Genomic DNA, 56850 nt, shown 5'->3' on the forward strand with positions numbered 1-56850 from the left:
CGCCGCGACCAGCGTACCATCAGCGGCGGCGCCGAGCCGCACGTCGATCACTGCGCCCGGCGCCGGGCCGGTCGCGCGGAACACTTCCTCGCGCGTCATGGCCAGACGCACAGGGCGCCCGGATTTCTTCGAGAGCACCATGGCAACCGGTTCGAGGTAGACCGTGGTCTTGCCGCCGAACCCGCCGCCGATTTCCAGCGGCGTCACGCGAATGTCCGCCTGCGGGATCGCCAGCACCGACGCCGTGAGCGCACGCACCGCGAAGTGGCCCTGGCTCGATGTCCAGATCTGCGCCTGTCCGTCCCCGTTCCACGAGGCAACGCAGGCGTGCGGCTCGATATAGCCCTGATGCACTGGCTCCAGCGTGTAACGCCCGGTGACCGTGGCTGCCGCAGAAGCCAGCGCGCCTTCCACATCGCCGCCGCCCATTTCGACGCGCATCGCGGCATTGGAAGGTCTGTCCGGCTTCGGGTCCACACCCTTTGTGAAGACGGTGTCGTGCAGGACCGGCGCGCCTTCGGCCAGCGCCTCCTCCAGCCCGAGCACGAACGCCAGTTCCTCGTATTCGACCGTGATCAGGCCCAGCGCCTCGCGGGCGATCTCGGGGCTGGCCGCGGCGACAGCGGCGACGGCGTGGCCTTCGTAGAGCACTTTGTCGAGTGCAAGGCAGTTGTGCGAGACATCGACGATGTCCGACGCGCCCTCGCCCACGTGCATGACCAGCGATTCCAGCGTCGGCAGGTCCCGGCCCGTCGCCACAGCTTTCACGCCGGCCAGCGCTTCGGCCTTTTTCGTGTCGATCGACAGGATGCGCGCGTGCGGATGCGGGCTGCGCAGAATCGCGCCCCAGAGCATCCCAGGTGCCTTGAAATCCGTGCTGTAGAGCGCCTTGCCGGTAACTTTATCGACACCGTCCGGACGGACCGGGCGGGTGCCGACGTGACGGAACGGCTTCATGGTGCTGGGCGCGTTCATGCCGGCGTCCTTTCCTGCCTGAGTTCAGCGGCGGCGGCCATCACCGCGCGCACGATCTTGTCGTAGCCGGTGCAGCGGCACAGGTTGCCCGCCAGCCAGTAGCGGACCTCGCTCTCGGTCGGGTCCGGATTGCGGTCGAGCAGCGCCTTGGCCGCGACGATGAAGCCCGGCGTGCAGAACCCGCACTGCAGGGCGGCATGTTCGAGGAACTTCTGCTGCACCGGATGGAGCACCGAGCCTTCGGCCACGCCCTCGATGGTGGCGATGGTGCGCCCCTCGGCCTCGGGCGCGAGCACGAGGCAGGAACAGACCATTTCGCCATCGAGCACGACGGTGCAGGCGCCGCAGTCACCCGAGCCGCAGCCTTCCTTGGAGCCGGTCAGCCCCATGGTGTCACGCAGCACATCGAGCAGCGAACTGGTAGGTTCGCACAGGAATTCGGCGGCATCGCCGTTGACGGTGGTGGAAACGCGAATCTTGCTCATGCCTTTGCTCCGGCGCGGCTGGCGGCAATCAGGACGGCACGGCGGGCAAGCACGCCCGCCATCGCCTTGCGGTAGGACACCGTCCCGCGCTTGTCGTCGATGGGATTGCTGGCGGCCTGCACGGCCTGCGACATGGCGGCGAGCGCATCGTCGTCGAGCTTGCTGCCGACGAGCGCAGCAGCAGCGTCCTCGACCAACACGACCGTTGGCCCCACAGCGCCCAGCGCAATACGCGCGGCAGTGCAGATCCCTTCGCCATCCAGAACGATGCTCACGCCCGCGCCAACGACGGCGATGTCCATTTCGGTTCGCGGTGTGGAGCGCAGGTAGGCGTCACCCCCGCCCGCAGGCTTTGGCGGAAAGCGGATTTCGACCACGAATTCGCCGGGTGCGAGCGAGGTCTTGCCCGGGCTGACCGGGATTGCCTCGACCGGTACCTCGCGCTGCCCCGAAGGCCCTGCAATTACGCAAACGGCACCTGCCGCGACCAGCGCGGGCACGCTGTCCGCCGCGGGCGAGGCATTGCACAGGTTGCCCGCCATCGTCGCACGGTTGCGGACCTGCACCGAACCGATGAGGTTCGCGGCCTCGACCACGCCCGGCCAGGCGGCAGAGAGGGCAGCGTCGGCCTTGAGTGCCGTGCACGGCGTCGCCGCGCCGATGGCAAACGCATCACCGGCACGGTGAACGCCGCTCATCCCGCCGATGCGCTTGAGATCGATCACCGCGCCCGGGCTGAGCCGCCCCGCGCGCATCTGCACGATCAGGTCCGTGCCGCCTCCCAGCGGCCGCGCCGTGGGATCGGCGGCAAGCAGGGCGACTGCATCCTCGACTGTGCCGGGTGCATGGTAAGCTGTTGATGGCATGATTTCTCCCCGGGACCGACCGGTCCCTGCAGGAGCAGAATCGTAGCTGTGATGCGTTTCGTCAACCGTCCCGTCCGGATTTTTCTACCGGACGGTCCAGATTGTCGGCTACCGGCGTCCCGGCCGCCGCATTCGCGCGCTTACATCCACAATTTACATCGAGGGTGCGTAGCCGCCGTTCAGCGGATAGGTCTGGCCCGTAATCCATTCTGAAGCGCCCGAGCACAGGAACGTCACCAGCGCGGCAACGTCGGCCGACTTGCCGTAGCGGCGTATGGTATAGCGAGAAAGCTGGGCCTTGGCGTGATCGCTCGCCATGACCTCGGCCAGCTTTTCCTCCGGCATGTCAGGCATCAGCGAGGACAGCGAGACGCAGTTCGCGGTCACGTTGTAACGGCCCAGTTCCTTGGCGATCGAGCGCACGAAGCCCTGCGCACCGGCCTTGGCCGACGCATAAACCGCAAGCTTCGGCTCACCGATGCGGCCTGAATCCGAAACGATGGTGACGATGCGACCTTTCTTCGCCTCGACCATGTTCGGGATGAAGGCATAGCTGCAGTTGTAGACGCCATAGAGATTGGTACCGAGGTAGCGCTGCCAGGCGGAGGGATCTTCCTCCCAGAAGTTCTGCATCGGCCGGAGCGATCCGCCCGGGCCCGCCATGCCGGCATTGTTCACGAGGATCGTAGCAGCGCCGAGCTTGTCCTTGATCGCTGCGTCGGCAGCCCTGGCCGCGTCCAGATCGCACACGTCGAACGGCACCGCGAGCGCGGGCACGCCCATTGCACGCACTTCCTCCGCCACGGCTTCGGCACGTTCGGCCACGAAATCGTTCACGGCGATGCCGCCCGCGTTATGGCGCGCGAGTTCCAGCGCGATCGCGCGGCCCGCGTTCTGGCCGCCGCCGGTAACAACGGCGACCTGGCCGCCAAGATCGAGAAGGTCGGTATCGCTCATGCGTGTTCCACTCCACTTTGCATGCCCGTTAGATAGTATATACCATCTAACAAAGGCGAGTCCCGGACAGGGGCCACAAGGAGAGGATCACCCGGACGATGAGCACTCAGCCCCCCCCCATACCCGGACCACTGTTCGATTATCTGGCTGACCTTGAAACGGCCGTTGCCGGCATTGGCAACACCTGGCGACCGGACGACCCGGAATATCGTGCGGACGTCTACCGCCAGATCGTGATGCAGTTCTCTTACGGCTACTTCGCGTTCTTCCACGCCAGCGCAGAGCATCCCGACTGGGCACCGTTGTGGAACCCTGTCTACACGCTACAGCCCAATCCGGACGACATCTACCTGCAGTCGCCCGTCAGCCCACAGTACCGCTACCGCGTCTCCGGAACGCGCGGCACGGTCAAGATGATCATGTTCAACACGCAAAAGAACAACGCGGGCTATCCCGGCGATGTCGACATGACCGGGGAACACTATTCGGACCTCGACGACCGGCATCTGCAGATCGAACCGGACGGCACATTCGAAATCCTGCTCAGTGGAGAACGGCCCGAAGACCACACCGGCAACTGGCTGCAGATCAAACCCGGCGCCACCATGCTGATGGTCCGCAAACGCTCCTACGACTGGGCCGGTGAAATCGATCCCGTACTGTCGATCGAGAACCTCGATCCCGCACCGCTCAAACCGCGCCTTTCAGTCGATGAAATTCTACAGCGTATCAAACATATGGCAGCGATGCCTGCGAAAGCGACTGAGCTATTCTACTGGATGCAGAATCAGGTTCGCGACGAAGCCGGGGTCAATGTTTTCAAGCCCGCGCCCATCGGCGGCGCCCTTTCCCGCCAGATCTATATCCCGGCCGTCTTCGAGTTCGAGCCGGACGAGGCGCTGATCATCGAGACCGAGCTGCCGGAGGTGCGGCCCTACTGGAACTTCCAGCTCAACGACCCCTACTACAACGCAATCGAATACGTGTACCGGATGAGCAGCACCAACGGACACTTCGCGAAGATTTCCAGCGATGGAAAATTCCGCGCGGTGATCTCTTTGGAAGACCCGGGCGTGCCCAACTGGCTCGATCCCGCCGGGTTCCTGCAGGGCACGGTCTACGGGCGCTGGTACGACTGCGACTCCTGCCCGACCCCGACGCTGAAACGCGTCAAATTCGCTGAGCTGCGCGATCACCTTCCTGCCGACACCCCGTATGTGTCGCCAGAGGAACGCGCGGCCGAACTTCAGGAGAGAGTCCGGGGCTGCCAGCGCCGGCGGAGATGGTGAGCACAATGTTGGAAGGTTTTGATCTCAGCGGCCGCGTGGCCATCGTCACCGGCGGCGGCACCGGCATCGGCAAGGAAATCGCCCGTCTTCTGGCCCGGCGCGGCGCCGATCTGGTGCTGGCCGCCCGCAAGGCCGAGGCGCTGGAGAAGACGGCGGACGAACTGCGCGCCGAAACCGGACGGCAGGTGCTCTGCCTCCCCACCGACGCCACCGACCCGGAGCAGGTGCAGGCACTGGTCGACGAGACCGTCGCGCACTTCGGGCACCTCGACATCCTGATCAACAATGCGGGCAAATCCAGCTTCGCGGGATTCTCGAAGATGCCGCCCGCCTTGTGGGACAAGGACATCGCCCTGAACCTCAACGCCGCCTTCTATTGCTCGCACGCGGCGATCCCGCACCTCAAGGCGAGCGGGCACGGCGCCATCGTCAACATATCCTCGCAGGCTGGCATCACCGGCACCCCCGGCTGCGGCGCCTATTCGGCGGCCAAGGCAGGCCTGCAGATGTTCACCAAAGTAGCCGCGAGCGAATGGGGCGGATCGAACGTGCGCGTCAACGCCGTGGCTCCCGGCATGACCGCTACCGATCTTGCACAGAAAGGCTGGGCGAAGACCGGCTTCGATGCGCTGTGTGCGGCAAAGACCGCCTTTGCCCTCGGACGTCCCGGCAAACCGGAGGAAGTGGCGCAGGCTGTGGTATTCCTCGCCAGCGACGCCGCGAGCTACATTACCGGCGAGACGCTGGCGGTGAGTGGCGGGACGGGTGCCAAGGGCATGATTGACGTGGATTGAGACCCGCAAACACTACCCTCGCTCGCACTGACGAAGAAGGATTGGGCCTGACGTCAGCTCCAAAGCGCTTCCGCTGCCGCCAGCCCCTGTGCACCGCGTCCGCCCAGTTCAGCGGTGAGCAGCTTGAGCCGATAGGTCCACAGGTGCAGCGGATGCTCCAGAGTCATGCCCATACCTCCGAGGAACTGGTGGTAGTCGTAGCAGACCCGCTTGGCCGCTTCCTGCGCATGCTGGAGCGCCATGGCCGCATCGGCCTGTGAGCCCGTGCCCGCCGCGCGCATGGCCATCCAGTAGACGGTGTTGGTCATGACCTGATCCTCGGCCAGACGGTGGCGCATCCCCTGGAAGGTCGCGAGCGGGCGGCCGAACTGCTTGCGCTCGGAGACATAAGTCACCGTGCTCGCCAACGCCGCGCCGAGCAGGCCTGCAGCTTCCGCCGCGATCGCAACGCGCCACGCACGGGTGATCTCAGCGGCGTCCACATCATGTGACGTCATGGCATCGGGCAGCGAAGTCAGGAACGCCACGGGATAGCCGTAGAGCGTGTCTTCCTGCGCAGGCGCGATCATCTCTTCGGTCGCGGTGAAGCTCTTCACGCCCGAGGGGCCGGCCACGACCACCGTCGCGCCGGGGCGCAGGAAGCGCAGCGGCTTGCGGGTCTTGCCCTCTTCCATCAGGCACAGCGGGCGCGGCAGTTCGGGATCGATCAGCGGGCGCACCATGGCCGAGGCCGCCGCTTCGACGGCAAACGGCAGGCGCGCGAGCCTTTCGACCACGAGCGCCGCAGTGACAGGCCCGAGTTCCTCGACCGCCATGACGTCAAGGAAGCCGTTCTCGACCAGCGCCTCGTCCAGTTCCGCCGATTCCAGCGCCAGCGACACGTCGTGCATCGGCAGGGTGCTGAAAGGCTTGGCGAGGCTGTCGATGAAATCGAGGATCTGCGTCTGGTCCTCGTTGAGCGAAAGCTGCATCAGCGGGGCTCCCTCGGCAGTTCCAGCACTTCGCTGGCGATGATGTTAAGCTGAATCTCGGCCGAACCAGCCGCCACACCGGCGACGATGCCGCGCTGGTGGTGCATCTTGAGATAGGGCGATGCCCCGGCGAGCGCTTCGGGCAGGAACTCGATCACGAATTCGCAAACCGCGCGCTCGGCCATGACCGTGGCGTAGCGGGCCGAGCTGGACTCAGCGCCGATCGCAAAGCCGTCGACACGGCGCTGGACGACGGCATAGTTAGCCGTTCCGGCCGCCTCGCACAGCGCCGCACAGCGCGCAGCCTCGATGCGCACGTATTCGCCGTCGAAATCGCCCGCGTCCTTGAGCATCGAAACCGCCCGGTCGAGCGCCGCGCGGGCCAGCGTGAAGCGGGGGATGCCAAGGCGCTCATTGCGCAGCGAATAGGCGACGATCTCCCACGCCTGCCCTTCTTCGCCGAAGCGGGCGCTTTCCGGCACCGTGACGTCATCGAAGAAGACCTCGTGAATGTCGCCCTCGCCAATCAGCGAGGGGATCTGGCGCACGGTGATGCCCGGCGTGTCCATCGGCACGAGGATGATGGTGATGCCGCGCTTCTTGTCTTCGCTGGTGCGCGTGAGCAGGAAGCAGGTATCGGCGAGACCGGCATAGCTGGTCCAGATCTTCTGGCCATTGATGACGTAGTTGCCGTCCTTCAGCTCGGCACGGGTGCGCAAGCTCGCGAGGTCGGAACCCGCATCAGGTTCGGAAAAGCCCTGGCACCAAAGCGACTGCCCCTTGGTGATCGGCTCGAGATAGCGCGTCTTCTGTTCGGCCGTGCCGTACTTGTCGAGCGTCGGGCCGATCCAGTTGACGTTCATGTACTGGCCGCCGCGCGGCTCGCCCGCGATCCACATTTCCTCGGCGAGGATCTGCTGTTCCCACGGGCCCAGCCCATCCCCGCCCATATCCCTGGGCCAGTGCGGGAAGAGGATGCCTGCATCGGCCAGCTTCACGCAGAACTCTCGCGCGAACGCCGTCAGCGCCGGGGATGCGGGGCCGTGTTCCGAGAATTTCTCCCAGCCGTCCGGAAGATTGGCATGCAGGAAGTCCCGGATCTTGTGCCGGAAGGCATCCTGTTCCTCAGTCCATTCGAATTGCATCAGCGCAGCGCCTCCCCACGTCCTCTGACAGGACCGTTAGGCGCAACCACGCATTTGCGACAACACCATGCCGCAGCGCAATCGCCTCAGCGATCCAGAGGTCTGTCCTATTGCCGTACCGCGCCGAGCGCCTCGGGCGCAACGTAGCGCGTGGTCGACATGCCGCCGTCCACCGCAATGGTCTGCCCGTTGACGAAACCCGCCTCGTCAGAGGCCAAGAACGCCACCATGTTGCCGATGTCCATCGCGGTGCAGTCGCGCTTCATCGGCGTCAGTTCGTGGTTGCCACGGCGGAAGAAGTCGAGCTCCCAGAACGCGTCGGTCATCTCGGTGCGCACGACGGTGGGCGCAACGTAGTTCGAGCGGATGCCGCGCGGGCCGTATTCGGCCGCCATGGTCTGCATAAGACCGATCTGCCCGGCCTTGGCCATCGAATAGGCGCCGCCTGCGACCGTGCCGAAAATGCCCCAGGTCGAGCCGATGAACAGGATCGAGGAGCCCTCGCCCATCACGTCCAGCGCCTCGCGGCAAAGGCGAAACGGCGCACGCATGGAAATGCCGATCACTTCGTCCAGCATTTCGTCGGAGGTCTGGTCGACCGGACCGAAGTTGAACGAACCCGCATTGTTCACAAGGATGTCGAGCCGCCCGAACTTATCGACCGCGCCCTGCACGATGGCCTTGGGCGCATCGTCCGCCGTGGCGTCGGCGGCGACAAAGTCGAATTCCATGACGCCTGCGAGCGCATCCTTCAGCGCCTGCAGTTTGCCAGCGTTGCGGCCGGTGCCGAGCACCTTGACGCCCTTCGCGCCCAGCGCCCGCACACAGGCTTCGCCAATACCGCCTGCCGCGCCGGTGACGATCGCTACCTTGCCTTGCATTCTGTCCTTACTCCGTTTCCATATCATCCCCGCGAAGGCAGGGGCGACGGATCATTTCTGCCTGCGATCAGGCGCCCGCCCGCTGGTTGGCGGAGCGCTCGGCAATGTCGTTGGCGGCGACGTAGCCAAAAGTCATGGCCGGACCGATCGTCGCGCCCGCGCCCGGATAAGTATCGCCGAACGGCGTCCCCGAGTTGTTGCCCGCCGCATAGAGCCCGGCGATCGGATTGCCCTGCTGATCGAGCACGCGTGCGCGCTCGTCGCAGCGCAGCCCGCCCTTGGTGCCCAGATCGCCGTTATTGATCGGCACAGCATAGTAAGGCGCGGTGTCGATCGGACCGATGTTGGGGTTCGGCGTCGAGGTGGGATCACCGAACATCTGGTCATAGGGATTCATACCGCGGCCGAACTCGGGATCGATCCCGGTCTTGGCGTATTCGTTCATGTTGGCGACAACCTTCTGCACCTGATCGGCCGGTAGGCTGACCTTGCGGCACAGTTCCTCGATGGTGTCGGCGCGGAAGACATAGTGATCCCACCAGTCTGCGGGCACCTTGTGCTCAGGCGTATGGACCGTCGGCATCAGGCCGCCCGCGCTGAATTTCTTGCGAAACTTCGAATCGAAGATCAGCCAGCAAGGCATGTTTGCCCCTGTCGCGAGATGATCGCGCACCATGGCCTGCCCGAACTGGTCGTAACCGCAAGCCTCATCAACGAAGCGTACGCCGTTGCGGTTGACCACAACGCTCCACGGACGACCGACGTCGAAGGCGGCCTGGTGAATTTCGTGGAAGTTGGACGCGCTGGGCATCGGCAGGGTCATCGTCGGAATCCACCAGCCCTGCTCGGTATGCTCGGTCGATGCGCCGATCTTCTCGGCCTCGATCAGCGCTTCGCCCCGGTTGCCGTCCTCGGGCGTGGATGAATGGCGCGTCAGGCCCGGGATCGGATAGAACCGGTCGCGCAATTCCTGATTCCACTCGAAACCGCCCGCTGCCAGGACGACTCCATAGCGTGCGCCAATCTCGTATTTGCGGCCGAACTTGGAAACCTCAACGCCGGTAACCTGCCCGCCTTCGTCCACCAGCAGGCGCTCCAGCTTGGTCTCCAGCCGCAACTCGCCGCCACGCTTGAAGACCTGCTCATAGGTCGCACCCATGAGCGCGGCACCCTGTGTGAAGCGGCGGTCACGGTGCGATACCTTGCGGGTGCTACGGTCGAGCCAGTAGCGGCCGATGATCTTGGCCGCCGTGCCGCGCCAGCCCTTGGACTGCATCATCAGCGTGAATGTCTCGGTGAGATCCATCGCATAGCGGCCGAACAGCTTGAAGCGGTTGTACTGCTCGCGCATCAGCGCGTAGCGGTCATCGCCCAGATGGCGGCCATCGAACGTTGGCACCACGATCGAGCGGTCCGCCCTCGCGCCCGCCCGGTCCGGAAAATAGTCCGGCCACGCCGCCGCCATCACCTGAACGCCCGTAGACTCCAGGAACTTCAGCATCTTGGGGGCTTCATCTACGAAGGTTTCTAGGCGCTCGCGATTCACCGGAACGCCGATCGTCGCATCGAGATATGCCAGCGCGGATTCGCGGCTGTCGCCCTTGTCGCCATCGAGCTGGTGGTTGGGAATCCACATGACGCCGCCTGACGTGGCCGAGGTGCCACCGAACTTCTGCGCCTTCTCTATGATCAGGACCTTGAGACCCTGATCGGCGGCCCGCAGTGCCGCCATGGCACCTGCCGAACCTGATCCGACCACAACCACATCGAAGCTTTCGCCAGCCGTCACTGCACTCTCCCCTTGGCCATGTGTTTGCGCAAATCCCGAGGCCATCGGTGTGCCTTATCGCGTCCACGGCTTGCCCTAGAAATGACCGCCGGGGTACTGCAAATTGCTTGGTCCTGCTCTGGCGCAGCCGCTGGCCTTGCGCCATGATGGCGCGCGCCGCAGGGCAGGATGTGTAACACCGCCTCCCGGCGGAATGAAATATTGCGGAAAGTCGAACAACGAAGATGAGTGAAAAGGTATTCGTCGCCGCGGCGAAAGTGGACGAGATCCCCGCAGGCGGCAAGAAAGTGGTCGAGATCAACGGCGTAAGCGTAGTGGTGGTCAACACCAAGGACAGGATCTTTGCCGTGCGCAACTTGTGCAGCCATGCCCACGAGACACTGGAATGCGGCCGCGTGCGCGCGGGCTGGATCTCGTGCCCCGTCCATGGCGCCCGCTTCGATCTCGAAACCGGCAACCCGATGAATCCGCCCGCGACGATGCCGATCGAAACTTACGAAGTGCGGATCGAAGGCGACACGATCGAAGTCGCGGTCTGACATCCCGTGCGGTGATATCGCACACGCGGTGCCCGCAATCTGGACGCTAACAGAGCCGCTGTGCATGGAGAGGGCATGACGGACAATGCAGATCTCGAAGCGCTGCGCAGCGAAGTGCGCGGCTTTCTCGACGCCGAAAAACCGGCCGGCTGGCGCGATGCCAGCCGCACCCAGGAAGACTTCGTCCAGACCCAGCGCGGCTGGTTCGCCAAGCTGGTGAAGGCGGGCTATGCAATCCCGCACTGGCCCGCCGAATTCCCCGGCGGCGGACGTTCGCTGGCCGAGCAGAAAGTGATCTACGAGGAAATCGCCAAGGCCGATTGCCCGCGCCTGCTGCTCTCGTTCGTCTCCACCTACCACGCGTTCGCCACGTTGCACGAATGCGCCAGCGAGGAGCAGAAGGCCAAGTACATGCCCCGCATCCTCGAAGGCGAAACCTGGTGCCAGGGCTTCTCCGAACCCGGCGCTGGCTCCGACCTTGCCGCGCTGAAGTGCAAGGCGGTGCGCGAGGTCCGCGACGGACAGGAAGTCTACGTCGTCAACGGCCAGAAGGTCTGGTCGACGATGGCCCAGTTCGCCGACATGTGCCTGCTGTTGGTGCGCACCTCGTCAGAGGGCGTAAAGCAGGCGGGCATCACCTACCTGCTGATGGACATGAAGACGCCCGGCGTCTCGGTCAGCCCGATCCACCAGATCCAGGGCGACGAGGAATTCGCCGAGATCTTCCTCGACAACGTGGTGATCCCGGTCGAACAGCGCGTGGGCGAGGAAGGCAAGGGCTGGGCTGTGGCGCAGGCGACGCTCGCCTCCGAACGCGGGCTCACCCTGATGGAGCTGGGCTATCGCATGCGCGGCGCGCTCTCCCGCGTTGCCGCGCTGATCAGGGAACATGGCCGCGAGCAGGATCGCGGCGTTCTGCGCGATTTCGGCGCGCTGGTCAGCGAGGTCGATGCCGTCTGCGCCATCGCCGACCAGTTCCTTGACAACCGCATCAAGGGCATCGAGCGCATCGGCGACGCCTCGATCGTCAAGAACAGCTACAGCCGCGCGCTGCGTGCCTATGCCAAGCTGGGCGTGCGCCTTGGCGGGATGGACGAACAATACGTCAAGCCGATCACTTTCGGCGATCTAAATACCGGCAACTGGATGGCCGACTTCATGAACTCCTACGCCTGGACCATCGCCGGCGGCAGCGAGGAAGTGCAGCGCAACATCATCGCCGAGCGCATGCTCGAAATGCCGCGCGAACCCAAGCACTGGACGCTTTGACATGATCGAGCTGAACGAACTCACCGACGCCGCGCAGAAGGCCTTCCCGGCAGACAAGCTCTCGCCCGCGCGCGATGCGAGCTGGGAACTCACCGCCGAAATGGGCTGGCTGATGGTCCGCCTCCCTGAGGACGACGGCGGACTTGGTCTCGACCGCGAAGCCTCCACCGCGATCCACTACGAAATGGGCCGTGTGCTCTCGAGCGCCCCCTTGATCCCCGCTCAGCTCGGCCTGCAGGCGGTCGTGGAAAGCAAGACGCTGGCCGATCGCGCCGACTGGCTCGAACGCCTTTCGGCAGGAGAATATGCCCCGCTGCACATGCTGCCCGCGAAAGTGGAGGTTGCAGCCAACGGTACCGTTTCGGGCACTGTCGGCGGCGTGTTCGATGGCGACATGGCGGTGGCCGTGGTGGCCATGCTGCCCACCGGCTACACCCTGATCCCCACCGATGCGCAGGGTGTGGAATTGACCGAGCGCCAGATCTGGGACCCGAGCCGCCGCATCTTCGATCTCGTTCTGACGGGCTACGCACCCGATCCGGCGCTCATGCTGAGCGATGTCGAGGGCGCCGCCGCCATGCACGACGTGCTCGGCCCCGAAGCGCACCTTGCCCTCGCCGCCGATTGCCTTGGCGGCGCAACGGCCGCGCTGGCCATGACGGTCGAGTATCTGGGCATGCGCAAGCAGTTCGACCGCCCGATCGCGATGTTCCAGGCGTTGAAACACCGCGTGGCCGACATGAAGACCCGCATCGTCGCTACCGAGGCGCTGTTGTGGAGCCGCGCGCGCGATCCAGAGGCAGCGCGCCTGCAGATCGCCGGACTCAAGGCGCTGGCCACCGACGTCTACCAGTTCGTCACCGAAGAAATGATCCAGCTCCACGGCGGCATCGGCCTCACCGAAGAGCACCAGTGCCACCTGTTCATGAAGCGCGCGATGCTGAACCTGCAGTTGTGCGGTTCGCTTGACTGGCTGAACGAGCGCGTCGGTCAGGATGCACTGGCGGAGATGGCCTGACAGCAGGCCCGCACCGCCAGCCCCGTCCTCAGGATTACCGGCTCTCGCGCGCCTGCCGGGCAAAATCGTTTATGGTCTTGAACGCCTGATCGAACCGGCCTTCCCGCTCGGCGAAGCGGAGCATACCGACGCGTTCGACGAGGATTTCAGGGGCAGCCGGCGCAGCCTTGAACAGTCCCATCACCTCGTCGGCGAAGTCCTCCAGCGGCTGATAGCCCGGACGCGTCTCCTGCCCCGGCGTCAGGCCGGTCTGCACTGCAGGCGGGGCCAGTTCGATCACCTCAACCTTGCCCGCCAGCGCGTCGCGCAGTGAGACTGTGTAAGAATGTATCGCCGCCTTTGTGGCCGAATAAGTAGGTGCGGCCACCAGCGGAACAAACGCGAGACCGGACGTGACATTGATCACCGCGGCATCGGCCTGTCCCGCCAGATGATCGATCAGCGCGTTGATCAGGCGAATGGGCCCCAGAAGGTTGGTCTCGATCGTCGCTTCGGCATCAGCGAGATCACGCGCGGAATCGAGCGTCTCGAAGCGCATGATCCCGGCGTTGTTGATGAGCACGTTGAGGCCGGGAAAATCCCCGACGAGCCGCGCTGCGGCATCCGCCAGCGCGGCGGCGTCGTTCACGTCGAGTTCGGCGGCATACATGTTCTCCCGGCCCGCGATGGCGCGTTCCAGCGCCTCACGCCGCCGCCCGGCCACAATCACCGTATTGCCGAGATCATGAAGCCGGTGCGCGAGCGCTTCACCGATTCCGCTCCCGCCGCCGGTCATCAGGATAGTGTTTCCGGAGAGTTTCATGGGGGGGCTCCTTCCTTGTTGTGCCACCCGATGTATCCCCTTACGTTCCCGGCGAAAGAAGGCACCCAAAAGAATTATACTTACCTGAAGGAGAGTATTGGGCATGTCCGTGACTCCCGCTCCCGAAACAACGGACCAAACGCACCGCGATAGTGCGTGTGCAGCCGCTGATCCGCGCATCGACGCCCTCGTGACCGAACTGATCGGACGAGTCGCGGACAAGTGGACCATGGTCCTGCTCGAACTTCTCGAAGAGCGTGGGGAGATGCGCTTCACCCAGATCGCGCGTGCAGTGCCCGGCATCAGCCAGAAAATGCTGACGCAGACGCTTCGGCGCATGGAGCGCGACGGGATGGTCTGCCGCACCGTTCACGCCGTCGTGCCGCCCCGCGTCGATTACCGGCTCACCAGCCTCGGCGAAAGCCTGGGGGAGGCGTTCTGCGGCGTGTGGCTTTGGGCGGAGCAGCATCTCGCGCGCGTCGAACAGGCGCGCCGCGAATTCGATGAGCGATAGCTTCAAAAAGCAAAGCCCCTTCCCCCGCGGACTGGAGAAGGGGCCTGCAATTCAACAGCCGTGAAGCGTCAGCCTCAGCCCATCGCGGCGAGGCGCTTGGCCTCAGCAACGATGTCAGCCGGTTGCACCAGATAGGCGTCTTCCAGCTTCTTGGCGAAGGGCACCGCGCAGTACGGCGCGCCGAGGCGGCCGACCGGTGCCTTGAGCTTGCCGAACAGCTCTTCCTGCGCGGTCGCGGCGATTTCCGCGCCCGGGCCGAAGTTGCGGCCGGCCTCGTGGACGACGAGCAGGCGGCCGGTCTTCTCGGCCGATGCCAGCACGGTTTCCTTGTCCCACGGCGAAATCGTGCGCAGGTCGACGACTTCGGCGGAAATGCCCGCCTTGCCGAGTTCTTCCAGCGCCATCATCACGCGGAACATCTGCGCACCGTAGGAAACGATGGTGATGTCGGAACCGGGAACCACCACGTTGGCCTTGCCCAGCGGGATCGGCCCCTGGTTTACCGGCATCTGGCCCGGCGCGAACAGGGTCATGCCGGTTTCGATGAAGATCACCGGATCGGGATCCTGGATCGCCGAGAGCATCAGGCCCTTCATGTCGCCCGGGAAGCAGGGGAACACGACCTTGATACCCGCGGTGTGGCAGAACCACGCCTCGTAGCAGTCGGCGTGCTGGCCGGCGGTCTGGTTGCCCGCGCCGGTCAGCGTGCGGATCACGAGGGGAACCTGGCTCTGGCCGCCCGACATGAAGCGCAGCTTGGCTGCGTGGTTCACGATCATGTCCATCGCCACGGTCGTGAAGTTCATCAGCATGATCTCGGCCACCGGCTTGTAACCGGCCATGGCCGCGCCGATCGCGGCGCCCATGATCGACTGTTCGGCGATCGGGGTCGAGCGCACGCGCAGGTCGCCGAACTTGGTCGACAGGCCCTTGCACACGCCGGTGACGCCGCCACCTTCCTTGTCGCCGCAGTCTTCACCCAGCAGGATCACCTTGGGGTCGGCCGCGAAGGCTTCGTGCAGCGCTTCGTTGACGGCCTGCTGGCCGTTGGTCTTCTTCATCTCGATGGTATCGGTGCTCATGCCGGGATCTCCTGAGCAAAGACGTCGCGGCGCAGTTCGTCCATCGGCGGGAACTCGCTCTCCATGGCGAAATCGATCGCCTGCTGCACTTCGGCCTCGATCGCGGCCTTCATTTCCTCAAGCTGCGCTTCGGTGGCGATGCCTTCGTCGAGCAGCTTCTGGCGGAACTGCGGCAGCGGATCGACGGCCTTGGCGGCATCGAGTTCGCCCGGATCCATGTACTTGTTGTCGTCGCCGAGGAGGTGGCCGCAGAAACGGAAGGTCCGGCACTCCAGCAGCGTCGGGCCTTCGCCCGCGCGGGCGCGCTCGATCGCTTCGTTGGCGTACTGCCACATCTCGACCGGATCGTTGCCGTTCACGGTGTAGCCCGGCATTCCGTAACCGATCGCACGCTTGGAGATCTGGTCGACCGAAGTCGCATCGGCATACTTGGTGTGCTCGGCATAGCCGTTGTTGGAGCACACGAAGATCACCGGCAGCTTCCAGACGGAGGCCAGATTGAGCGATTCATGGAACGCGCCGATGTTGCTGGCGCCGTCGCCGAAATAGGCGATCGTCACCTGCTTGGTGCCATCGAGCAGCGAAGCCCAGCCGAAGCCGTTGGCGATCGGCATCGACGAGCCGACGATGCCGGTGGTGACCATCACGCCGGTATCGGGGTGAGTCAGGTGCATCGGGCCGCCCTTGCCCTTGCAGGTGCCATCGACCTTGCCCATGATCTCGGCCCACAGCGGCTTGAGCGGCATTCCCTTGGCAACCATGTCATGAATGCCGCGATAGATCGTGCAGATCTTGTCGTCGTCATTCAGCAGGTTCGAGATGGCAGCGGGAATGCATTCCTGACCGCGGCCCGAATAGTACGGCGCAGTGATGCGGCCGCGGCGAATCTGGGCCTGTGTGAAATCGTCGTTACGCTCGATCCGCAGCATACGGCGGTAGATATCGAGCTGGGTGGCGGCATCGGGTGATGCCCTGTTCTGTAGGGTCTGGCTCATGTTTCCTCTCTCGTGAAACTCCGGCTGCACGGGCTGAACAATTGGTTCAGTACCGGCCGTGCTCACAGTTGCAAGGGCCAGTCAGACCGCCGTCGCGGTATCGCTCTGCAAGCAGCGCACAGCCAGATCGCGCACCTGGCTTGACTTCACCTTCTCGCTGCCGGTGATCGCGTAGTCGCCGTCGGTGAAGAACAGCACCCTGCGCGGCACCTTGAAGCTGGCGAGTTCGGCCTTGCAGCGGGCCACCACATCGGCCTCGCACAGTTCCGCCCCATCGACCGGCACGATGCAGGTGACGACCATCTCGCCCAGCAGATCGTCGGGCACGCCCACCGTCTGGGTGCGCTTCACGCCCGGAATCCGCGCAATCACGTCGTCCACCTCGACCGGCGAGACATTGGCGCCACCGGTCTTGATCATGTCTGTCAGGCGCCCTTCCCAGTAGAACCGGCCCGCCTCATCGACCCGCCCGCCGTCCCCCGTGCAGAAGAAACCCTCGGCATCGAAGCACTCCTCGGGCGCCTTGCCGAGATAGCCCGACATCAGCGTCGGCCCCTTGATGCACATCTCGCCGACCCGCCCCACCGGCACCGGACGGCCCGATATCGGCTCGACGATTTTTAGAACATTGCCCGGAAGCGGTGAACCGAATGCCCCCTCCACGCGGGCGGACTCATCGTCGGCAACAAAGGAAGTGCAGATCGTCATCGTCTCGGTGCAGCCGAAGCTCATCGGCACGTCCCAATCGGTGTTCACTGTGGGGTGCTGCCAGATCAGCTCGCCGCGCGTAACGTACTTCAAACTGGAAAGATCGGCTCCAGCCCAGTCAGCCGACGCGGCGAGGCGCGCCCACTGGTGCGGACGGCCGTTGAGGAACGTGACCTTTTCCTGTTCGGCCAGGAACAAGGCATCCTCGGCATCGAACACCCGCTGCAGGATCACCGCACCACCGGTCGAGAAGGCCGCACCAACGACCATCGAAACATTGCCCGACCAGAAAAAGCCGTTGCCCGTCCAGGCCCGCACCGGCTCGTTCATCGCGAAGAGACGCGGCCAGCGCCACCACTGGATTGCGAAGGCCCGTTGCGAATGGACAATGCCCTTGGGCAGACTGGTCGTGCCCGAGGAGAAGAAAATCCCGCCGGTATCGGCTGGGTGCACGGCATCGGCGCGGGCCAGCACCGTCGCCTCATCCACCATGGCCGCCCGATCGAGAAACTGGTCCCACCGCTCCACCGCGCCGTCCGATTTCGCTTCCAGCGGCTCAACCTCGCCCGGAATGCCGCCCAGCGCGACAAGATGCCGCAGATAGGGAAACCGTCGGGAAACAAGCTTCCCCGGTGGTACATCGCGAAGCGCCGGCTCAAGACCGGCAAGCATCTGCCAGAAGTCCTTCTTGAGCACTTGCTGCTCGAAAAGGATGATCGAAACTTCGGATGCCCGAACCAGATATTCCAGTTCCGGCTCGGTCGAGAACGTGCTGAGCGCCACCGGCACCCCGCCTGCGAGCGCGATTCCATAGAGGCTGGCGAGGAATTCCGGCCGGTTGGTCATCAAAATGCCAACGCGGCCGCCCTTGCCCACGCCTGCCGCCACGAGTGCCCGTGCCACTTCGAGCGAGTGCGCCAGAAGTTCGTCGTAAGTCCACGACAGCCGGTATTCACCCTTGCGCATCACGACCGCCTCGCGCGGCCCGTACTTCGCCGCGACTTCACGCAAGTACCCGCCGATGGTCTGAGCCCCCTGCCCCGGTTCTTCGGCGAGCGGCAGCCCCGTGACCACCGACATCGCCGGATCAGCAAGGGTGGCTTGTTCGCGGCCGTTGGCATCCATCACTGAAAATCCTCTCCCCGATGCGCTCAAGGCGCTGGCTTTCAGGCAAGGCCTAACAGTGCGGGAATGGCGGCGGAATGCGCCCGCGTTCCGTTTGGCAGCGCAGTCACTTCGTTGCGCAGCGGCAGGCAAAGGCATCGCTCCCGCGCGCCAGTTTCGGGCTGTCGCAGGTCCGGCGCTGGTCTAGGATTGCCACTGGTCAGGAGAGGCACGATGATGAAGCAGGCAACCGTCGAAAGCGGCAAGGGCATCGAGACGATCGCGATCCGCGAGGTGCCTGTTCCCCGGCCCGGCCCCGGCGAAGTGCTGGTGCGCATCAAGGCCGCGACGCTGAACTTTCGCGATACGATCGTTGCCAAAGGCCTGATCCCCGGGCTCGGCAAGGAGCCCGAAGTCGTGCCACTGTCCTGCTGCGCCGCCGAAGTCGTCGAAACGGGAAGCAGCGTCAGGCGCATGGCTCCGGGCGACCGCGTCGTGCCGATCTTCGCGCCGTTCTGGCTGACTGGCAGCACGCCCGATCCGCGCATGCTGGGCGGGCCGATCGACGGCGTAGCAAGGCAATATGCCATCTTCGATGCCGAAAGCCTGTGCCACTTGCCCGGCGAGCTGGGGGACCTCGAAGGCGCGACCCTGGCGTGCGCTACCCTGACTGCATGGTCCGCCCTCACCGCCTTTCGCCCCACCGGTGCCGGCGACTGGGTTCTGGCGCATGGCACGGGCGGCGTTTCCATCGCTGCGCTGCAACTCGCAAAGGCAATGGGCGCAAACGTGGCGATCACTTCCTCGTCCGATGCCAAGCTCGCCCGCGCGGCCTCCTATGGCGCCGACTTGTGCATCAATTACCGCACAACGCCCGATTGGGCCGCCGGTCTGCGCAAGGCACTGGGCGAACGCCCGCTCGCCAATGTCATCGACACCGTTGGCGCCATGCAATTCGATGACAACGTGTCCTTGCTGGGGGACGGCGGACAGCTCTCCGCGATCGGCATGCTGGGATCGGATTTCAGCTGGACCCGCATGGGCGAACAAGGCGTGAACCTCGCCCCGATCGGCGTCGGCAACCGAGAGCAGCACGAGGCGATGACAGCCTTCATCGTCGACCAAGGCATCAAGCCGGTCGTCGATGTGGTCTACGATCTGGACCGGCTGCAGGATGCCTACCGCCACCTCGAAAGCGGGCAGTTCTTCGGCAAGGTGGGTATCAATCTGCTTTAGCGCCTGTCCGGCCCGAGCACCTTGAAAATCCCGTCGACGGACGCGACGGTCCTTCCTGCAGCCTCAATGAGGCCACGCATGAATACCATTGATGACGTTGCGCGAACCACTTCCGGGCGGCAGACGATGAGCTCGCCCACTTGCCCCGCCGAAACGAAATGCACCTGCAACTGGGCCGTGACGAAGCGCGAATGGGCGGGATCGCTCAGTGGTTCGCCCTTGCGCAAGGCATGGCCAACCCCGCAGCCCAGAGCCATGTCCGCAAAGGTCATCATCGCACCACCATGGACAATGCCCAGATTGTCATTGGCAAGATGCTCTTCCGCGAGGAGCGCGACTTCAAGACCGTGCTCCCCTAGCCGCATCCAGGTTGGACCTAGCGCGGCGGAATAGCGAACCACGGGCAGCCGCTGCCACCCGTCCTGTTCCAGCGCCGCAAAATTCGCCATTGCTACAGCCTTACACAGCCTGATTGTCGAGTCCGGCTGCATGTCTGGCCGCGATCCAGCCAAAAGTCATCGACGGTCCGACACTGGCACCCGCGCCCGGGTAGACATTGCCCATCGGCGAGGCCGTGGTGACCCCTGTCGCATAGAGCCCCTCGATCACCGAACCATCGGCGCGCAGCACCCGGCTGTACTCATCGGTCACCACACCGCCGTAAGTGCTGACGTCACCCGGCACGCAGGGCACCGCGTAGAATGGTCCCTTTTCGATCGTGCCAATCGACTTTGCTTCCGAGTACGGATCGCCGACGTAGCCGCACTTGTCGTATTCACGCTCACCGCGATGGAAATCTTCGTCCTTGCCGGCGCGCGCAAAGGCATTCCAGCGTTCGACAGTGGCCATCAGCTTTTCAACCGGCACACCGATGGCCTTCGCCAGATCCTCGATGGTATCGGCCCTGTGAAGGTAACCCTTGCCTTCCCAGGCCTTCGGGATCTTCTTGTCGATCCACTTGCCCGCGACCTGGTACTTCTCGGCATATTGCTGGTCCAGGATGCCCCAGCTCGGGATCGCCGGGACCTCGCGGTTGCGCTTGAGCATGTTCTCGCAGAACAGCTCGTAGGAACCACCCTCGTTCATGTAGCGCTCGCCCGACTGATCGACGAGAATGGCGTGCGGCTTGCCGGTGACGCTCTGCATGCCCGGCATGACATAGTCGTTTTCGGTGCCCGGCGCCTCGGTCATCTGGAAGCCGACCATCTGGTCCATCTGTGCCAGCACGCCGCCGATCCGCTCAAGCTCGACGTGCATGTCTCCAGTATCTTCCTTGGGCACCTGCGACCACTTGGCCTGGCTGCCCGGAATGTACTTGTCACGCATGGCCTGATTCTTGGCGAAACCACCGGCATTGACGAGAATGCCGAGGTTCGCGCCAACACGGATGGTCTTGTCGCCGGCCTGGGCAATAACGCCCACGGCCTTGCCCGCATCGTCGAGTAAGATTTCACGGACCGGCGCTTCGGTGCGAATGTCCACCCCTGCCGCCAGCGCGACCTTGAGCAGGCGCCCCTGCAGACATGCCCCTGCAGTGGTGAACTGGCGGCCGCGCAGTTTGTCACCGATGGTACGGAAGGCAATTTTCGCGAGCATCTTCTTGGCGCCCGGATTCGTGCGCATATGGCCAAGCTGCATGCCTTCACTCAGCGTCGCGTTGACCTCGACAAAGCCCTTGCGCAACTTCTTCCTCCAAGGACCAAGTTCCTTGAGATTGAAGGGCTTGGCCACGACAGTTCGCGTCGTTTTGAAACCGCCGGGCATTTCGTCGTAGTAGTCCGGCCAGTACGTGTTGCCGCGCTGAAGCTCGATGCCCTGATCGACCAGGAAGTCGATCATCTTCGGCGCCTGATCCACATAGGCACGGCGCTTCTGCGGCGTCGAACCCGGCGCAACACCGCCGTCGAGGTTCTGCAACGCATCGAGGTAGGCAAGAGCCGCTTCCGGTGAATCCGTCTCGCCGTCTTCGGCAATGAAGCGGTTGTTGGGAATCCACATGACGCCGCCCGACTTGCAGGTGGTTCCACCCACGACATCCGCCTTTTCGAGAATCAGAACCGACTTTCCGGCCTGCCGCATCAGCAAGGCCGAGGCCATGGAGCCTGCCCCGCTGCCTACGACCACCCAATCGAAGGTCTCGTCGAACTGCGCCATTGCCATGCTCCCTCTCACGTCCCGTTCCGCGCTTCGCGGGTATCTCGCTGAGAGATAGACAGAACGCCGAAACCTTTGGCAAGGCACCCAGCAACGCCACGGCGATGGACCGATCGCTTCGCCGGAGCGAACGGTTTCGTTCCCCACCGGTTTCGGCTGGCCAGCAGGCAAACGCGGCTTATGACGTTGCGCCAGAAATGGGAGATTTGCCGCAATGACCGAAACCGCACCCGCGCTTCCGCAGCTGCGCACGATCGAAATGACACGCGATGGCCGCCTGCTGCGCATCACGCTGAACCGGCCGGACGCACTCAACGCGATCAACCTCGACCTGCATGATGATCTGGCCGACGCCATGTGGTTCGCGCAGTGCGACAGCGGCTCGGACGTAATCGTGCTGACCGGCGCGGGCCGGGCCTTCTCGGCCGGCGGCGATCTCGATCACATCGAGAACAGCGCGCGCAATCCGCACCTATTCGACCACGAAACCCGTGTAGCCAAGCGCATCGTCACCACCCTGCTGGATATCGACAAGCCGGTGATCTGCCGCCTCAATGGCCATGCCGTGGGGCTTGGCGCCACGCTCGCGCTGCTCTGCGACATCATCTTCGCTGCGGAAGGCGCCAAGATAGGCGATCCGCACGTGGGCATCGGCCTTGTCGCGGGTGACGGCGGTGCAGTAATCTGGGCCCAGCGCATCGGTCTTGCGCGAGCCAAGGAATACCTGCTGACCGGCGAACTGCTCTCAGCACAGAAGGCGGCCGAGATCGGCCTCGTCAACCACTGCGTCCCGCTTGATGAGCTGGATGAGAAAGTCGATGCGTTCTGCGAAAAGTTGCTGAACGGCGCCATGGTCGCCATCCGCGCGACCAAGATCCTGACGAATCTGGAACTAAAGCGTCTGGCTACCGCACTGATGGATGCCGGTATCGCCTACGAGAGCGTCTCGGTGCGCAGTGCCGATCACATGGAAGGCATTCAGGCACTTAAGGAAAAACGCAAACCGAAGTTCATAGGACGCTAGGATCGGGACCTAGGCTGCGGCGCGCGGCGGCTCCGGCAAGTTCACGCGCCTACCGGCTGGCCGGTCGGACTGCCTGACTTCCGATTCGTGAGGGAGAACAGGTTCGCTGATCGTCAGTGCAATCCCGCCATCCGTTGCCAGCCCCGTCGCCACGGTAAAGCCCGATCGCGACTGCTTGGCCCGGTACATCAGTTCATCGGCAGCGCGCAGCTCTGCATCGATGGCATGCGCACCCTCCGGAAGCACCAGAACCCCCAGACTGCACGTCAGGTGGCTGCATGTGAGGTCCGAGGAATCCTGCCCTTCACCGGCGTTGAGTGCCTTGTGCAGCCTGCGCGCCACGGCCTGACCGGCGACCTCGTCGCGCAGCTTCATGAAGATGACGAATTCATCACCGCCCATGCGCGCCAGAACGTCTCCCTTGCGGATCGTCTGCCGTACCGTTCCGGCGAAATTCTTCAGGCATTCATCTCCCCGGTCGTGGCCGTACTGGTCATTGAGTTGCTTCAAACCATCGAGATCGGCGTAGATCAGCGCGGCATATCCACCGCTACACAGGCCCGAACGCACAAGTTCGAAAAAGGCCTGCCGGTTGAGAGCGCCTGTCAGCAGATCTGTGCGCGCCAGATGCCATTCGCGCTCGCAAGATTTGCGCGCGAGGCTGATGAAGCTGACGACAATGGCGATACCGATAATTCGAACCACCATGTTCGCCAGCACCGGCACAGTCCCCATCGGGTAATAGGCCAGATTGCCGGTCGCCAGTTTTACTGCAAGAACCGAAATTCCCAGAACAACCGCCGTACGGGTACTCAGCGACCAGGCGGCGAGGCAAACCACCGCCAGATAGACCGGTCCGAACCAGATTTCCCGCGGGACAAGACGTTCCACAAGGCTCACGGCGAATAATGCCGAAAGCACCATGGTCCATGCGTAGCGGGGAGAAACACGGAAGAGGAACGAATGCTCAAGCACCAATGGACGGTGCTGCACGCGTCTCCTCTCGATCTTGCGCCCGGCGGTCATGGCTCTGCCTAACCGCCAAGCCTCTAACTTTTGGTTAATATGGATTTAATCCGGGCATCGGGCCCTGCCCTCGTGCGGCTGCCGCGAGCCAATGGAATTTCAGGAACAACGCTGCCGCGCGAGAAACAACAAGGGCCTTCGCACACCGGCAAAGGCCCTTGTTGTTTCGCTGACTGTCAGAGCGGATTACGCGTCCGGCACAACGCGTTCACCCATTTCCGTGAACAATGCAGTGTAGCAAGTGCCGAAATCCTGGGTGTCGCTTTGCGTCAGTTCTCCGCCTTGCGCGGCCGCGCCCATGGCGCCGAGGAACGCCATCGGATCGTCCGCCTCGATGTCGTAGATCGCCATGTACTCGTTCTCGTCGCTGCCCATCAGCTTGGCGGCAAGCTTGTAGCGCTGAGCCCCGGCCATGCCGAACTTGTTGACCAGTTCCGGCAAGTGAGTGTTGTTGTACCAGTCGTGGTACTCTTCCTCGCGGCCGGGCAACGGGCGGGTGAGCGCGACAAGTTTCATCGTGGGCATGACATCCTCCTGATTGTTCGGGCGGCAAGAAACGCCATCGGCAGGGACGATGCAAGCGCGCACCATCTAGTGCCCGGAAAGCATCGCCCCGCCGGATGCCTCTCTGCCGAAGGGCAGCCGAGTTTACTGGAGAAGCTGGCCGGCCGAGGGATACTCGGGGAAGCGCTCCGCCGGTTCCATCTGCATCGTCACGCCCTCAGCCTCGCGCACACCGCATTCGCCGCGGTATTCGCGCGGGTTGGCGCCGAACACGCGCTTGAACATGCGGCTGAAGTGCGCCGGGCTCTTGAAACCCACCCCATAGGCGATCTCGCTGATCGAGATATCGCGCGGATCAGAGCTTGCCAGCCAGTCCTTGGCCTTGGCCAGCCGCTGCTCCCAGACCAGTTCGGAGAACGACGTCTCGCGCAGGCGAAGCAAGAACGAGAGGTAGCGCGGGCTGATGCCGCAGCCCTTGGCCACCATCGCTGTCGAAAGCTGGGGATCGGACAGATGCACTTCGATGAAGCGAAGCACTTCCTCCAGCCTCCGGTCGGCAATTGACTGACGCGCAGGCTGCAGTTCCTCGGTCGCACGAACGGCATTGCCGATCAGGCCAAACGCCGTATCCACGAGCAGCCGCGCCGATTCCTCGCCAAAACCGCCGTCATCCTCGAACACGTCGGTCAGTATGTTTTCAGCAATGGCCATTTCCGCACGTTCGACCGGCATGAACAGGCCAGTGCTGAAGTCCTGCTGGATATAAGCCCGCAGGATATGCGTCGGCACCGTCACGTGCAGCACTTCGTGCACATTGTCGCCATCGGTGCGGCATTCGATGAAGAAGGGCGACATCGAGCGGGTGATCACGAAGTCCCCCGGCCTAGCCACCTTGTTGCCGCACTGGTTCGAAAAGGCCATTTCACCGTGCTTCACGAACCAGAGGATCGAAAGATCGGTCGCATCCTCGCGGATGTGCTGGCGCGAGCGGCGGAAAAACAGGTTGGCCGCCGAACGCTGCTTGATGATCGAAATCGCGCCGACCGTCTTGCGTTCGGAGCGCACATCCACGTTGGACGCTTCTTCAACCCAGAAATCGCCGCGATAATATTCCTGTTCACGCGTGCCTCGGAACACCTGCTGGCACTCGTGGTAATTGCGCTTATCCAATGAGAACAAAGTCTCTGCCATGGCTCTCTCCCTTCACGGGGTTGTGTAGTTTTTTCACGCCCCCGTCCGTTCCCCTGCCGACTCTTGCCGGTCCGGACACCAGCCGTTTTACCACGACAGGCACCGAACACTCTACAGAGGATGCGAGATGATCTGCATTGCGCGCATTATCGAAGACAATGCACGCATCTGATGCAGAGATGCCTCAGCCCAGCCGCCCCTTCTTCGAAAGGCGCCATTCGGGCGGGTAGTTGAGATCATGACCCTTCACCACCTTGCCGATGCCCTGCTTGAAGGTGTCGTCCTTGCCCAGATTGACGTCGTTCTCACCGTCGTCCTTCATCAGCGGCAGCATGCCTTCAAGCCAGCCGGTCAGCAGCGAACCGAAGTATTCGCCGCGATACTGCTTGTAGGCCTCGATGAAGGTCTTCTGCGCGACGACGACGTCGGTAGGACGCGTGATCGAGCAGGCATGGGCATACTTTGCAGTTTCCGCCTCGAGCTGGTCACGCGGCACCACCGAGTTGACGAAGTTGGACTGGAACATTTCGTCCGCGGTGAACGGACGGCCGGTGAAGAGCATCTCGGAGAACCGGCGCAGGCCAACGGTTTCCAGCCACTGCCACATGCGTGGCCCCCAGCCGGCATAGCGGAACGAGGGGTGGCCGAAGAGCGCATCGTCCGACGAGACGATCAGATCGGCGTCGGCGCACTGGTAGAAGTGCCAGCCGTAGCAGTAGCCCTTGGCCTCGATGATCGAGATCTTCTTGAACTCCTGCAGCGGCCGGTTGCCCGAACGTGCCTTGGCGTAATAGTCGGTCAGCCCGTGCAGGTAGCGGTAGGAGCCGGCCGGGGGATACTTCACGCTGGGATCGTCGATCTCAAGGTCAACGAGGAAATTATCGTCCGGGCCGGGGCTCAGGTAGAGATCGCCGTGCTCGTCAAGATCGCCGCCGCTGCCCAGGTTGTCACCCATGCCGCGGATCACCAGCACTTTCACTTCGTCGTCGATGTTGGCCTTGAACACCAGTTCGCCGAAACGCGCGCGCATGCCGATGGTTGCGGTGTTGTGCTTTTCGAGGCGGTTGAACGTGATCGTCGCGATCTTCGTGGCTGGATCCTTCTCGTAAAGGACATGCGCCTCCGCGGCCTTCTTGTGATCGGCTATGGTCTTCATGGTCTCTCCCGCCCTCTCGTTTGCGTGGCTTGTTCGTACTGGCCCGCGTGCTGCCACAGGCAAGCTTGGGGGTATTGGCATTTCGCGCGGCATTCTCGATATTGCGTGCTGCGGAAAGGACGTGCGGGATCGGCGGTACGGCATTCAGAGTGCTGCCTCCCGCCCGCGAAAGGCAAAGCACATGGGCGAAAGCAGCTTCTTCAGTCTCGACGGGCCACTCGACGTGGCGCCGGGCACAGGGCAGGTCCGCTCCGCCAATTTCGCGGGACTGGCGCAAGTGGCGCGCCAGCACGGGCGCGACGCGCGCGGCATCGTCGAGAGATATGGCATGGAAGGCCGCGTCCTCACCGATCCCGAAAGCCTGATCACCCCGCAGCAGATGGCCGATACCTTCGAGTATTGCGGCACGCTGTTCGACGATCCCCTGTTCGGCCTGCACATCGCGAAAGTGCAGGACCCCGAAGTGTTCGGCTGCGTCACCGCGCTGTGCCGCTCGGCACCGACCATGCGCGCGGGCATCCGCTGCCTGATCGACTTTCTTCCGGTCGCCCACGCGCCCGATTGCGAAGTGGTGCTGATCGAAGGACGCGAAACCGCCGAGTTGACCTGGCTCGTCAACACCGACATCGGCATCAACGATCAGGCCAACTATCAGGCCGCGATGCTCAATCTGAAACTGCTGCAGGCGATCGGCGGCCCCACCTTCCGTCCCAGTTGGGTGAGCCTTTCCGCTGATCCGCGCGCCAGCGATCTGCCGGAAATCGAAAAAACGCTGGGGTGCCGGGTCATGGGCCGTTCCTCGCGCAATTCGGTCGCCTTCCCGGTGCGGGCGCTCGAACAGCCAGTGCCGAGCGCCAACCGGCTGCTCTACAAGCTGCTGGGGTCCTATCTGCAGCGCGTAAAATCGGAACACAGCCAGTCGACCATCGACAAGGTGGACAGCTTCATCCGAGGCTCGCTGGCCCGAGGCACCTGCTCGATCGAACGTTGTGCCGAGAAGACAGGCATGTCCGTACGCACGCTCCAGTCGCGCCTTTCCGCCGAAGGCGCAAAGTTCTCGGACCTGGTCGAGAAGCAGCGCGAAACGCTGGCCAAGGCCCATCTGTCGGACGGCCGCCTCTCGCTCGACGAGATCGCCGACCGGCTCGGCTATGGCGAGCAGACCAGCTTCGGCCGCGCCTTCAAGCGCTGGACCGGAATGACGCCGCAGCAATACCGGGCGGAAAACTGACCGTCCGCTTGTCCACGCTGGACGTCCAGGCCGATTGAACCGTTCCAGCCGAATGGGAATGACGGCGGGCATGTGGCTCCACTACCTGTTCTGCTTCCTCGGCGCGGTGTTCGTAACCAACGCCATTCCCCATTTCGTCAGCGGCTGTGCGGCCGGGCGTTCCAGAGTCCATTCGCCAGCCCGCCGGGCAAGGGCCTCTCCTCCCCGGCTCAAAACGTGATCTGGGGAATGATCAACGCCGTCGTTGCGTATGCTTTCCTCTGGCCCGGGGCGGGCTTCGATCCTGTCCGCATCCCTGACGCCGCTGCATTCGGCGCGGGCACCTTGCTGATGGGCCTGTGTCTGTCCCGCTACTTTGGCGCGCTACACGGCGGCAATGCGCCCTAGGGTCAGGACCTGTTACCCGACTGGCTTGCACTCTCCGTATCGACCCGCGTCAGCTTGGGCCAGACGCAGTTCCGGCCAGATTCCTTGGCCTTGTACAGCATGGCATCGGCCGTGCCCAAGGCAGCCGTGAGCGGATCGGCGGCGTCCAGCGGAACGCTCGCCATACCGATACTGACAGTCACTTCGACAGACTTTCCATGAGCCTGGATCGGACACCCGGCCATGGAGCGGCGAAGCCGCTCCGCAACTTCGCGTGCCTGCGGCAATGAGGTTTCCGGGAGCAGTACGGCGAATTCCTCTCCACCGATACGGCCGACGACATCCTCCTGCCGCGCGCCAGCCTCGAGTGAGTGCGCCAGCGCCACCAGTACGGCGTCCCCCACCAGATGACCATGCATATCATTGATCTGCTTGAAGTAATCGGCATCGACGAGAATGATCGACAACGGGTGTCTGTGCCGCCGGGCACGGAGAATTTCGATGCGCGCCTTGTCACTGAAGGCACGGCGATTGGCCAGACCGGTCAGGTAGTCGCGGTCGGCCAGGTCCATCAACTGCCGGACATAGCCGGAAATATCGCGCACCATCGGCCGGAAAATGAACAGCGCCTCGATCTGGAGCGTGATGACCACGACGGCGACCAGCAACCGCTGGATCAGGACCAGACGCTCCGTGCGCTCCTCACTCACCGACTGATGGATCGTCACGACCTGTTCCAGAGCTTCGAGCAAGGGGCCGCGTGCCGAAGCCTGTAACAGTGCCAGATCGGCATCGTATTGCGGCTGCCCGGTCTTGCGGGAGCTGTCCGCGATCCGATCAGCTGCGGCCAGATAGAGCTGCATTGCATGATCCGTCCCGGCAGCTCCGAAATAGGTATCCCTGAGCCGCGCTTCGGCGGCAGGACTGTCGATGGCAACCTTCGCAAAGTCCAGAAGCTTGACGTGCGCCATTCTGAACTCTTTGATCGCGGCCTTCAGTGACGCCCGGGCACTTTCGTCGCCACGATCCAGTTCCAGTGCAAGGCCCACAATCCGCTGAGACAGCATCCGCTGCCGACCGCTGACATTGATGATCTCGGCCGAACCCTTGCTGACACGCAGCATGTCCTTCACCACGAAGTGCGAAGCGATGGAGAGGAAGGCGACCAGCCCCAGCGCTATCAGATAGCGCAGCGTCAGACCTCGAGCGGTCAACGTCGACATCGCCGCTCCCCGGCCGTTAACAAACCTTGCTCAAATCTAAGCAGGTACGGGTAACGCGGACTTAAGAGCTCAGGTTAATATTCGGGTCATTGTATAAATGATCGCGCCAGTTTCGATGCCCATCAATCCATCAGGATAACCACCCTTCCGGCGGCTTTGCCCGAGAACGCTGCGTTCATCGCAGCGGCATAGTCCGTGAGGGAAAATCGTTCGGCAATCAGCGGGTTGAAGATGCCCTCGCCCGCCAGCTCCATGATCTTGCGGCGCATCGCCCCGGCCTCTTGCGGGCGCTTGATCGCATGGTCTCGCATCTGCACGCCGACAAGGCTCGCACTCTTGAGCAGCGCCAGATTGGTCCGAAGTGACGCAATGCCCGCGGTAAACCCGATGACGAGGTGACGCCCGTCGTAGCCCAGGCAGCGGAACGCCGGTTCCAGTGCATCGCCGCCGACCGGATCAAACACCAGATCGATGGGCTTGCCCTCATTTGCGGCCATGACCTGTTCGCGCCAGTCTTCCGCACCGGTGGTGACCACGGCGTCCGCGCCGCCCTCGAGCGCCGCCTGCTGCTTTTCCGCGCTGGAAGCCGAAGCGATCACGCGCAGGCCCAGATGCTTGCCCACCTGAATCGCCGCGAAGCCAGTCCCACCCGCAGCGCCCAGCACGAGCAGCGTCTCGCCCGGCTGCGCACGACCGCGATCGGCCAAAGCGTAGTAGGCGGTCTGGTAATTGACCGAGAAAACCGCCGCCTGCTCGAAGCTCATCGCATCGGGCACTTTGGCCATGTTTGCGGCGCGGAAATTGTTGGTCCCGGCGAACAGACCACCCAGCCCGCCGCAGAACACGCGGTCGCCGACGGCAAGGTGGGTGACGCCCGCCCCTACCGCCTCGACCACGCCCGCAGCCTCGCTGCCGGGCATGAAGGGCAGCGGCGGCTTGAACTGGTATTTTCCCATCGCCGTGAGCACATCGACATAGGAGACTCCCGCCGCCTTGATCGCGACGCGCACTTCGCCTTCTTTGGGCGCGCCGGGGTCGAACTCTTCCAGCACATAGCTTTCGGGCGGACCGAAATCATGGCCGATGACGGCTTGGGTCATTTTATCGTCTCCCTTAGTGCTGCCCGCCATCGCAGCGCACGATCGAACCGGTCACGTTCACCGACGCCGGACTGGCGAGGAACAGCGCCGCTGTAACGATCTCCTCCGGCTCGGCGGCATGGCCGCGCGGGATCGGGATCGGCCCCCTGCCCTTGTCGGGCCATGCCTCGACGATGTCGGTGCGGAAAGCGCCGGGCGAGAGCGTGTTCACCCGCACCTTGGGCGCATATTCCCACGCGAGGCTCTTGCTCATCGCATTGAGCGCGGCCTTGGACGAGCCATAGGGAATGGTCCTGGGCAGTGGCATCATCGAGCCAGAGGACGAGACATTGATGATGCACCCGCCCTCGCCTTCGGCCATGCGGTGCGCCATCAGGCTGGCGATCCGGAACGGGCCCTTGAAGTTGAGGTTCACCACGGAATCGAACAGCTTCTCGGTCACCTCGTGACTCGGTTGTGCCGGACTCATCCCCGCGTTGTTCACAAGGATATCCACAGCCCCAAAGGCATCCCAGGCTTTCTCGACCAGCTCGGTGCATTCGTCCCACCGGCCCACATGGGCGGAGAGCGCCACAGCTCGCACGCCCAGAGCGCGGCATTCCTCCGCCACCGCCTCGCAGTTTTCCAGCTTGCGGCTGGCAATGATAACGTCGCAGCCGCGCTCGGCGAAGGCCTTGACCATCTGGTAGCCCAGCCCGCGCGAACCGCCGGTGACGAGCGCCACCTTACCGGTAAAATCGAACAGCGGGTCCATCTCAGCCGTCCCGTGCGTTGGGATAGCGGGCCAGCGCGGCCGCCGTTCGGGTCGGGATATGCTCGCTGGGGAACATGCCTTCCGCCGGTTTCGCGCGCTTGAGATAAGCGCGCGCGAGCTGCGACTTGTGGGCATCGGTCGGACCGTCGGCAAAGGCCAGCGACATATGCCCACCGTACCACTTGGCCAGCGGCATATCGAGCGAAATGCCCAACGATCCGTGGATTTCCAGCGCCTTGCCAACGACATTGGCATAGACGGAAGCCATCGCCACCTTGCACATGCCGATGTGCTTGCGCGGCGCACCGTGCTTCATGCGGCCTGCCTCGACCTCGTCGATCATCCACGCGGTCTTGAGCACCAGCAGGCGGAACTGTTCGAGTTCGATCACGGAATCGGCGATCTTTTCCTGCACCATCTGGTGCTCGCCCAGCGTCTTTCCCTTGGTCGTGCGCGAAACGGCACGTTCGAGCATCATGTCGAGCGCGCGGTTGCACATGCCCACCGTGCGCATGGCGTGATGGATCCGCCCGCCGCCAAGACGCGCCTGCGCCACCTTGAAGCCGCCGCCGCGCTCACCCAGCATGTGGTCGAGCGGCACGCGCACCTTGTTGTAGCGGATATGCGCGTGGTGTCCGTCTTCGGGATTGGTGTCCCCGGCAATCGCGACATTGCGCAGGATCTCGATCCCCGGCGTCTCGGTAGGCACGATGAACATGCTCATGCGCTCTGTCAGCGGCTTGTCGGCATCGGTGACGGCGACCACGAGCAGGAACGCGGCGAACTTGGCGTTGGAGGAGAACCACTTCTCGCCCTCCAGCACCCATTCATCGCCGTCCAGCGTAGCGCTGCAGGTGAACACGTCGGGATCGGCGCCGCCCTGAGGCTCGGTCATCGAGAAGCACGAGACGATTTCGCCGTCCATCAGCGGGCCGAGGTAGCGCTGCTTCTGCTCGGGCGTACCGAACAGCGCGAGGATCTCGGCATTGCCGGTATCGGGCGCGGCGGTGCCGAACACCACCGGCGCCCAGCTTGAGCGGCCGATGATCTCGTTCATCAGGCCCAGTTTGACCTGCCCGAAGCCCGGGCCGCCCAGATGCGGCCCGAGGTGACAGGCCCACAGGCCCTGGCGTTTCACCTCTTCCTGCAGCGGCTTGAGATGGCGCTTGGCAGCCCCATAGCCCGGATCGAACTGCGCCCCCTGTTCGGGGAACAACAGGTCCATCGTCTCGCATTCCTCGCGGACGAACGTGTCCATCCAGTCGAGCTTGGCCTGAAATTCAAGCTCCACACTAAAATCGATCATAACATCCTCCGGATTTCGGCGGCGGTTTCCTTGAACACGTTCTCGACGATGCGCGAAAAGAAGCGCCCGGTGTCCTTGGAGAGGATACCGGCCTCGGCCTGGGCCACCTTGTATTCGAGCAGGCATCCCGACTTGAACCGCGAGAGGATCGAGAACCAGCGGAAGTCCTCGATATTGCGGCCGGTCCCGGCGCAGTAGTAGCGCGCCAGTTCCTGCTTGGTCGGAAAGTGGTCTGGGTTGTTGAGCGCGGTGGCGAACTCCTTGTCCGGGTTCTCCTCATCACGCATGCCGCCGGTGAACCAGCCCATGTCGATCATGGGATCGCCGATGGTCGAAAGTTCCCAGTCGATCATCGCCGCCAGACGCGCAGGCGGCCCCCATTGGAACATCATGTTGGGCGTGCCGACATCGCCGTGGATGATGCCGCGTACTTCCTCGGGCAGCTTCGCCCCTCGCAGCCATTCCTCGGTTTCATTGTAGCCTTCCAGCTCACGGCCCTCATAGCCGTAGCGCTCCTTGTAGGAGGCTAGCTGGCCGGACCAGCGGTCCACCTGCCGCTCGAGGAACTTGCCCGGCTTGCCGTAGTCGCCGAGGCCGATCGCCTCGTAATCGACGTTGGCCAGCTTCACGAGGCCATCGACGATCGCGAAGGGGATGCCGTATTCATAGGGCATCCGGTCGAACGGCGGTTCGTTGTGGATCTTCTCGTCGCGCAGGTTCGGGGCCCAGCCATCGACCTTTTCCATCACGTAGAACGGCGCGCCGGCTACGCCGTCGTCCGGGCACGAGCCGTAGCACATGGGATGCGGCACGTCGGTCTGGTTGAGCGCGGTCAGGATACGAGCCTCGCGCAGCACGCCCTTCTCGGCACCCGGCGGCGGCACTTCGGGCGGGCGGCGCATGACCATCGGCTTTTCCCCGCGATCAAGCGTCAGCACCACATTGGACGTACCGCCCGAAAGCAACGAGGTTTTGAGCGGCCCTGTTCCCAGCTCGGGCACATAGGCATCGAGCCATTCGGTGAGCGGCCCGATCGGGGCCAGTTTATCAAGATCGGCTTCCATCATCCTCTCCGGTTCAGCGCCCGCGAAGCTGCGCTTCCAGTTTCTTGCGCAAGGTTCGAAGCGCCTGCGTCGCTTCCCGCACGGCATCGAGGTCATCGGCCGGCAACAGATTTTCGGCGATGCTGTCGGCGCGCGCGTCGATGGCGCGCTTGAGCACCAGTCCCTGCGCAGTCGGCCGCAGCAAGGGCGCACGCTTGTGATCGGGGTTGTCGGCCATTTCGATCAGCCCGCCATCGCGCAGGGCATTGGCAGCGCGCTGTACAAGCTGGCGCGCCTGCCCCATCGAACGGCCGATCTGCGCGACCGTGGGAGCCTTTTCAGCCTCCACCACGGCATTGAGCACCATCTGTTCGGAATCGTTGAGAGAGCTGTCCTGCCGCGCTTCCGCGAACACGCTGCGCAACCGGCTGTTCAGCCGGATAGTCTCATCGACCAGTCCGACCAAAGGGTGACGCGACTCGAAAGGCCCTCCCTCCATGACACGATCATGTCAGGTTGACACTATCGTGTCATTTCTAATTTGCGCTTGTTTCCGCAAGCATCGCCTTGGCGAGGTGGAGGAAGGCCAGGGTGTCATCCTGCGCAGAGGGGATCGCCTTGCGGAACGTGGCGAAGCCGTGGATCAGCCCCTTGCCCTCGTAATAGGTGGTGGGCACGCCCGCCTCGACCAGCTTGGCGGCATAGGCCCGCCCCTGATCGCGCAACGGATCGAGCGAGGCGGTCACCAGCACGGTCGGCGGCAGTCCATGGAGGTCGCCCAGCAGCGGCGAGGCACGCAGGCTCTGTGTATCGGCCTCATACATCGCGCTGAATTCGCCCATGCTCTTGGCATCGAGCATGTAGCCTTCCGCGAAAGCCTTGTCCGAGGGGTACTTCTTCGAGAAATCGCTAGCCGGGTAGATCGGGATCTGCATCACCACCGGCAGCGCGGCCGGCTTGTCGCGCAGGGCAGCAGACGCCACCAGCGTCAGATTGCCCCCCGCACTGTCGCCGCTGAGGATCAGCCCGGTGAAATCACGCCCGAACGCCTTGCCGTTCGCCGCGATCCACCGTGCCGCGACCTCGCCGTCATCCACGGCAGCCGGAAACGGATTTTCGGGCGCAAGACGATATTCGACCGAGACCACCGGCAGGTCCAGCTGTCGGGCAATCTCCGCCGCCAGTCCGGCGTGCGTGTCGATGCTGCCGAGCACGTAGCCGCCGCCGTGGTAGAACACCACGACGGGACCGGGTGCGCGATCAGCGCGGGTATCGAACAGGCGCAGCGCCATCGGCCCGCCCGGTCCCGGCATCGTCACGTCCTTGATGACGGCCATATCGCCCACCGCCAGATCCTGCTGCGACATTGCAGCCAGCGCGGCGGGCGGCAGCTGATGGATCTTCATCAGCATTTCGCGGGTGAATGCAGGCTTCGGCGCCGCGTAAAAGGCCTTGAGGTACGTCACCACATCGGGCCGCACATACGGCGCTGCGGCATCAGCCCCGGCGGCCTGCCGATGCGCGGCAGGCGCAACGGCAGCGGAATCGGATGCCACCGGAACCGTGCAGACAAGTGCCAGCAGCGCCGCACCCGATGCCAGCCAGCGCGCTGAGAAACCTGTGTTCATTGCCTTCCCCTCAGACGACGGCAACCGAATTGCCATAGAGCTTGCGCAACTCATGCTTGGCGAGCTTGCCCGAAGGCAGGCGCGGCAGGTCCTGCACGAATTCATATTCGCGCGGCGCGGTGACAGGAGAAATACGTTCGCGGCACCAGTCCTTCAACGACTGCTCCAGCGCCGGACCGGCATCGGCCCAGTCCTTGGGCTGGACCACGGCCTTGACCTTCTCGCCATATTCGGGATCGGAAATGCCCAGCACCGCCACGTCCAGCACTTGCGGGTGGACGATCAGGCAATCCTCGATCGCCTGCGGATAGATGTTCACCCCGCCCGAGATGATCATGAAGTCCTTGCGGTCGGTCAGGTAGAGATAGCCGTCCTTGTCCAGCCGCCCGATGTCACCCACGGCGAACCAGTTATCGTGCCGCGGGTGCGTCGCCTTACGCGATTTCTCGGCATCGTTGAGGTAATTCACCACGCGCCCGCCCGGCGCCTCGAAATAGACCACACCGCTCTCGCCGGGCGGCAGCTCGCGACCCTCTTCGTCGCAGATATGGATCGGGCCGAGCGAGGACTTGCCGACCGAACCGGGCCGTTCGAGCCATTCCTGCGAGGTGATCGCGGTGGCGCCCACACCTTCGGTGCTGCCGTAGTATTCCAGGATGACCGGCCCCCACCACTCGATCATGCGCCGCTTGATCTCGACCGGGCACGGGGCAGCGGCGTGGATCGCCATGCGCAGCGACGACAGATCGTATTTCGCGCGCACCTCGTCCGGCAGCGCCAGCATGCGCACGAACATGGTCGGCACGAACTGTGCGACGCCCACCTTGTAGCGCTCGATCGCGGCCAACACGCCCTCGGCATCGAACTTGCGCTGGGTAACGAACAGCCCGCCGAGCCGCTCCGCCGTCACCATCCCGGAGAGCGGCGCGCCGTGATAGAGCGGCCCCACATTGAGCGAGACCAGCGGTTTCAGCTCATGATAGATCGGCATCACGCCTTCGAGCGCGTTGAACTCATCGATCGGGCCCGGCGTGAACGGCAGAACGATGCCCTTGGGCCGTCCTGTCGTGCCGCTCGAATAGATCATGTGAAAGCCGGAAATCTCGTCCGGAACGGCCGTGGCGGGCATTGCCGTCAGAGCGGCGGCCAGGGGCTCAGCGCCGTCCATGGCACCTTCGCCTGCCGGGTCGCCAGCATAATAGACCTTGCTCACACCGGGCACGAGGTCGTCCCGCTGCCCTGCCAGCGCATGGGGCGTTTCCCCGATCGAAGCGGACAGGAACAGGACCCTGGCCCCGGCATCGCCGACAATATAGGACGCTTCGGACGGCCTGAGATGGGTCGAAATCAGCGTCACGAAGCAGCCGCACCGCGTCGCCCCCCAATAGACCATCGCGAACTCGGGCGAATTGCGCAGCATCACGGCAATCCGGTCGCCCGGCTTCAGCCCCAGCGCACGCAGCAGTTGCGCAACCCGGTTAGAGCCCTCGTCAAGCTGGCGGTAGGTCAGCGTCTCGCCGGTATCGGCCACCACCAGAGCAAGAGCATCGGGCGTGGTACGGGCATGGCAGGAGGGATGGAAGCCAGGCATCGTGCATATTCTCCCAATCAACTGGCCCGGACGTTTGCCGCCCTGGGCCCACCAACCATCAGTATAGCCCGCCCTGCTCCTCCGCAAAGTCCTGAGCCTGCACTCCGGTCGCACGTGCGTTTGCCGCTTCGCGCTCTTCACGCGCCTGCGACACTTGCGCGACGAGGGCGTCGCGGCGGCGGGTAAATTCGTCCTCGGCGGTGTACTGGCTCGGCTCGCTGTCCGGCTTGAACGCTTCCCAGATGACCGCAGCCTTGGGTTCGTTGCTCGGCTCCACACCCATCACCGGCTTGCCGGTCACCCGGTCAATACGGACCATGCGGATGCCCGGCGGCGCGAGCAACGGATCCTGGCTCCAGCGCGAGCGCGTCGCTTCGACGACGTCCTTGAAAATCGGTGCGGAAATGCGCCCGCCTTGCGCCCAGCCACCCAGCGATCGGGGAGAATCATAGCCGACATAGACACCGCCGACGTAATCCTGATTGCCGCCCATGAACCACACATCCGTCGGACCGTTGGTAGTGCCGGTCTTGCCGAACAGCGGCAGGTTCAGGCTGCGCAGCCGCACCGCCGTGCCGCGGGTCACAACGCCTTCGAGCATGTGAACGACCTGATAGGCCGTGTCCGCGTCGATCACCTGCTTGCCCTTGCGCTGGATGCGCGGCATCGGCTTGCCGTCCCATTCCGACATGTTGCAGGCGTCGCAGTGGCGGGTGTCGGAACGCCAGATCACCTTGCCGTTGCGATCCTGCACATAGTCGATCACCGAGGCGGGATACTGCACGCCATTGTTGGCGAGCGAGGCATAGGCGTTGACCATGCGCTCGACAGTGGTCTCTCCGGCACCGAGCGCAAAGGAGAGGTAGGGCTTGTAATCGCCGATCCCCACATTGTGGAACGTCTTGATCACACGCGGCATACCGGTGTCGTTGGCAATGCGCACGGTCATCAGGTTGCGCGACTGCTCCAGGCCCCAGCGCATCGTATGACTGCCCGCGCCTCCCTCACCGCCGAAGTTGCGGAAGCACTTCTGGCCCAGTGCCGCACCCTGATAGACACAGAAGGTGCCGTCGAGCACCTGAGTGGCAGGTGTCATCCCGTATTGCAGTGCTGTGGCATAGACGAAAGGCTTGATCGTCGAGCCCGGCTGGCGCTCGGCCTGCGTCGCGCGGTTGAACGAGCCGAGCCCGTAGTCGAAACCACCCTGCATCGCGAGGATGCGGCCGCTGGCGGGCTGTTCGATGATCATGCCCCCCGAAATTTCGGGAACGGTCCGCAAGGCCCAGGTCCCTGCGGTAACGGGCTCGGCCACCACCAGATCTCCGGCGCGTGCCTTGTCGGCAATGCCGGTCAGCGTTGCGATATTGCCGTCGGAAAAACCTATCCGTCCGGTATCGTCAGACCTGTCGAGGATCACGCCGACGCGCCAGTTCTTGTAGTCGATCGTCTTGTTGGCAACGATCAGCTGGGTCTGCCAGTTCTCGAGGTCGTTGAGATGGGCAACCGCACCGGTCCAGCCACGGTTGCCATGGAAGTTCAACAGCCCCTTGCGCAAAGCATCGCGCACGGCCGTCTGCATCTGCGTATCAAGCGACGTCCGCACCCACAGGCCGCCGGCATAGACGCTGTTCGGGCCATCTTCGGCCTTTTCACCGTAGCGCTCGATCAGACGGCGGCGCACTTCTTCGACGAAGTAGCTGTTGGCCGCCTCGTAGCTTTCGGACTGGCGCGGGATCAGACCAAGCGGCTTGGCCTTGGCGGCATCGGCATCGGCCCGCGAAACCCACCGGTTCCTGACCATCTCGTCCAGCACCCAGTTGCGGCGCTCGATCGCCATGTCTTCGTACTTCTTGCGGCCATAGCGCTCCGGCGCCTTGGGCAGGATCGCCAGAAAGGCCGTTTCATGCAGATCAAGATCGCCGACATCCTTGCCGAAATAGGCGCGTGCAGCAGCCTGAACGCCGAAGCTCTGGCGGCCGAGCGGAATCTCGTTGAGGTAGAGTTCGAGGATCTGCTCCTTCGACAGCACCCCTTCGATGCGGTGCGCGACAATCATTTCCTTGAGCTTGCGGGTAACCGAATACTCATCACCGATGAGGATATTCTTGGCCACCTGCTGGGTGATCGTCGAACCACCGCGTGCACGCTGCCCCGAACCGTACTTTGCGACATAGTCGATCACGGCACCGGCCAGACCGGTGAAATCGACGCCGCCATGGGTCCAGAAAGTCTTGTCCTCGGCCGAAAGAAACGCGTTGATCAGTGGCCTGGGGAAATCGACGAAGCGCAGTTGTACGCGCCGTTCGCGCGCGTAACTGTAGACGATCTCGCCATCGCCGCCGCGCACCATGGTCGGCAGCGGCGGCTGATATTCAAGCAGGGTGCGGGCATCGGGCAGGTCACGGCCGATCACAACCCACAATCCGGCAAGGCCCGCCAGCCCGGCAAAAGCCAGATAGCTGAAACGGCGCAACCACTTGCTGCCGCGCCAAAGGCTCCTCGCCGCGCCCAGCGGGCCCGATGCGCCCTCGCGGCGAATGCGATAGCTTGCGTCTTCGGGCGGCTGCTCGCCGGGGCCGGTGCCATTGCTCTGGGTCGGGTCGCTCATTGCGCCGGTCCTCTAGCACGCCCGTTTCGCGCAAGGCCAGACGGGAAGCACGAAAATGCGGTGAGCGCTTTCAACAAATCCGGATCTACACACCGGCCTGACGGGCGAAATAGACGCGCACTGCCCGCGCCGCAGCCTCGGCGACAGCCTTTTGTCCTTTCGCGGATTTCAGGAAGGCATAGTCGTCCGCGTTGTTGATGTAGCCCGTCTCGAACAGGATCGAGGGAATGTCGGGTGCCTTGAGCACAGCCAGCGCCGCTGTTTCGACCCGCCCGTGATGCAGCCCGATATCTGCCTCGCGCAATTCCCGCAGTATCAATTCTGCCAATTCCGCCGATCCGGCCTGCGCTCCGCGCTGAGACAGGTCGAGCAGAATGGCGCCAACACTGGAGCTGGTCTGTGACAACGACACCCCGTTGATCCGGTCCGCCCCGTTCTCACGTGCGGCGAAGCGTTCGGCCGCCTGGCTGGACCCCTTCTGCGACAGGACATACACGCTCGCGCCGCGGGCCGAATCGCTCTCCGCGCTGTCGGCATGGATTGAGATGAACAAGTCGGCGTGAAGCCTGCGCGCGATGTCCGGCCGGTCCTGCAGCGACACGAAGCGGTCGGTATCGCGCGTCAGGGCCACGCGAATGCCGCCGTTGGCCAGCAACTGCTTGCGGATCGCCAGCGCAATCTTCAGCGCCACGTCCTTTTCACGCACGGCATCCGTACCGGCGCCGGGATCGAAACCGCCGTGCCCCGGATCGATCACCACGAGCGGACGGCTGGAATCCGGTGGCCCGTCGACCCGCGGCAAATCGACCGGTGTATCGGCGCCCGGCAAGTCGAAGCGCACCACATAGTGGCCGCCGCTCCCGGCGAGACCCACGGCCCTGTCGATCACGAACAGCGCGAACAGCACCGACAGAGGCGCCGAAAGGATCACCAGTGCTTGTACTATGCGCGACATTGGCGGCCTTGCTAGGAACAGATTGCGCACACGGCAATCCTGCCCCGGTGTGTTCCCACGGTTTTGGGAAAGGACCTGGTAACCATCCTGGCGGTAAAACCACCTTGGCCAAGTAACTTGCCGCGAGCGGCCTTGGATGCTAGGCCAAGCAAATCCCGGGGCCAATGATGCCCTTCGGCCCTCGCAATCCGGCGCAAGCATCACCAGATGACAACGGATACAGGGCCTGCCAGGCACAAAACCCGGGGCCTTCGATACTGGAAAATCCGTTTCCGGGTCCGAACAGGTTGATGCGAGTCATGAGAAGTCAATTGCCGCTTTGTCTGCCGATGCCCGAAAGGGCATGGGCGGTATGGCCGCAATTCTCCGCGCGTTCGATTTCGCCGCGCTACCTTCCTCTCGCAGACACGCACGCTGCCCGCCGGGCAGCCGATACGTTAGCTACATCCGGGGCGCTGGATTGCCCCGAATTCACCTTTACCTTCGCCCGCAGCACGAAGCCGCCCGCCGCACCCGGCGGCATATGCGTTCGTGCGTCGGGCCCTTTCGAACAGAACCGCGCCTCCCAGGCTGATCCGGCCGGGACCGGGCGCGTATGGAGATCACATAATGGCAACGCGCATGCTCATCGATGCGCGCCACCCGGAAGAAACGCGGGTGGCGGTACTCAAGGGAAACCGCATTGAAGAGTTCGATTTTGAATCGACCGAACGCAAACAGATAAAAGGCAACATCTACCTAGCGAAGGTGACTCGCGTCGAACCTTCGCTTCAGGCGGCCTTTGTCGATTTCGGCGGGAACCGTCACGGTTTCCTGGCTTTCAGCGAAATCCACCCCGACTACTACCAGATCCCCAAGGAAGACCGCGAAGCACTGCTGGCCGAGGAAGCCGAACTGCGCGCCAGCGAGGACGCCGAAGAGGATGACGAAGATGATGCCGACGGCGAAGGCGAAGACTTCGAAGGCGGCGACTACGACAGTGGCGGCCTGACCGAAGTCGACACGTCCGAAAAGGACGAAGTCGCCACCATCGAGGACGGCAACGTCGAAAACGGCTTTTCCGATAACGGCGACGGCGAGGAAGAAACCGCCGATGCCGAGGAAAGCGACAACCGCGGCCGCCGCGGACGTGGCCGCCGTCAGGGCAAGGGCCGCTCCAAGGAAGCCGAGGAAATGCGCGCGAAGCGCATGGCGCTGCGCCGCCGCTACAAGATCCAGGACGTCATCCATCGCCGCCAGGTGCTGCTGGTGCAGGTCGTCAAGGAAGAGCGCGGCAACAAGGGCGCGGCGCTGACAACCTACCTCAGCCTCGCCGGCCGCTACTGCGTGCTCATGCCCAATTCGAGCCACGGCGGCGGCATCAGCCGCAAGATCAGCTCGGCCAGCGACCGCAAGCGCCTCAAGTCGATCATCTCCGAACTCAGCCTGCCCCGTTCCATGGGCTGCATCGTTCGCACCGCCGGTCTCCAGCGCACCAAGACCGAGATCAAGCGTGACTTCGACTACCTCGCGCGCCTGTGGGACGAGCTGCGCGAAAACACGCTGAAGTCAGCCGCGCCAGCGCTGATCCATTCGGATAGCGACCTGATCAAGCGCGCCATCCGCGACATCTACAACCGCGACATCGAGGAAGTGGTTGTCGAAGGTGAGGAAGGCTACCGCGCCGCCAAGGACTTCATGAAGCTGCTCATGCCCAGCCATGCGCGGAAGGTGAAGCCCTACTCCGATCCCGTGCCGCTGTTCCAGCGCTATGGCGCGGAGGACCAGCTGACAGCGATGTACGATCCGGTCGTGCAGCTGCGCAGCGGCGGTTACATCGTCATCAACCCGACCGAGGCGCTTGTCTCGATCGACATCAACTCGGGCCGCTCGACCAAGGAGCACGGCATCGAGGCGACGGCGGTGTCCACCAACATCGAAGCCGCGCATGAAATCGCCCGCCAGCTGCGCCTGCGCGACATGGCCGGCCTCGTCGTCATCGACTTCATCGACATGGAGTACGGCTCCAACGTCCGCAAGGTCGAGAAGGCGATGAAGGACGCGCTCAAGAACGACCGCGCGCGCATCCAGGTCGGCCGCATTTCCAGCTTCGGCCTGATGGAAATGAGCCGCCAGCGCCTGCGCACCGGCGTGCTGGAAGCAACGACGCGCTCGTGCCCGCATTGCGACGGTTCGGGCCTTGTCCGCACCGCCAGCTCCGCCGGCCTTTCGGCGCTGCGCCTGATCGAGGACGAAGCCGCCAAGGGCAAGGGCGTGATCATCACGCTGTTCGCTTCGACCGAAGCGGCCGTGTACCTGCTCAACGCCAAGCGCGCCGACCTTGCCGACATCGAGGCGCACTATGGCGTTTCGGTGGAAGTCATCCCCGAGGGCGAGAACGAAGGCGCCAAGATGCGCGTCATGTCGTCGGGTCCGCGCAACGAGTTCGTGCCCCGCTTCGAGCCCATCGCCGAGGATGTCGAAGACGACTTCATCGAGGATGAGGACGAGGACGAAATCGAGCGCGAGGAAGCGCAGGAACGCACCGCCGACGACGGTGACGGAGCAGGCCGCCGCAAGCGCCGCAAGCGCCGCCGGGGCCGCGGACGCAACCGCTCGGACGAACAGGGAGCCGATGAGGCGGCCGTGAGCGACGAAGACGGCGCCGAAGAGGCCGAAGGTGAGGCTGACGCAGAAACGGAAGGCGAAGCCGTCGCCGCTGAAAGCGAAGACGGCGAAGCACCGCGCAAGCGCCGCCGCCGGGGAGGCCGCCGCCGCCGTGGCCGTCGCAATGGCGAAAATGGTGAGAACGGCGAAACCGGTGCCGAGGACGGCGAGGAAGCTGGTGAAGCGGTAGCTGAAACGGATGCTCCCGCAGCCGAAGAGGCTCTGGCGCCGGAACCTGCAGCCGAAGCCGTGGCGGAAGAGGCCCCGGCCAAGCCCAAGCGTACGCGCCGCAAGAAGGCTGCACCGGCAGCCGAAGAGGCCGCGGAAGCCGCGACGGCGGAACCTGCTGCCGTCGAGGCTCCGGCGGAAGCCCCTGCGGAGGAAGCGCCTGCCAAGCCAAAGCGCACCCGCCGCAAGAAGGCGGACACCGAAGCCACTGATGCACCCGCTGCCGAAGCTCCGGCCGACGCCGTTGCCGAGGAGGCACCTGCCAAGCCCAAGCGTACCCGCCGCAAGAAGGCAGACACCGAAGCCGCCGAAGCACCCGCCGCCGAAGCTCCGGCCGAAGCCGTTGCCGAGGAGGTGCCTGCCAAGCCCAAGCGCACTCGCCGCAAGAAGGCGGACGTGACCGAGGCGCCCGCGGAGCCCGCCGCCGAGGTTGCCCAGCCGGCACCCGAAGCTCCGGCTGCGGAAACCGCCGAGGCTCCCGAAGCGGCAAACGACGCCAACGGCAACGGCGAAGCCAGCGCCGAGAGCGCACCGGAAAACGACGGCGAAGGTGACGAAACGCCCCGCCGCGGCTGGTGGCAGCGCACCTTCGGCAACTGACGCCGAGGCTTTGCGCCTGAAGACAGAAAGGGCCTCCCGGCGCTGCCGGGGGGCCCTTTTCCTATGGATCACAGCACACTGGCGTTACCCGGAGTGACTGCCGGACCAGGATCTGTGTTTCCTTCCGGGATTTTTCGGGCATGATGCGCCCCGTCTGGATGGAAAGGGAGAGGACAATGATCAAGGGCGCCAGGGTTCCCGAAAGGGCCTACGCGATTGTCCTTTGGGTGGTTTCGATTGTCTTTGCGGGCTTTCTGATCGGCTTCGGCAATCTGATCATCGGCGATCTCCCGCAGGTCGAGAACGTCATCATCCCCGAACAGTTCGTGGACAGCGCCCGCAATCGCCAGCTTCAGGATGATCTGAAGAAGGCCGAAGATCGCCGTACCGAAATTGACGACAAGCTCGCCATTGCACGCCTGCAACTCCAGCAGGCCCAAAGCGCATCGCGAACCGCCAGGGAAACCTTCCAGGCGTGGATCCAGACGCGCACGGCAACCACCGATTCCCAGCAGGATCCCGAAGTGCTGGCCCGCACGCGCCAGCTCGAAACGCTGAAAAGCGGCGAACGTTCGGTCCAGACCCAGATCGATGCGCTGGAGAGCGAGCGCCTTTCGATCGGGCAGCGCACGAGCACGCTGGAACAACAGCAATCCGATCTGCAGATGGATGCATATCCTGCCTACGAGCGCGCACTGTTCTGGCAGGAGCTCCGGATCTTCCTGCTGCGCCTTGCAATCACGCTGCCCATGCTGCTGCTGGCCGCCTGGCTGGTCGTGAAGCGCCGCAAGGGCGCCTACTGGCCCCTGTCACGCGGCTTCGTGCTGGCCTCGGTCTTCGTCTTCTTCGTCGAACTGGTACCTTATCTGCCCAGCTACGGCGGCTATATCCGCTACGGCGCAGGCATCATCATCACCGTGGCCGCCGGGCACTTTCTCATCAAGAACATGCGCCACTATCTCGAGCGGCGGCGCGAAGTGGAAGCGCAGGCGGAAGACGAGCGGCGCAAGCTCGTTTCGCATGACGAGGCCTTCAAGAAGATGGCGGCCAAGGTCTGCCCGGGCTGCGACCGCCCGATCGCCAACATGGACGGCAGCGAGACCAATTTCTGCGTCCATTGCGGAATGACGCTCTACAACCATTGCCCGCGCTGCGATGCGCGCAAGATGGCGTTCTTCCGCTATTGCATGGCCTGCGGGGCCCCGGCCGAGGAAGTGCAGTAGCTTAGCCGCACCAGTTCCGCCCATCCTGAGCCTGTCGAAGGATTCGATTTCAGCCCGATGCTAGCAAGGGCTTCGACAAGTTCAGCCTAAGCAGAGGCGTTGTGCGGGTACTTCACCCCGCCTTCACCGCCCTGCCCCATTCCATCCACCCGGCAAAGCGCGGCCCCACGGCCATGTAGCGAGCGCCGGAAGGTTCGGTCGCAAAGCCGGCGGCGGCGATGCCGGACGCGACCGGGCGCGAGAGGTGGCAATTACCGAACACCTTGCTCCACAGCGGATCGATGCGCTCCTGAAAGCGCGCAACCCTGGCATCGGGAGCGCGGCCATGCTCGGCGAAATACAGCGTACCGCCCGGCCGCAGCACGCGGCGCAGTTCGGACAGAGTCCGGCCATGATCGTGCACCGAGCAGAGAGTAAAGGTGCAGACCACCGTGTCGAAACTTGCGTCACTGAAAGGAATATCCTCACCCACGCCCTGCCGGATGTCGGCTTGCCAGCCCTTTTCGGCGGCGGCGGCGCGGGCATAATCCAACCCCTTTGCCGAAGGATCCAGCCCGGCGTAGCTCTCGATACGCGCAGGATCGAGAAGCTGCTGGTTGATCCCCCCGCCGCAGCCGAGTTCGAACACGCGGCCCGTCGCCAGCGGCACCACATCGCGCCGGATTTCCATGATCGGCGGCTGGCCGCAACCGCAGCGGATGATTCGCGGCACCACGGTTTCATCCCACCAGCGCGCAAAACCCATGGCCATGCCTCCCCTCAGCGACTCCTGTCTGCCCTCACATTAACCGGAATGGCCGAAAAGCGCGGCATGAAGTTCACCTGTTCCAGCACTTTCGTAAGCGAACAGAGCTGACCGACATTGGCACCGCCATCGGCCTCGGGATCCCCGGTCGAGACCAGCGGCCCGAACATATGCGTCATCGAGATGACGCCCGGCCGCAGGCGGCCTTCAGCTTTCGCTCGCGTCCGCACCGCGCCGGTTTCCGACGCGATCTCCACCGGATCGCCATCGGCCAACCCTTCGCGCGCCATGTCCTGCGGGTTCATGTAGGCGTAATTTACCGGATAGCGCCGCTGCGCCTCATATGAATAGCGGAAGGCGCCATTGAGCGCGTGCAGGATGCGGCGGCTGGTGAGGCGGTAGGCAAAGCCCTTTTCCTCATCCTCGCCCAGAATGCCCGACAGTTCACCTGCTACATCAGGCGGCATCAGTTCGAGCCGTCCGCTAGTGACGGACGCGGGTTGCACGTACTGCGGCGGCATCTCCGGCCGCACGCCTTCGGGATGATTCAGCAATTCATCGAACGGCACCGCGCTGTTTGCTGCGAGAAACCGGCACAGCGCCTCGGGATCAGGTTTTTCCGTGGCCGAAAGCGCCAATCCTTCGGGAATATCGGCGAAGTTCAACCCATAGTTCCAGAACTTGAACGTCAGCGGCACGCCCATGCGTCCCGCCAAGGCCCAGAAGAACTCCCAGTCATGCAGGCATCCCGCGGGCTTTTCGACCACGGGTCGCGTGTATTGCGCGAAAGGCTCGGGATAGAGAGCGTCTCCGGGAATCGATATCTCGTGCCGCTCGAACGGCTGGCTGCTGGCGATCACGTAGTCCGCCAATTTTGCCGTCTCGTTCATCCGGCAATCGAGCGAGACCAGCAGGTCAAGGTGCTCGAACGCGGGCTTCGCCACCGCCGGATCGCCCAGCGCCATCAGCGGATCGCCGCCAAAAACGATCAGCACACGGATACGGTCGGGGTGATCCGCCATGATCTCCTTCGGCATCAGCGCCGAGGGCATTTCGCCGAGCAGTTGCCCGGTATCCTCGCTCACGCATTTCGGTTCACGCTCAAAACTGCGCGAGGGCGAGACGGCCATTTCAAAGGCGGGTTTGGTGCGCAGGGTGCCCGGATTACGCATCCGGTCGCCCTCGCGCCGGTAGCCGCCGCACAGTGCGTTCACCACTTCGATCATGTGGTCATTGGTATTGGAATGGGTGGAGAACGAAGGCCCTGTGCCGCTGCCTGCATAGACGCGGCGCCCCTCGCCCAGCCATTTCGCGGCCAGTTCGATCTGTTCCACCGGTACGTCCGCGCGCGCGGCGGCGAGTTCGGGGGTGAACGGGGCAACGGCGGCACGCAGTTCTTCCACGCCGTTGCACCACTTGTCCGTGAAGGCGCGGTCATAGGTGCCCTCGCGCAGCAGGATATGCGCGATCGCGGCAAAGATCGCGGCGTCGTGGCCCGGCAGCGGCTGGATCAACAGGTCGGCATAGCGCGCTGTCTCGGTGCGGCGCGGATCGACGATGATGACCTTGCAGCCGTTCGCCCTCGCCGCCTCGAAGCCGCGCGCGGGGGCGCCGCTTTCCGCCAAGGCGAAAGGCGCGCCCTGATGCGTCACCAGCGGATTTCCGCCGGCCAGCAGCGCCACGTCGCAATCACGAAGCGCATTCTTACCGCTCGCCATCGTGCCTAGCCGTGCCATTGTCACCCACTTGGCGGACTGGTCGATGGTCATTGTCGAGAAGAAGTTCGGCGTGCCCAGCGCGGCAACGAACGCCCGCTCCATCAGCCCGCCCAGCACCGACCGATAGGCACCGGTGCCGTGATAGACCGCCACGCAGCGCGGGCCATGCTCGGCGACCAGCGCTTTCAGCTTCGAGCCGATCGCATCGAGCGCAGCATCATTGGCCACCGGGGCAAAGCTACCGTCCACTTGCCGCGCCATGCTTTCCAGCAGCCGACCTTCCGCGCCGTTGTGAAACTCGACCGCCGCCATGCCCTTGGGGCACAGGTAAGCGCCATAGGGCGATGCGCTGCCGTCCGGCCGCGCGCGCACCATGCGCCCGCCTTCCATGTCGATTTCCATTGCACACAGCGCGCTGCAGTTGCGGCAGAATGTCTTGACCTTGGTGCTCATGCCAGTGTTCTCCCGCCAGCACGCTAGCAGCCGGTCAGGCTGGCTTCACCCGCTATGCCTTGCCCTCACCGGCAAGACGCAGAGCATCCAGCCCGACGGCAAGTGCCCGCTGCACTGCCGCCCGCCGCGCAATCCGGGCATGCCAGGCGGCGATATGCGGGTGCGCGGCAAGGCCGCCGCCGTTGTCCGGGTACTTTTCGATCCATGGCCAGACGCACATGTCGGCAATGGAATAGTCCCCGCACAGATAGTCCTGCCCTGCCAGCGCTCGCTCCAGCACATCGAACAGGCGCGTGGTTTCCTTGCGGAAGCGGTGAATGGCAAGCGAGGTCTCGGCGGGATCGCGGCCCGGCTTCTGCGCGGCACGGGTGAACCAGTTGACCTGCCCCGACATCGGCCCGAGCCCGGCCATCTGCCAGAACAGCCAGGAATCAATCCGCGTGCGCACCGCTTCTTCGGCCGGATAGAACCGGCCGGACTTTCGTCCGAGATATTGCAGGATCGCCGCGCTTTCGAACACGCGCACATCGCCATCGGCCAGCGCGGGGATCTTGCCGTTCGGATTGACTGCGCGAAACGCGGGCGCATCCTGCCCGCCGTTCAGGATGTCGACGATCTCGACGTCATAGGGCAAGCCCATTTCCTCCAGCGCGATCGTCACCTTGTGGCCGTTGAGCGTGGGGAAATAGAACAGCCGCATCATGCCTTCGGTCCGGTATCGCGAAACCGGATTTCCTGATGCGTGCGCGCTTCCAGCCCGATGTCGGGGAATGTCGAGACGTCCCAGGCATCGCGCCCGCCCACGTCGTAGTAGACGGCCGGAGCATCCGAGCGGTTCTGCAAGTGGTGCGCATTCTCGACCCCCGCCTTGAACCCCACGCAGTCGCCCGCGCGCAGCACTTCCTCGCCGTCGTCGGTGACGAGCACGAGTTCACCCGAAATCACGATGACCAGCTCGTCGTTGGTGCGGTGCCAATGGCGCTGGGTCGACCAGGCGCCGGGCGGCAGTTCCACCATGTTCACGCCGAACTGGCTGAGCTTCCACTGCCGTGTGAGCATCCAGGTCTTGCGCCCCTTCACCTTCTCGTCGTGCGGCGGCGGATAGGAACTGCGGCCAATGATCGCCTTGTCCGGCGCGATGTCGCCTTTATGCATCGTCACACCCCCGCTGCCATGCCGCCGGTCACGCGCAGCGTCTCACCAGTGACGAAGCGAGCCTTGTTCGAGGCAAGATAGAGCAGTGCCTCGACGATATCCTCTTCGAGCCCGTCGCCGGCGATAAGCTGCATCGCCTGCACGCGCGCCTTGGTCGCCTCGGGCAGTTCCTTGCGGATCGTATCGGTGAGCATGAGGCCGGGAGAGATCGCGTTCACGCGGATGCCGTAGACGCCCAGCTCGCGCGCGAAAGTGATTGTCAGGCCCGCCACCGCCAGCTTGCTGTCACCATAGGCGGAACCGCCCATGTGTGCCGCGCTGGAGGAAATGTTGACGATCGAGCCCCCCGTCCGGCCCTTCATATGCGGGTGCACGGCCTGCGTGCAGCATACGACGCCGATCACGTTCACGTCGAACAGGCGGCGCACCTTGGCGAGGCCCATTTTCAGGATCGGCTGACCGTATTCGTCGGAGTGCAGACCTGCATTGTTCACCAGCAGGTCGATCCCGCCGTTCGCTTTCGCCGCCTGCGCCATGACATCGGCCATGCGTCCCTCGTCGGTAACGTCGCCGCCCAGCCCTTCGGCCGAACCGCCCGAAGCACGGATCTCCGCCGCCGCCGCCTCCGCCTCACTGGCATCGATGTCGACGAGCACGACATGGGCCCCCTGACCGGCCAGTGCCATGCCGAACGCCTTGCCAAAACCCCTCCCGCCGCCGGTCACGACCGCGGTGCGTCCCTGCCATTCGCTCACTGCAGGACTTTCCTTTCGCTGTCTTTTCCTTTGGGTATCGTCATGGCCCGGGCCGCTTCCTGAAACACGATGAGAACCGTGCATCCCTGTGGCCCGACGACAATGGGACCATACCCCGTCCCGGCCGTGACCAGACGCACATCGCCTTTGCCGAAAGTTACCTTGCCGACCGTCTGCTCGCCCTCGATCACGTATTCGAAATAGTTAGTGTCGTGCGTATGGGCACCCACGACTTCGCCAGGCGCGAAGCGCGAGAGAATGACCATCGGCGAAGCGCCATTGCCTTCCTCAAGGAGAAAGCGAGCATAGCGGATGCTGGGAGACTCACCCTCCTGCCAATCCATTTCGTCGGCAAAGATGTCACGGTGCCCGCGTGCGGCCATGGCGCTTTCTCCCATGCGTCCTGTTTCGGCCAAAGTCTCACCGCACCTGCCTGCCGACAAGGACTTTGCAGTCAAATCGCATCGCCCCTGCGGTTCCATTATGCCAGCTTGCGCCGACCGGCGATTGGCACGAAGGTCCGCCGCGATGCATGCCTATCCCCCGGAAGGCCGCAGGCGGCTGATCACGCTGTTCACGCTCGCGGCGGCTTTCATGACCCAGCTTGATGCGACCATCGCCAATGTCGCCCTGCCGCACATGCAGGCGAGCACATCGGCGTCGCGTGAGCAGATCACCTGGGTTCTCACCAGCTACATCATCATGGCCGCCATCTTCACACCGCTCTCGGGCTGGCTGGCGAGCCGGTTCGGGCGCAAGCGGCTGTTTATCAGCTCGGTCGTAGGATTCACGGTGGCGTCCATGCTCTGCGGCGTGGTCGCGAACTTCGAGCAACTCGTGCTGTTCCGCATGCTCCAGGGCATGATGGGCGCGGCGCTGCTTCCCATGAGCCAGGCCATCCTGCTCGATATCAACCCGCCCGAGCGCCACGGTTCAGCGATGGCGACATGGGGTCTGGGCGTGATCCTTGGGCCGATCTGCGGGCCGATCCTGGGCGGGTGGCTGATCGAGGTGTTCAACTGGCGCTGGATCTTCTTCATCAACCTGCCCTTCGGCATTCTCGCCACATTAGGCCTGCTCGCCTTCCTGCCCGCCTTCGAGGACGAAAACGCCGTCGATCTTGACCTAACCGGCTTCGCGCTGCTGGCCGTGGCAATCGGCTCGTTCCAGCTGCTGCTCGACCGGGGCCAGATGCTCGACTGGTTCGAATCGCGCGAGATCTGGTTCGAAGCCCTGCTCGCGGGTACCGCGTTCTACCTGTTCATGGTCCACACCCTCACCACTGAACGGCCTTTCGTGAACCTCGCGATCTTCACCGACCGCAATTTCGCGGTGGGATCGGTGTTCGGATTTTTCCTGGGCGGGCTGATGTACTCCGTGATGGCGATGACAGCACCGATGCTGGCCGACCTGATGGGCTACCCTTCGGTTCTGGTGGGGCTCGCGATGGCCCCGCGCGGCGTGGGCACCATGCTGATGATGCCACTCGTCGGCATGCTGGTGAACCGGCACGATCCGCGCATTCTGATCGTCATCGGCATGGCCATCAGCGGGCTGTCCACCGCGATGATGGCCGGCTTCTCGCTGCAGATGGATGCGCGGCTGGTGGAACTGGCCGGGTTTGTGCAGGGCGTGGGCGCCGCGTTCCTGTTCGTGCCAGTCACCACCGTGGTCTTCGCGACGATTCCGCCGCACCTGCGCAATCAGGGCACCGCGATGAATTCCCTGATTCGCGCGCTCGGCGGCTCGGTGTGGATTTCTGCCCTGCAATCACTGACCATCCGCAACGAGGCCACCGTCCATGCGCGGCTGACCGAGGGGATGCGCCCGGACAATCCTGCCCTCATGTGGCGCTGGCCCGAAATCGATTTTTCGTCACCCGCCGAAATGCTGCGCGCCAGCGGCGAGATCGGGCGGCAGGCGATGATGGTGTCATACACGGATTCGTTCTGGCTGCTGTTCGTGTTCGCCTTTGCGCTGACCCCAATGGTGGTCCTGCTGCGCTACCGCCGCCGGTAGCAACAGGCGTATCAACGCCCGGTCTGAAGTGATTCCCTTGTCCCGTGATGATGAAAACCCCCTTTCATGTCATCACACCGCAACGCGACACTTTGATCGACGTTAGGCGCCCCGCCCGTCAAACCATTATCGAAATTCATAATTTATCATTATATTTCAATATATTGAACTTTTTTCACCACAACCGGAACAGCAATGCCCGGCAAAATGCCAAACGGTGTTCCTATCACTCTGCCCTCTTGCCCCGCGCCATTGAATCGTTAGAGGGAACCTGTAATCGCGGTTCATGCCGCAAATGCGAGATAACGGGGATTCTTCCATGGCGACCTTCACTCTCCCGGCCAACAGCAAGATCAAGAAGCAGGGCAAAGTCCACAAGGCTGAAGGCGCAACCAAGGTGAAGAAGTTCACCGTCTACCGCTACGACCCGGACTCCGGTGAGAACCCGCGTTACGACACCTTCGAGATCGATCTCGACAATTGCGGCCCGATGGTCCTCGACGCGCTCATCAAGATGAAGAGCGAGATGGACCCGACGCTGACGTTCCGCCGCTCCTGCCGCGAAGGCATCTGCGGTTCGTGCGCGATGAACATGAACGGCGCCAACGGCCTCGCCTGCACCACCGCAATCGAGGACCTCAAGGGCGATATCCGCATCACCCCGCTGCCGCACATGGACGTGATCAAGGACCTCGTGCCCGACTTCACGCACTTCTACGCGCAGTATGCGTCGATCCGCCCCTGGCTGCAGACCGTCTCGACGACCCCGTCGGGCAAGGAGCGTCTGCAGAGCCCCGAACAGCGCGAGAAGCTCGACGGCCTCTACGAGTGCATCCTGTGCGCCTGCTGCTCGACCTCATGCCCGAGCTACTGGTGGAACTCCGACAAGTTCCTCGGCCCGGCGATCCTGCTTCAGGCCTACCGCTGGCTGGCCGACAGCCGCGACGAGATGACCGGCGAACGCCTCGACGAGCTGGAAGATCCGTTCCGTCTCTACCGCTGCCACACCATCATGAACTGCGCCAACGTATGCCCTAAGGGCCTCTCGCCGGCGCGTGCGATCGCCGAAATCAAAAAGATGCAGGCCGAGCGCCAGGTCTGAGCCAACAGGCTTTCGGGTGACACCGACCAGCGAATTCATCCACATGCCCGACCCGGAATATCCGGGTTGGCATACGTGGCGCATGAACGATGGCGCGCGCTTCAATGCGCACGCCCTCGGCCGGATGATCATCCGCACCGAAGGTGAGCGGAGTGCGCGCCTGCGCCTGCTCGACCTGGAAACCCGCCATTCCAATCTGCACAGCAATGTCCACGGCGGCATCACGCTGGCGCTGATCGACGTTGCCATGTTCGCCGCAATCTACACTGTGCTCGGTGCCGATACCGCCGGTTCGGTGACGCTGGACCTGCACAACCAGTTCATCGGTGCCGGCAAGATCGGCGAACCGCTCGATGCTGTTTGCGACATCATGAAAGAGACGCGCCGGCTGGTGTTTCTGCGCGGCACCGTCGAACAGGGCGAGCATCTGGTGTCGAACTACGTGGGCACCCTACGAAAGCCCAGCACGCGATGACTGCCATGCTCGAACGCTACGAGGCGCTGGTCGCAACTGGCGAGCTCCGCTCCGATCCCGAGCAGGAAGCTGCAGCAGAGCGGCTGAACCGCCTGCAGCGCGACCTTTACAAGGCCACATCCTCAACAGGCCTGCTCGGCAAGCTTCTGGGCAAGAAACCCGTGCCACCGCGCGGAATCTACATGTGGGGCGGTGTCGGTCGCGGCAAGTCCATGCTGATGGACCTGTTCGTCCAGACACTCGACATCCCCGAAAAGCGCAGGGTGCACTTCCATGCCTTCATGCTGGAAGTCCACGGCCTCCTGCGCGAAGAGCGCAAGAAGGAATCAGGCGACCCGATTCCTCCGGTTGCCGCAGCGCTGGCCCGCAACGTCCGCTGCCTTGCGTTCGACGAGATGGTCGTCAACAATTCGGCAGACGCAATGATCATGAGCAGGCTGTTCACCTGCCTGATCGAAAACGAGGGCGTGACCATTGTCACCACCTCCAACCGCGCGCCATCCGAACTCTACAAGGACGGACTGAACCGCGAGCACTTCCTGCCGTTCATCGCCCTGATCGAACACGAGCTTGACGTGATGACGCTCAACGGGCCGACCGACTACCGGCTGCAGCGTCTGGGGGGCATGGCGACATGGCACATGCCCCTTGGTGAACCCGCCACGGAACAGGCGCGTGAAGCATTCTATCGGCTCACCGACTACCCGCCCGAGGACAGTGAACATGTGCCCGCGGCCAATATCGATGTCGGCGGCGGCCGCATGCTGCACGTGCCCAAGAGCCTCAAGGGCGTGGGCGTGTTCAGCTTCAAGCGGCTATGCGGCGAACCGCGCGGCGCATCGGATTACCTCGCCATTGCGCGAGCCTATCACTCGGTGATTCTCGTCGGCATTCCAAAGATGGGCCCTGACCGGCGCAATGAAGCTGCCCGCTTCGTTACACTGATCGATGCCCTCTACGAGAACAAGGTCAAGCTGATCGCGGCGGCCGATGCATCACCGGAAGAGCTTTACGAGGCCGGAACCGGGCGCTTCGAATTCGAACGCACAGTCAGCCGTTTGAACGAAATGCAGAGCGCCGACTATCTCGCCTTGGGGCATGGCGAAGACTGATCTGCTCTCCGAGTCCCGAATCGGGATGGCTTTTCGCACCTGGACATAGAGATCCACAGGCAAGCAACTCGCAAACCAATACTTAAATGCCGAAAGCCCATTCTTAAACACTTGGCCCACAAAACCTTTCAGGGCGCATTTTTTAAATATTTTATGTAAAAAATAGACAATCGCCCTTCAAAGCCATTTAGCTTTTGAAGGGCGATTACCATTGCGTTCGGCAAATTACATGCCGCACAGCTTAGTTGTTTAAAGGCTGATTACCAGTTCCAACCAGCCCAAGGCCATTTCTTCATTGTATTTCCCCATGTGAACAGCCGCTATCAGTGCGACCTTCTCATGGTTAACAATGACTTAAACGCCTTTCAAGGAAAATTAACCAATCTTGAGAACCTTTGGCTGGGCAATCTGCTCAACCAGCTCCCGGAATGGTACGGGGCGGCTGAGAAAATACCCTTGGATCACATCGCAACGCAGGCCCCTGAGCATCTCCAGAGCCTTCGCGGTCTCAACACCCTCCGCCACGACCGTACGGTCCAGCGAGTGAGCCATGTCGATGATCGACTGAACAAGCAGCAGATCCTCCTTGTTGGCCTCCATCGACGACACAAAACTCTTGTCGATCTTCACTTCGCTGGCTGGCAGGTAGCGCAGGTAATCGATCGTGGCATTTCCGGTTCCGAAATCGTCGATTGACAGACGAAGCCCCGATCGCACCAGGCGCTGCAGCATCTGATATGTGCGCGAACTCCGGTCGAGGCGATCCGTTTCGGTGATTTCCAGGATCAGCCGGTCCGGCGGAAGCCCATGCTCTGCCAGTATGTCGGCAATCATACCCGGAAGTCCGGGATTGCGAAGCAATTGAGCCGAAATGTTGACCGAAATGGTCAGATTGTGGCCCATCCGCTGCAATTCCACCGCAGTGCGGACGGCATCGTTGATCACGAACCGGGTAATCCGCTCGATCCGGTGAAATTCCTCGGCAATGCGGATGAACTTTTCAGGACTGATCGGCCCGCGTTCCGGATGGGTCCAGCGCACAAGGGCCTCCGCACCGCAGATCCGGTTTGTCTTGAGATCCAGCTTGGGCTGATAAGCCACCCAGACCTCGCCATTGTCGATAGCGCGATCCAGCGATGTCAGCAGCGAGATTTCCCACTGCGCTTCCTGCCGGCGGCTGTCATGCTGATAGACGAGTTCGTCATTGCGCACGGCCTCCTCGGCCGCCTGCATGGCACTGGCGATCCGGCTGGCCATTGGACGGTCGAATTCCGAATCGATGCCGCAATTGAACGACAGGTCGATGTCCAGTCCACCGACCTGAATGCCATTCTGGACGATGCGATGCAGACCTTCGAGATTTTCGCAAAGATCGAACGTGCTGCGGATATTGGACAACCAGATGAACATGCCGCCTTCGTGATAGACGGTGACCGGCTCATCGCTGATGCGAACCCGGCGTACGATTTCACTGGCCAATTCCGTTTCAACATGTTCGGCAAAACTGCCGATAATGGCACCGTAATTGCGGATCTTGAGGGCAACGAGAATTTTGGGAGAAAGCACTTCCGAGTTCCGCAGCGCCTGAACACTCGGCAAGCCCGATCCCGCGTTCGTCTCCCCTGCCACTTCCACCCGGTCCAGGTTCCGCATGCGGATCACCGCCACAAGCGCCACGACCAGCGATGGAATGATTTCAACCGAGACTCGCACCATGTCGAGCAGGAACGGCACAGCCACGAACACAAGAACGAGGCCGGTAAAGCGGTACACGTCGAGCGCTCGCCCCCTGCCGAGCCCCGTTCCGATAACGATCAGGACGACCACTATCGGCGGAAGCCAACCAAGCTGTAGCGGAATACCGTGCGCAAGCGTTTCGGCACCGATCGCATGGAAATAGACTTCCGCAGCAGCAAGCCCTTGCCCTGGAACCGAATGAATATTGTTATACGACAACGCCGTGGGAGCGATCATGACTGTCGCTCCCTTTACAGCGGCAGGATCGAACTTCCCTCGAAGAACATCAATATAACTGACAGTTCTGAAAGTCTTGACGCCTATGGAGTAATCCGGCGTGTAAAACTGATCCAAGGGACCATCTTTTCCAGCAATTTCTGCTGATATCGAAGGAATTTTCCCTAGGGGACTATCCGATGCAAGCGGCAGAGTGACACTCAGATTAAACGCATTTGAGTGGGCCAGAAGCGACACGACACGCGCATATTGATAATACCGCTTGGGAGGTATTCTGGCGGTGTAGTTCGGAGCACTTTCGCCGGGCTTGGCTCCCAAATAGACCCTGCCGGGATGTGACTTCAATTCACGAATGAATTTTTCGTC

At 63.4% G+C, this 56850-nt stretch carries 52 protein-coding genes (2 of these 52 only partly in view); 17 read left to right on the forward strand and 35 right to left on the reverse strand.

Going from position 1 to position 56850, the window contains the following annotated elements:
- From MTR64_RS03475 to MTR64_RS03490, 4 genes are all read right to left on the reverse strand, one after another.
- Positions 1–975 carry the beginning of a xanthine dehydrogenase family protein molybdopterin-binding subunit gene (locus MTR64_RS03475; protein ID WP_243990826.1) on the reverse strand. It extends 1296 nt beyond the left edge of the window, so the window shows 975 of its 2271 coding nt (coding positions 1–975); it begins with the start codon at positions 973–975; its stop codon lies beyond the left edge, outside the window.
- Positions 972–1460, reverse strand: a complete 489-nt coding sequence (locus MTR64_RS03480; RefSeq protein WP_243990828.1) for a (2Fe-2S)-binding protein — start codon at positions 1458–1460, stop codon at positions 972–974. The genes MTR64_RS03475 and MTR64_RS03480 overlap by 4 nt, the downstream gene beginning before the upstream one ends.
- The gene (locus MTR64_RS03485; protein WP_243990830.1) at positions 1457–2326 is read right to left on the reverse strand and encodes an FAD binding domain-containing protein; all 870 of its coding nucleotides are present in this window, start codon (positions 2324–2326) and stop codon (positions 1457–1459) included. The genes MTR64_RS03480 and MTR64_RS03485 overlap by 4 nt, the downstream gene beginning before the upstream one ends.
- A gap of 153 nt (positions 2327–2479) precedes the next feature.
- Positions 2480–3283 (reverse strand): SDR family NAD(P)-dependent oxidoreductase, encoded by an 804-nt coding sequence (locus MTR64_RS03490; protein WP_243990832.1) that lies wholly within the window; start codon positions 3281–3283, stop codon positions 2480–2482.
- Positions 3284–3381: 98 nt separating this feature from the next.
- On the opposite strand from MTR64_RS03490, the gene MTR64_RS03495 reads away from it, so the two are divergent.
- Both MTR64_RS03495 and MTR64_RS03500 read left to right on the forward strand, forming a co-directional pair.
- Positions 3382–4572 (forward strand): DUF1214 domain-containing protein, encoded by a 1191-nt coding sequence (locus MTR64_RS03495; protein ID WP_243990834.1) that lies wholly within the window; start codon positions 3382–3384, stop codon positions 4570–4572.
- A 5-nt stretch (positions 4573–4577) separates the two neighbouring features.
- On the forward strand, positions 4578–5366 hold the full coding sequence (locus tag MTR64_RS03500) for an SDR family NAD(P)-dependent oxidoreductase (RefSeq protein WP_243990835.1): 789 nt from the start codon (positions 4578–4580) through the stop codon (positions 5364–5366).
- A 53-nt stretch (positions 5367–5419) separates the two neighbouring features.
- Here the strand turns inward: MTR64_RS03500 and MTR64_RS03505 are convergent, their stop codons facing one another.
- The 4 genes from MTR64_RS03505 to MTR64_RS03520 form a co-directional block, all read right to left on the reverse strand.
- Entirely contained in the window at positions 5420–6337 is a 918-nt protein-coding gene (locus MTR64_RS03505; protein WP_243990836.1) for an acyl-CoA dehydrogenase family protein, read from the reverse strand.
- Entirely contained in the window at positions 6337–7482 is a 1146-nt protein-coding gene (locus MTR64_RS03510; RefSeq protein WP_243990837.1) for an acyl-CoA dehydrogenase family protein, read from the reverse strand. The genes MTR64_RS03505 and MTR64_RS03510 overlap by 1 nt, the downstream gene beginning before the upstream one ends.
- Positions 7483–7589: 107 nt before the next feature.
- Positions 7590–8363, reverse strand: coding sequence for an SDR family NAD(P)-dependent oxidoreductase (locus MTR64_RS03515; protein ID WP_243990838.1), 774 nt, complete (start codon positions 8361–8363; stop codon positions 7590–7592).
- A 67-nt stretch (positions 8364–8430) separates the two neighbouring features.
- Positions 8431–10152: an FAD-dependent oxidoreductase gene (locus tag MTR64_RS03520; RefSeq protein WP_327194242.1), complete on the reverse strand. Its 1722-nt coding sequence runs from the start codon at positions 10150–10152 to the stop codon at positions 8431–8433.
- 224 nt (positions 10153–10376) lie between these two features.
- Between MTR64_RS03520 and MTR64_RS03525 the strand changes: the two genes are divergently transcribed.
- From MTR64_RS03525 to MTR64_RS03535, 3 genes are all read left to right on the forward strand, one after another.
- Positions 10377–10691 (forward strand): Rieske (2Fe-2S) protein, encoded by a 315-nt coding sequence (locus MTR64_RS03525; protein WP_243990841.1) that lies wholly within the window; start codon positions 10377–10379, stop codon positions 10689–10691.
- A gap of 75 nt (positions 10692–10766) precedes the next feature.
- A complete protein-coding gene (locus MTR64_RS03530) occupies positions 10767–11960 on the forward strand; it encodes an acyl-CoA dehydrogenase family protein (protein ID WP_243990842.1) in 1194 nt (397 codons plus the stop codon).
- A 1-nt stretch (position 11961) separates the two neighbouring features.
- Positions 11962–12978 carry an acyl-CoA dehydrogenase family protein gene (locus tag MTR64_RS03535; RefSeq protein WP_243990843.1) on the forward strand — a complete coding sequence of 339 codons (1017 nt, stop codon included), beginning with the start codon at positions 11962–11964 and terminating at the stop codon, positions 12976–12978.
- A 34-nt stretch (positions 12979–13012) separates the two neighbouring features.
- On the opposite strand, the gene MTR64_RS03540 is transcribed toward MTR64_RS03535, so the two are convergent.
- Positions 13013–13780, reverse strand: coding sequence for an SDR family oxidoreductase (locus tag MTR64_RS03540; RefSeq protein ID WP_243990845.1), 768 nt, complete (start codon positions 13778–13780; stop codon positions 13013–13015).
- Positions 13781–13883: 103 nt separating this feature from the next.
- On the opposite strand from MTR64_RS03540, the gene MTR64_RS03545 reads away from it, so the two are divergent.
- On the forward strand, positions 13884–14294 hold the full coding sequence (locus tag MTR64_RS03545; protein ID WP_243990847.1) for a winged helix-turn-helix transcriptional regulator: 411 nt from the start codon (positions 13884–13886) through the stop codon (positions 14292–14294).
- A gap of 74 nt (positions 14295–14368) precedes the next feature.
- Here the strand turns inward: MTR64_RS03545 and MTR64_RS03550 are convergent, their stop codons facing one another.
- From MTR64_RS03550 to MTR64_RS03560, 3 genes are all read right to left on the reverse strand, one after another.
- The gene (locus tag MTR64_RS03550) at positions 14369–15376 is read right to left on the reverse strand and encodes an alpha-ketoacid dehydrogenase subunit beta (protein ID WP_243990849.1); all 1008 of its coding nucleotides are present in this window, start codon (positions 15374–15376) and stop codon (positions 14369–14371) included.
- Positions 15373–16371, reverse strand: a complete 999-nt coding sequence (locus MTR64_RS03555; RefSeq protein ID WP_243990851.1) for a thiamine pyrophosphate-dependent dehydrogenase E1 component subunit alpha — start codon at positions 16369–16371, stop codon at positions 15373–15375. Before MTR64_RS03555 ends, MTR64_RS03550 begins: the two co-directional genes overlap by 4 nt.
- 81 nt (positions 16372–16452) lie before the next feature.
- A complete protein-coding gene (locus tag MTR64_RS03560; RefSeq protein ID WP_243991097.1) occupies positions 16453–18204 on the reverse strand; it encodes a class I adenylate-forming enzyme family protein in 1752 nt (583 codons plus the stop codon).
- 213 nt (positions 18205–18417) lie between these two features.
- Between MTR64_RS03560 and MTR64_RS03565 the strand changes: the two genes are divergently transcribed.
- Positions 18418–19419 (forward strand): zinc-dependent alcohol dehydrogenase family protein, encoded by a 1002-nt coding sequence (locus tag MTR64_RS03565; protein ID WP_243990853.1) that lies wholly within the window; start codon positions 18418–18420, stop codon positions 19417–19419.
- Here the strand turns inward: MTR64_RS03565 and MTR64_RS03570 are convergent.
- Both MTR64_RS03570 and MTR64_RS03575 read right to left on the reverse strand, forming a co-directional pair.
- The gene (locus MTR64_RS03570; protein ID WP_243990855.1) at positions 19416–19868 is read right to left on the reverse strand and encodes a PaaI family thioesterase; all 453 of its coding nucleotides are present in this window, start codon (positions 19866–19868) and stop codon (positions 19416–19418) included. The two genes, MTR64_RS03565 and MTR64_RS03570, sit on opposite strands and share 4 nt — an antisense overlap.
- Before the next feature lie 10 nt (positions 19869–19878).
- Complete coding sequence (locus tag MTR64_RS03575) at positions 19879–21573, reverse strand: FAD-dependent oxidoreductase (protein ID WP_243990857.1); 1695 nt, start codon at positions 21571–21573, stop codon at positions 19879–19881.
- A 214-nt stretch (positions 21574–21787) separates the two neighbouring features.
- On the opposite strand from MTR64_RS03575, the gene MTR64_RS03580 reads away from it, so the two are divergent.
- A complete protein-coding gene (locus MTR64_RS03580) occupies positions 21788–22597 on the forward strand; it encodes an enoyl-CoA hydratase/isomerase family protein (protein WP_243990859.1) in 810 nt (269 codons plus the stop codon).
- Between the two features lie 9 nt (positions 22598–22606).
- Here MTR64_RS03580 and MTR64_RS03585 read toward each other — a convergent pair whose 3' ends face one another.
- From MTR64_RS03585 to MTR64_RS03600, 4 genes are all read right to left on the reverse strand, one after another.
- Positions 22607–23623: a GGDEF domain-containing protein gene (locus MTR64_RS03585; RefSeq protein WP_243990861.1), complete on the reverse strand. Its 1017-nt coding sequence runs from the start codon at positions 23621–23623 to the stop codon at positions 22607–22609.
- 186 nt (positions 23624–23809) lie between these two features.
- Positions 23810–24148: a DUF4286 family protein gene (locus MTR64_RS03590; RefSeq protein WP_243990863.1), complete on the reverse strand. Its 339-nt coding sequence runs from the start codon at positions 24146–24148 to the stop codon at positions 23810–23812.
- A gap of 123 nt (positions 24149–24271) precedes the next feature.
- A complete protein-coding gene (locus MTR64_RS03595; RefSeq protein ID WP_243990865.1) occupies positions 24272–25318 on the reverse strand; it encodes a helix-turn-helix domain-containing protein in 1047 nt (348 codons plus the stop codon).
- Between the two features lie 184 nt (positions 25319–25502).
- Positions 25503–26474, reverse strand: a complete 972-nt coding sequence (locus MTR64_RS03600) for an enoyl-CoA hydratase/isomerase family protein (RefSeq protein ID WP_243990867.1) — start codon at positions 26472–26474, stop codon at positions 25503–25505.
- A gap of 181 nt (positions 26475–26655) precedes the next feature.
- On the opposite strand from MTR64_RS03600, the gene MTR64_RS03605 reads away from it, so the two are divergent.
- Genes MTR64_RS03605 through MTR64_RS03615 form a run of 3 tightly spaced genes read left to right on the forward strand, consistent with a single transcriptional unit; the run spans position 26656 to position 28092 of the window.
- Complete coding sequence (locus MTR64_RS03605) at positions 26656–27705, forward strand: helix-turn-helix transcriptional regulator (RefSeq protein WP_243990868.1); 1050 nt, start codon at positions 26656–26658, stop codon at positions 27703–27705.
- Between the two features lie 52 nt (positions 27706–27757).
- Positions 27758–27925, forward strand: a complete 168-nt coding sequence (locus tag MTR64_RS03610; RefSeq protein ID WP_243990871.1) for a hypothetical protein — start codon at positions 27758–27760, stop codon at positions 27923–27925.
- Between the two features lie 8 nt (positions 27926–27933).
- Positions 27934–28092: a hypothetical protein gene (locus tag MTR64_RS03615; protein ID WP_243990873.1), complete on the forward strand. Its 159-nt coding sequence runs from the start codon at positions 27934–27936 to the stop codon at positions 28090–28092.
- Between the two features lie 2 nt (positions 28093–28094).
- On the opposite strand, the gene MTR64_RS03620 is transcribed toward MTR64_RS03615, so the two are convergent.
- The 10 genes from MTR64_RS03620 to MTR64_RS03665 form a co-directional block, all read right to left on the reverse strand.
- A complete protein-coding gene (locus MTR64_RS03620) occupies positions 28095–29294 on the reverse strand; it encodes a diguanylate cyclase (RefSeq protein ID WP_243990883.1) in 1200 nt (399 codons plus the stop codon).
- 122 nt (positions 29295–29416) lie between these two features.
- Positions 29417–30394, reverse strand: coding sequence for an NADPH:quinone oxidoreductase family protein (locus MTR64_RS03625; protein ID WP_243990886.1), 978 nt, complete (start codon positions 30392–30394; stop codon positions 29417–29419).
- 13 nt (positions 30395–30407) lie between these two features.
- Complete coding sequence (locus MTR64_RS03630; RefSeq protein WP_243990888.1) at positions 30408–31148, reverse strand: SDR family NAD(P)-dependent oxidoreductase; 741 nt, start codon at positions 31146–31148, stop codon at positions 30408–30410.
- A 1-nt stretch (position 31149) separates the two neighbouring features.
- Complete coding sequence (locus MTR64_RS03635; RefSeq protein WP_243990890.1) at positions 31150–32454, reverse strand: acyl-CoA dehydrogenase family protein; 1305 nt, start codon at positions 32452–32454, stop codon at positions 31150–31152.
- Positions 32451–33518: a phosphotransferase family protein gene (locus tag MTR64_RS03640; protein WP_243990892.1), complete on the reverse strand. Its 1068-nt coding sequence runs from the start codon at positions 33516–33518 to the stop codon at positions 32451–32453. The genes MTR64_RS03635 and MTR64_RS03640 overlap by 4 nt, the downstream gene beginning before the upstream one ends.
- A 13-nt stretch (positions 33519–33531) precedes the next feature.
- Positions 33532–33996: a MarR family winged helix-turn-helix transcriptional regulator gene (locus tag MTR64_RS03645; RefSeq protein WP_243990894.1), complete on the reverse strand. Its 465-nt coding sequence runs from the start codon at positions 33994–33996 to the stop codon at positions 33532–33534.
- A gap of 37 nt (positions 33997–34033) precedes the next feature.
- On the reverse strand, positions 34034–35125 hold the full coding sequence (locus MTR64_RS03650) for an alpha/beta hydrolase (RefSeq protein ID WP_243990896.1): 1092 nt from the start codon (positions 35123–35125) through the stop codon (positions 34034–34036).
- A gap of 10 nt (positions 35126–35135) precedes the next feature.
- Entirely contained in the window at positions 35136–36716 is a 1581-nt protein-coding gene (locus tag MTR64_RS03655) for an AMP-binding protein (RefSeq protein ID WP_243990899.1), read from the reverse strand.
- Positions 36717–36774: 58 nt separating this feature from the next.
- A complete protein-coding gene (locus tag MTR64_RS03660; RefSeq protein ID WP_243990910.1) occupies positions 36775–39324 on the reverse strand; it encodes a penicillin-binding protein 1A in 2550 nt (849 codons plus the stop codon).
- Between the two features lie 85 nt (positions 39325–39409).
- Positions 39410–40279 (reverse strand): N-acetylmuramoyl-L-alanine amidase family protein, encoded by an 870-nt coding sequence (locus MTR64_RS03665; RefSeq protein ID WP_243990912.1) that lies wholly within the window; start codon positions 40277–40279, stop codon positions 39410–39412.
- A 609-nt stretch (positions 40280–40888) separates the two neighbouring features.
- Between MTR64_RS03665 and MTR64_RS03670 the strand changes: the two genes are divergently transcribed.
- Positions 40889–43753 (forward strand): Rne/Rng family ribonuclease, encoded by a 2865-nt coding sequence (locus tag MTR64_RS03670; protein ID WP_243990914.1) that lies wholly within the window; start codon positions 40889–40891, stop codon positions 43751–43753.
- Between the two features lie 176 nt (positions 43754–43929).
- Positions 43930–44976, forward strand: a complete 1047-nt coding sequence (locus tag MTR64_RS03675) for a zinc ribbon domain-containing protein (RefSeq protein ID WP_243990916.1) — start codon at positions 43930–43932, stop codon at positions 44974–44976.
- Between the two features lie 112 nt (positions 44977–45088).
- Here the strand turns inward: MTR64_RS03675 and MTR64_RS03680 are convergent, their stop codons facing one another.
- From MTR64_RS03680 to MTR64_RS03705, 6 genes are read right to left on the reverse strand one after another with little or no spacing between them, the layout of a single operon-like run.
- Positions 45089–45727, reverse strand: coding sequence for a class I SAM-dependent methyltransferase (locus tag MTR64_RS03680; protein ID WP_327194243.1), 639 nt, complete (start codon positions 45725–45727; stop codon positions 45089–45091).
- An 8-nt stretch (positions 45728–45735) separates the two neighbouring features.
- Positions 45736–47892, reverse strand: coding sequence for a molybdopterin-containing oxidoreductase family protein (locus tag MTR64_RS03685; RefSeq protein WP_243990918.1), 2157 nt, complete (start codon positions 47890–47892; stop codon positions 45736–45738).
- 52 nt (positions 47893–47944) lie between these two features.
- The gene (locus MTR64_RS03690; RefSeq protein WP_243990920.1) at positions 47945–48595 is read right to left on the reverse strand and encodes a glutathione S-transferase family protein; all 651 of its coding nucleotides are present in this window, start codon (positions 48593–48595) and stop codon (positions 47945–47947) included.
- Positions 48592–49047 carry a cupin domain-containing protein gene (locus MTR64_RS03695; protein WP_243990922.1) on the reverse strand — a complete coding sequence of 152 codons (456 nt, stop codon included), beginning with the start codon at positions 49045–49047 and terminating at the stop codon, positions 48592–48594. The genes MTR64_RS03690 and MTR64_RS03695 overlap by 4 nt, the downstream gene beginning before the upstream one ends.
- A 2-nt stretch (positions 49048–49049) precedes the next feature.
- The gene (locus MTR64_RS03700; RefSeq protein ID WP_243990923.1) at positions 49050–49802 is read right to left on the reverse strand and encodes an SDR family NAD(P)-dependent oxidoreductase; all 753 of its coding nucleotides are present in this window, start codon (positions 49800–49802) and stop codon (positions 49050–49052) included.
- A complete protein-coding gene (locus tag MTR64_RS03705; RefSeq protein WP_243990925.1) occupies positions 49799–50200 on the reverse strand; it encodes a cupin domain-containing protein in 402 nt (133 codons plus the stop codon). Before MTR64_RS03705 ends, MTR64_RS03700 begins: the two co-directional genes overlap by 4 nt.
- A 130-nt stretch (positions 50201–50330) precedes the next feature.
- On the opposite strand from MTR64_RS03705, the gene MTR64_RS03710 reads away from it, so the two are divergent.
- The 4 genes from MTR64_RS03710 to zapE all read left to right on the forward strand — a co-directional run bounded on the left by MTR64_RS03710 (position 50331) and on the right by zapE (position 54510).
- Positions 50331–51821: a DHA2 family efflux MFS transporter permease subunit gene (locus tag MTR64_RS03710; protein ID WP_243990926.1), complete on the forward strand. Its 1491-nt coding sequence runs from the start codon at positions 50331–50333 to the stop codon at positions 51819–51821.
- Between the two features lie 319 nt (positions 51822–52140).
- Positions 52141–52923 (forward strand): succinate dehydrogenase iron-sulfur subunit, encoded by a 783-nt coding sequence (locus tag MTR64_RS03715; RefSeq protein WP_243990927.1) that lies wholly within the window; start codon positions 52141–52143, stop codon positions 52921–52923.
- A 16-nt stretch (positions 52924–52939) separates the two neighbouring features.
- Positions 52940–53398, forward strand: coding sequence for a PaaI family thioesterase (locus MTR64_RS03720; protein WP_243990928.1), 459 nt, complete (start codon positions 52940–52942; stop codon positions 53396–53398).
- Positions 53395–54510 carry a cell division protein ZapE gene (zapE, locus tag MTR64_RS03725; protein ID WP_243990935.1) on the forward strand — a complete coding sequence of 372 codons (1116 nt, stop codon included), beginning with the start codon at positions 53395–53397 and terminating at the stop codon, positions 54508–54510. Before MTR64_RS03720 ends, zapE begins: the two co-directional genes overlap by 4 nt.
- Before the next feature lie 375 nt (positions 54511–54885).
- On the opposite strand, the gene MTR64_RS03730 is transcribed toward zapE, so the two are convergent.
- Positions 54886–56850 carry the 3' portion of an EAL domain-containing protein gene (locus MTR64_RS03730; protein WP_243990938.1) on the reverse strand. 333 nt of this gene lie beyond the right edge of the window, so 1965 of the gene's 2298 nt are visible here — the last part of the coding sequence; its start codon lies beyond the right edge, outside the window — the gene reads right to left on this strand; the stop codon is at positions 54886–54888.

Origin of the sequence: Novosphingobium album (ex Hu et al. 2023) (genome assembly GCF_022832385.1) — a bacterium.
Lineage (GTDB): Bacteria > Pseudomonadota > Alphaproteobacteria > Sphingomonadales > Sphingomonadaceae > Novosphingobium > Novosphingobium album.

Excerpts from the sequence above, each read along its gene's own strand:
- MTR64_RS03480 (WP_243990828.1), bottom strand. The coding sequence starts at position 1,460 with ATGAGCAAGATTCGCGTTTCCACCACCGTCAACGGCGATGCCGCCGAA.
- MTR64_RS03485 (WP_243990830.1), bottom strand. The coding sequence starts at position 2,326 with ATGCCATCAACAGCTTACCATGCACCCGGCACAGTCGAGGATGCAGTC.
- MTR64_RS03490 (WP_243990832.1), bottom strand. The coding sequence starts at position 3,283 with ATGAGCGATACCGACCTTCTCGATCTTGGCGGCCAGGTCGCCGTTGTT.
- MTR64_RS03495 (WP_243990834.1), top strand. The coding sequence starts at position 3,382 with ATGAGCACTCAGCCCCCCCCCATACCCGGACCACTGTTCGATTATCTG.
- MTR64_RS03500 (WP_243990835.1), top strand. The coding sequence starts at position 4,578 with ATGTTGGAAGGTTTTGATCTCAGCGGCCGCGTGGCCATCGTCACCGGC.
- MTR64_RS03505 (WP_243990836.1), bottom strand. The coding sequence starts at position 6,337 with ATGCAGCTTTCGCTCAACGAGGACCAGACGCAGATCCTCGATTTCATC.
- MTR64_RS03510 (WP_243990837.1), bottom strand. The coding sequence starts at position 7,482 with ATGCAATTCGAATGGACTGAGGAACAGGATGCCTTCCGGCACAAGATC.
- MTR64_RS03515 (WP_243990838.1), bottom strand. The coding sequence starts at position 8,363 with ATGCAAGGCAAGGTAGCGATCGTCACCGGCGCGGCAGGCGGTATTGGC.
- MTR64_RS03525 (WP_243990841.1), top strand. The coding sequence starts at position 10,377 with ATGAGTGAAAAGGTATTCGTCGCCGCGGCGAAAGTGGACGAGATCCCC.
- MTR64_RS03530 (WP_243990842.1), top strand. The coding sequence starts at position 10,767 with ATGACGGACAATGCAGATCTCGAAGCGCTGCGCAGCGAAGTGCGCGGC.
- MTR64_RS03535 (WP_243990843.1), top strand. The coding sequence starts at position 11,962 with ATGATCGAGCTGAACGAACTCACCGACGCCGCGCAGAAGGCCTTCCCG.
- MTR64_RS03540 (WP_243990845.1), bottom strand. The coding sequence starts at position 13,780 with ATGAAACTCTCCGGAAACACTATCCTGATGACCGGCGGCGGGAGCGGA.
- MTR64_RS03545 (WP_243990847.1), top strand. The coding sequence starts at position 13,884 with ATGTCCGTGACTCCCGCTCCCGAAACAACGGACCAAACGCACCGCGAT.
- MTR64_RS03550 (WP_243990849.1), bottom strand. The coding sequence starts at position 15,376 with ATGAGCACCGATACCATCGAGATGAAGAAGACCAACGGCCAGCAGGCC.
- MTR64_RS03555 (WP_243990851.1), bottom strand. The coding sequence starts at position 16,371 with ATGAGCCAGACCCTACAGAACAGGGCATCACCCGATGCCGCCACCCAG.
- MTR64_RS03560 (WP_243991097.1), bottom strand. The coding sequence starts at position 18,204 with ATGGATGCCAACGGCCGCGAACAAGCCACCCTTGCTGATCCGGCGATG.
- MTR64_RS03565 (WP_243990853.1), top strand. The coding sequence starts at position 18,418 with ATGATGAAGCAGGCAACCGTCGAAAGCGGCAAGGGCATCGAGACGATC.
- MTR64_RS03570 (WP_243990855.1), bottom strand. The coding sequence starts at position 19,868 with ATGGCGAATTTTGCGGCGCTGGAACAGGACGGGTGGCAGCGGCTGCCC.
- MTR64_RS03575 (WP_243990857.1), bottom strand. The coding sequence starts at position 21,573 with ATGGCGCAGTTCGACGAGACCTTCGATTGGGTGGTCGTAGGCAGCGGG.
- MTR64_RS03580 (WP_243990859.1), top strand. The coding sequence starts at position 21,788 with ATGACCGAAACCGCACCCGCGCTTCCGCAGCTGCGCACGATCGAAATG.
- MTR64_RS03585 (WP_243990861.1), bottom strand. The coding sequence starts at position 23,623 with ATGACCGCCGGGCGCAAGATCGAGAGGAGACGCGTGCAGCACCGTCCA.
- MTR64_RS03590 (WP_243990863.1), bottom strand. The coding sequence starts at position 24,148 with ATGCCCACGATGAAACTTGTCGCGCTCACCCGCCCGTTGCCCGGCCGC.
- MTR64_RS03595 (WP_243990865.1), bottom strand. The coding sequence starts at position 25,318 with ATGGCAGAGACTTTGTTCTCATTGGATAAGCGCAATTACCACGAGTGC.
- MTR64_RS03600 (WP_243990867.1), bottom strand. The coding sequence starts at position 26,474 with ATGAAGACCATAGCCGATCACAAGAAGGCCGCGGAGGCGCATGTCCTT.
- MTR64_RS03605 (WP_243990868.1), top strand. The coding sequence starts at position 26,656 with ATGGGCGAAAGCAGCTTCTTCAGTCTCGACGGGCCACTCGACGTGGCG.
- MTR64_RS03610 (WP_243990871.1), top strand. The coding sequence starts at position 27,758 with ATGGGAATGACGGCGGGCATGTGGCTCCACTACCTGTTCTGCTTCCTC.
- MTR64_RS03615 (WP_243990873.1), top strand. The coding sequence starts at position 27,934 with ATGATCAACGCCGTCGTTGCGTATGCTTTCCTCTGGCCCGGGGCGGGC.
- MTR64_RS03620 (WP_243990883.1), bottom strand. The coding sequence starts at position 29,294 with ATGTCGACGTTGACCGCTCGAGGTCTGACGCTGCGCTATCTGATAGCG.
- MTR64_RS03625 (WP_243990886.1), bottom strand. The coding sequence starts at position 30,394 with ATGACCCAAGCCGTCATCGGCCATGATTTCGGTCCGCCCGAAAGCTAT.
- MTR64_RS03630 (WP_243990888.1), bottom strand. The coding sequence starts at position 31,148 with ATGGACCCGCTGTTCGATTTTACCGGTAAGGTGGCGCTCGTCACCGGC.
- MTR64_RS03635 (WP_243990890.1), bottom strand. The coding sequence starts at position 32,454 with ATGATCGATTTTAGTGTGGAGCTTGAATTTCAGGCCAAGCTCGACTGG.
- MTR64_RS03640 (WP_243990892.1), bottom strand. The coding sequence starts at position 33,518 with ATGGAAGCCGATCTTGATAAACTGGCCCCGATCGGGCCGCTCACCGAA.
- MTR64_RS03645 (WP_243990894.1), bottom strand. The coding sequence starts at position 33,996 with ATGGAGGGAGGGCCTTTCGAGTCGCGTCACCCTTTGGTCGGACTGGTC.
- MTR64_RS03650 (WP_243990896.1), bottom strand. The coding sequence starts at position 35,125 with ATGAACACAGGTTTCTCAGCGCGCTGGCTGGCATCGGGTGCGGCGCTG.
- MTR64_RS03655 (WP_243990899.1), bottom strand. The coding sequence starts at position 36,716 with ATGCCTGGCTTCCATCCCTCCTGCCATGCCCGTACCACGCCCGATGCT.
- MTR64_RS03660 (WP_243990910.1), bottom strand. The coding sequence starts at position 39,324 with ATGAGCGACCCGACCCAGAGCAATGGCACCGGCCCCGGCGAGCAGCCG.
- MTR64_RS03665 (WP_243990912.1), bottom strand. The coding sequence starts at position 40,279 with ATGTCGCGCATAGTACAAGCACTGGTGATCCTTTCGGCGCCTCTGTCG.
- MTR64_RS03670 (WP_243990914.1), top strand. The coding sequence starts at position 40,889 with ATGGCAACGCGCATGCTCATCGATGCGCGCCACCCGGAAGAAACGCGG.
- MTR64_RS03675 (WP_243990916.1), top strand. The coding sequence starts at position 43,930 with ATGATCAAGGGCGCCAGGGTTCCCGAAAGGGCCTACGCGATTGTCCTT.
- MTR64_RS03680 (WP_327194243.1), bottom strand. The coding sequence starts at position 45,727 with ATGGCCATGGGTTTTGCGCGCTGGTGGGATGAAACCGTGGTGCCGCGA.
- MTR64_RS03685 (WP_243990918.1), bottom strand. The coding sequence starts at position 47,892 with ATGAGCACCAAGGTCAAGACATTCTGCCGCAACTGCAGCGCGCTGTGT.
- MTR64_RS03690 (WP_243990920.1), bottom strand. The coding sequence starts at position 48,595 with ATGATGCGGCTGTTCTATTTCCCCACGCTCAACGGCCACAAGGTGACG.
- MTR64_RS03695 (WP_243990922.1), bottom strand. The coding sequence starts at position 49,047 with ATGCATAAAGGCGACATCGCGCCGGACAAGGCGATCATTGGCCGCAGT.
- MTR64_RS03705 (WP_243990925.1), bottom strand. The coding sequence starts at position 50,200 with ATGGGAGAAAGCGCCATGGCCGCACGCGGGCACCGTGACATCTTTGCC.
- MTR64_RS03710 (WP_243990926.1), top strand. The coding sequence starts at position 50,331 with ATGCATGCCTATCCCCCGGAAGGCCGCAGGCGGCTGATCACGCTGTTC.
- MTR64_RS03715 (WP_243990927.1), top strand. The coding sequence starts at position 52,141 with ATGGCGACCTTCACTCTCCCGGCCAACAGCAAGATCAAGAAGCAGGGC.
- zapE (WP_243990935.1), top strand. The coding sequence starts at position 53,395 with ATGACTGCCATGCTCGAACGCTACGAGGCGCTGGTCGCAACTGGCGAG.